Raw genomic sequence first — 57671 nt, forward strand, 5'->3', positions numbered from 1 at the left:
GCAATTGGTTGATCGCTACTTCAGCGGTTGGCGGCGTTGGTGCAGCCGCAGCCCTTTACCCTTTTGTGGATAGTTTTGAGCCTTCTGAGCGTGCTAAGGCTGCTGGAGCAGCTGTTGAAATTGATATTGCCGGCATGCAGCCTGATGAAATGCGCATGGTTGAGTGGCGCGGTAAGCCGGTTTGGGTGGTGCGTCGCACACCTGAGCAGGTTGCTGAGCTCTCAAAGATTGACTCTGAGCTCGCAGACCCGGATTCTTTAAGGGATCCAGCCCAATTTACACCTCCATACGCCCAGAACCAATGGCGCTCAATTAAGCCTGAATACCTGGTTGTAGTCGGCATTTGCACACATTTGGGTTGCTCTCCTACGGCAAAGTTTGAGTCTGGTCCACAGCCATCATTGCCAAATACCTGGCCGGGCGGCTTCCTTTGCCCATGCCATGGATCTACCTTTGATATGGCAGGCCGCGTATTTAAGAACAAACCAGCCCCAGACAATATGGAAGTGCCGCCACATATGTATTTGAGCGACACCAAGATTCTGGTTGGCGAAGATAAGAAGGCCTAAGGAGAGATAAATGGCATTTCACGAAAAAGAAGTCCCGGCGGACGCATCTTCAGCCCAGAAGTTAATGGCATGGGTTGACTCACGCCTGCCTGTTACAGACGCTTTTAAACGTCACATGAGCGAGTATTACGCCCCTAAAAACCTAAATTTCTTCTATATTTTTGGTGCGCTTGCTATCGTTGTTCTAGCAATTCAGATCATTACCGGCATTTTCTTGGTAATGAACTACAAGCCAGATGCAGCTAAAGCATTTGAATCAGTTGAATACATCATGCGCGAAGTACCGTGGGGCTGGTTGATTCGCTATATGCATTCCACTGGCGCATCAATGTTCTTTGTAGTTGTTTATATGCACATGTTCCGTGGCCTGATCTACGGTTCTTATCGCAAACCACGCGAGTTGATTTGGATTTTCGGTTGCGCGATCTTCTTGTGCTTGATGGGTGAGGCATTCTTCGGTTACTTGCTCCCATGGGGTCAAATGTCCTACTGGGGCGCCCAAGTGATTGTGAACTTGTTCTCCGCCATTCCATTAATTGGCCCAGACCTATCGTTGTGGTTGCGTGGTGATTACGTGGTTGGTGATGCCACATTGAATCGCTTTTTTGCATTCCACGTGATTGCCATTCCGCTGGTATTGATTGGACTAGTTGCAGCCCACATTCTTGCCTTACATGAAGTGGGCTCAAATAATCCAGATGGTATTGAAATCAAAGATAATCTTGATGTTAACGGCCATCCGGTTGACGGAATTCCTTTCCATCCTTACTACAGCGTTCATGACGTAATGTATTTGGGCGGTTTCCTGATGGTATTTGCTTGCATCGTGTTCTTTGCACCAGAGATGGGCGGTTACTTTCTCGAGGCGAATAACTTTATTCCTGCAAATCCATTTGAGACACCAACGCATATTGCACCGGTCTGGTACTTCACACCGTTCTACTCTATGCTGCGTGCAACAACAACTAACTTCCTATTGCCGCTGTGGATTTTCTTGGCAGTGATTTTGGGAATGTTTGCGCTCAAGTCGAACAACATCAAAGTTAAGGGCGCATGTGCAGCAATTGCACTCGTTTTGGCTGCAGGCTTCTATGCATTTGATGCAAAGTTCTGGGGTGTTGTAATCATGGGCGGTTCAGTTGTGATTATGTTCTTCCTGCCTTGGTTAGATCATTCACCAGTGAAGTCCATTCGCTATCGCCCACAATTCCATAAGTACATCTACGGTGTATTTATTGTGAGCTTTGTAATTTTGGGTTACTTAGGTATCGAGCCACCATCACCTGTATATGAAAAGATTTCTCAGATTTGTACTATTTACTATCTGGGCTTCTTCTTAGCAATGCCGTTCTGGAGCAAGCTTGGTACATTTAAGCCAGTTCCAACTCGCGTTACTTTTAAGTCCCATTAATTTAAGCCTGTGATATCAGTAAAGAGAAATTAGGAACTAGTATGAAACGAATTCTGCAAACTTTGATGGGTATTTGCCAAGCAGCGTTTTTGGTTGCTGCACTGGGTTTTGGTGTAGCCGCTAATGCCAGTGAAGGCGGCTTTCCGCTGGACGCGGCGCCGAATCGCGTAAGCAACAATGCATCATTGCAAAATGGTGCCAAGATATTTGTGAACTATTGCTTGAACTGCCATGCAGCCTCAAGTATGCGTTACAACCGCTTGCGTGATATTGGCTTAACCGATCAGCAAATCAAGGACAACTTGATTTTGAATGACGCTAAAGTTGGCGATCTGATGACGATCTCCATGACGCCGAAAGAGGGTAAAGCATTCTTTGGTAAGACTCCGCCCGACCTATCGGTAGAAGCTCGTGCACGTGGTACAGATTGGCTCTACACCTATTTCCGCACTTTCTACAAGGATGACACCACTCAGACCGGCTGGAATAATTTGGTTTACCCGAACGTAGGGATGCCTCATGTCTTATGGGAGCTACAAGGTGAGCGCGCAGCCAAGTTTGAAGAGCGCCCAGATCCACACGATGCAAGCCGTGTAGAGAAAAAGTTTATTGGATTTGAGCAGTTAACTCCGGGCACTATGAAGCCGCAAGAGTATGACGACAATATTGCTGATTTGGTTGGGTTCATGTCTTGGATGGCTGAGCCAGTTCAGCTTGAGCGTAAGCGTCTAGGAGTTGTTGTGTTGATCTTCTTGGCGATCTTTACTCTATTGGCATGGCGTTTGAATAAGGCTTATTGGAAAGATATTCATTAATTCAATGGCTTAGGTATTTAAAGTCGCAGTTGTATGTGCGTTTGTTGTATTGAAGTAGATATTTAAGGAAATAAATTTATGATGGTGTTGTATTCGGGTACTAATTGCCCATTCTCGCAACGCTGCCGTTTGGTGCTTTTTGAAAAAGGCATGGATTTTGAGATTCGTGATGTCGACTTGTTTAACAAGCCAGAAGACATTTCGGTCATGAACCCTTATGGCCAGGTTCCAATCTTGGTCGAGCGTGACTTAATTTTGTATGAGTCAAACATCATTAATGAATATATTGATGAGCGTTTCCCGCATCCACAATTAATGCCGCCTGATCCAGTTGCTCGCGCACGTGCACGCCTCTTCCTCTTCAATTTTGAGAAAGAATTGTTTGTGCATGTTGCAGCTTTGGAAAATGAAAAAGGTAAAGCTGCAGAGAAGGTTCATGAAAAAGCGCGTTTAGCTATTCGTGACCGTTTGACCCAGTTAGCCCCAATTTTCGTAAAGAACAAGTACATGCTTGGCGAGGAATTTTCCATGCTTGATGTTGCTATTGCACCCTTGTTGTGGCGTCTAGAACACTATGGCATTGATCTATCTCGAAATGCAGCCGCTTTGTTGAAATACGCCGAGCGTATTTTCAGCAGACCTGCTTATATCGAGGCATTAACTCCTTCAGAAAAGGTAATGCGTCGCTAAGCGGCTCATTACCCATGCTGGCAAGATAAGCATGTCAGAAATTCCAAGTAATAAACCTTACCTAATCCGTGCGTTACACCAGTGGTGTGCGGATTTTGGTTTTACGCCCTTTATGGCGGTTTTTGTAGACTCCAGCGTTGAAGTCCCCATGGAGTTTGTTAAGAACGATGAAATTGTTTTGAATCTCTCCCTTGAGGCTTGTCATCAGTTAAATTTAGATAATGATTGGATTAGTTTCCAGGCAAGGTTTGGTGGAATACCGAGAAAAATTATGGTCCCCGTAAGCCATGTCTTAGCAATCTATGCTCGGGAAAATGGCCAGGGCATGTCTTTCCCCTTTGACGCTAGTAAGTCTAATAAGCCTATAGAGGCCGGGCCGGCCCGCTCTGAAAAGACAAGACCCAACGGGCCTAGCTTAACGATTGTGAAATAGGTTAAAATATTCCTGTTGCCCCTTTAGCTCATCTGGTAGAGCAACTGATTTGTAATCAGTAGGTGGTCTGTTCGAGTCGGACAAGGGGCACCACTTAATTTCCAACGCATCCTTTCCTAGGCTACTCCAAATAACTCAAGAGTACAGTCCAGATTTTAGGGATATAAGTTCTGAATAACACAATATCTATCGTTGTTGGTTTCGATCAGCGTGAAGCGGTGGCTTACCATGTGTTTTGTCAAAGCGTAATAGATAACGCCTCTAACCCAGTCCAGTTTCTACCTTTGGCCGAGAACACTCTTGCAGGCTATAAGGAGGTTCACACTGATGGAAGTAATAAATTCATCTACTCTCGATTTTTAACCCCATTTTTAATGAATTATTCAGGCTGGGCAATTTTTGCTGACGGAGATATGGTTTGTCAGGCCGATATTTCCGAATTGTGGGCGCTAAGGGATGAGTCAATGGCAGTTCAGGTAATAAAGCATGACTATCAAACAAAAACTAAAAAAAAGTATCTTGGAAATAAAAACGAAAACTACCCAAGAAAAAATTGGTCTAGCTTAATACTGTGGAATTGCGCACATCCAGAGAATAAAGCCTTAACCCCTCAATTTATTCAAGAGCAGCCAGGTTCTTATCTGCATAGATTTTCATGGTTAAGTGATGATTTGATCGGTGCTTTGCCCATTGAATGGAATTGGCTGGCAATTGAGTATCCAAACAATCCTCAGGCAAAGCTAATTCATTACACTCTTGGAACACCATGCTTTAAGGATTATGTCAATGCATCAATGTCAGACCACTGGGGTAAGGTCTATGACAGAAGTAAGGAAGGGTTTGATTGCTAAATGAGTAGATTAACAATCTCCGATGAATATTTAGTGCAGCAGCAGATACTTCATCAAAATCCTAATTACGGAGTTGCATCCCTTTCATTTGCCCCAATAGTGGCTGACTTCATTCGTCAGACTGGTGTGCGAACGGTTTCTGATTATGGTGCTGGCAAGAAAAATTTATTGGTAGGGTTAAAAAATACTGGAATTGATGCTATTGAATATTATCCTTATGATCCTGCATTTGAGGAATACGGAGAGCCACGTAGTGCAGACTTGGTTTGCTGTATTGATGTTTTAGAGCATATCGAGCCAGAGAGGCTGGAGGAAGTTCTTTTGGAGTTATCCAAAATAACTCTGAATTTCGGATTTTTCTCTATACATATGGGTCCGGCCGCAAAAATATTATCCGATGGTCGTAATGCTCATTTGATCCAAGAGCCAAGCTCATGGTGGCTCCCAAGATTGACAAAGTATTTTGAAATCTTACATTTGCAATCCCATCAAATGATGGGTGATGGAATTTGGATTGTTGTACGACCCAAAAAGATACCTAGCTCGCTAGGTGGCTAGATTAATTTTTCTAGTCTCTGGCAAATAGAGAGTGGCTACCACGGCGCCACTTGCCAAGAAAATAGTCGGATACCATAATCCTGCAACATTACTTGCCCAGTATTGATTGAGCCAGGTGACGATTAAAGGAAGCAGGCCTCCAATCCATCCTGCGGCCAGATTATGAGGAAGCGTAGCAGCACTATTTCTCGTTTTTGCGGGGAAGAGCTCTGCAAGTAATGCTGTTTGAGGGCCAACAACTAGCGCCAGAATTCCAGACAAGCCAATAAGAATCATAGCTATTAATAATGTTGAGTTGCCATCTCTTTGAAGGAGATGAAATGCTGGCAATATCAATATAGCTCCTAAAGCTAAACCAGTGACAATCACAGGCTTTCTGCCAATTTTGTCTGAGATCCATCCGGAGAATATTGTGAGAGGAAGTAGAGCAACTGTTGCATACACACTCAATTGATCTACTAATTGAGGTGCAAGCTTGACCGAAGTTTTGAGAAAAATCGAGGTATAAACCTGGACGCAAAAAAATAAGACTGCACCACCAGCAGAAATGCAAAAGAAGAGCAGGAACATTCTTTTTCTGGTTTCGGGGTCTTTGAAGTTGTCTCGATGAGGGCTCTTTGATTGAGTATCTGTTTGGCTTAGCTTTAAATAAATCGGCGTTTCCTCTAAAGCCATGCGAGCTTTAAATGCAATCAATAAAAGAATGAGTGAAATCCAAAATGGAACTCGCCAGCCCCAAGATAGAAATTCTTCTGGAGTAAGGTAGCTTTGAAGTAGGGCAATTTGTAATGTAGATACTAAGATCCCTAGTGGCCCCATGAGCTGCAGGAAGCTAGTCTTAAAGCCGCGATTGGAGTCACCAGCATGCTCAGTGAGATATACTGCGCTACCGCCAATCTCACCACCTGCTGAGAGGCCCTGAAGCAATCTTAGGCCTACAAGCATGATGGGTGCCCAGACTCCAGCCTGGGCATAGGTCGGTAAAAATCCTACGCATACGGTGGCAATTCCCATGAGGGTGATGGTGATCATAAAGACAGGGCGCCTGCCAATTCGATCGCCGATACTGCCAAAAATTGCTGCCCCTATAGGCCTGACTACCATCCCAACTCCGAAGGTTGCTAGGCTAGCCAAAAGCGCTGTGCTGGGATCGCTAGAGGGAAAGAATAGGGGGGCAAATACAACTGCAAGAGTTGCAAAGGTCAAAAAGTCATACCACTCTAGAAATGTTCCAAAGCAGGCGGCAATGGCTACTTTTCTATAGGAATGCGATGAGGCTTTAGAGTCTAATGCGGTAGCAGCCAATTTTATTCTGCGTTTATTCTGAATCTGTAGATGATTCAATTAGGGGTGCGGAGATATTCTTACTGGGCTTAACTCCCAGTTCGCGTACCTTCTCGGCAGTCCGAATGAGATTACCTTTTCCTGACTTCAACTTATTAAAAGCATCGTGATAACTTGTTTGGGCTTGATCTAAACGCTGACCTAGTTTTTCAAGATCATCTACAAAGCCAACAAATTTATCGTAGAGCGTGCCACATTGCTTAGCAATTTCCAGTGCATTACGATTTTGTGAATCTTGACGCCATAGGTGCGCAACAGTCCTCAGGGTTGCCATCAAAGTACTTGGGCATACCAGCACAATATTTTTGGCTAAAGCTTCTTGATAGAGATTGGGTGCAGTCTTTAAGGCTAACAGAAAGGCTGGCTCAATCGGTACAAACATCAGCACAAAGTCTACCGAGCCAATGCCATATAAAGAACTGTAGTTCTTGCTCGAAAGCCCTTGAATATGTTGCCTTAGAGACTGAATATGGGCAGCCAACTCTTGCTCTGAGATTGTTGGATCAGTTGCTTCAGCATGGCGTGAGTAGGCCGTAATAGAAACCTTGCTATCGACCACCAGGCTTCTGCCCTCGGGAAGTTTTACGACAACATCTGGCTGAAGACGTGAACCATCCATTTGAGTATGGCTATCTTGTACAAGGTATTCCTCACCCTTGCGAAGACCTGAAGACTCTAGAATGGATTCGAGCACTAACTCACCCCAATTACCCTGTACCTTGGAGTCACCTTTTAGTGCTTGGGTGAGTGATCGGGTCTCATCTGACATACGCAGATTCAGATTGGCAAGACGTTCGATCTCGCTCTTGAGCGCAAAGCGCTCACGAGCTTCATTGCCGTAAGAGGTATTTACCTGCTCTTTAAATTCTGAAAGCTTGGTTTGGAGTGGTTTCAGAAGAGCATCTAGATTGGCGACATTCTGCTCAGTGAAGCGCTTAGACTTATCTTCCAGAATTTCATTGGCTAAATTTTTGAACTGATGAGTCAAAGCCTCTTTAGCCTCATTGAGGGATTCAATTCTGCCAAGGCCTTGTTTTCGCTCTGAATCCAATTCAGCTTCTAGACGAATTGCATTTTGTAAGGCTTGGTCTCTTTCAGTGCGCAAGCTGATAGTGAGTGCGGCTTCGGTCTGCGCTTGCTGTTCGCTTCGCTGAAGTGCGGATCTCAGATTAAGCGCATAAACCAAAAGGCCTGCGCATAAACCCAATGGCAGGCCAAACAGGAGAAGAGAGCTTAAGTCAAAAGTCACAAATGCAGTCTATGCAATCAATAAAGTCTTAGCCTTGAACTAATTTTTGTAATTCACCGCTTTGAAACATCTCAGTCATGATGTCAGAGCCACCAATGAATTCACCATTGATGTAGAGCTGAGGAATAGTTGGCCAGTTGGCAAATTCTTTAATGCCTTGACGAATTTCTGCATCCTCCAATACGTTCACTGTATGCAATTTATCTACGCCACAAGTGCGCAAAATATTGACCGCATTTCCGGAGAAGCCACACTGAGGAAATTGGGCATTGCCCTTCATAAACAACACAACGGGATGACTGCTAACGATTTCTTGAATTCTTGCTTGGGTGTCCATAATTTTCTTCCTGAATTGATGCTATAAAATGATTTAGAGTTGCAGCTAACAATGGGCTAATTTTAAGGCTATCTGTAGAAAAGGGTTAATTCCCTTGGTGGGTTTTAGAGTCTTTTTCGCCCAGAAGCTGTACGGTGGTGGCCTGCTAAATCGAGGTGAGCTTGCACATCGATTAGGCCCGCCTCTTTCATTAGTTCCAGTACCGCTTCAGATTGATCAAAGCCATGCTCTAAGGCAATCAAGCCACCAGCTTTCAGATATTGATCTGCCCCGGCAATAATGATCTCTAGACAGCTTAAGCCACTGGCATAGTCGGTTAGCGCTGAAGAAGGCTCAAATCGGAGGTCCCCTTGAGTGAGGTGAGGATCCTGGTCAGCAATATAGGGTGGGTTGCTAACAATCACATCAAACTGGTTTTGTGGGCTCACCGCCTCATACCAATTGCCTTGTGAAAACTGGACTTGCTCAGTCAGGGTCAGAAATTGGGCATTGTGCTTTGCAATACCTAAAGCCTCTGTTGATCGATCTGTTGCGATCAGAGTGGCCAATGGGGCTGAGCTTGCGATAGCAAGTGCAATAGCGCCAGAGCCTGTACCCAAATCCAGAATTTTGCAGGGCTTGTTGAGTTTGGCGATTTCAGCAAGAGCAATATCAACCAGAAGCTCAGTTTCTGGGCGAGGAATCAGTACTCCAGGTCCTACCTGTAACTCAATATTATGAAAACCCTTCTTACCCAAGATATACGCAATGGGCTCACCATTCATTCTTCTGGAGACTAGACTTCCCCACTCCTCAAAAGCCTGCTCATTCAGACTCATATCGTCGTGCGACAGGAGGGCAGAACGCGGGAGTTGGTAGTGCTTCTCTAGTAGGTGAGCTAGCAATATCCGCGCTTCATTTGCTGGCAATGCGCAGTTGCTAATTAACTCGCGTAAAGACTGGTTAATGCTCATCCTGCTTGTATTAACTATCACCAAGTGCCGCTAGAAGCTCTGCTTGATGCTCTGATGCCAAAGCGTTGCACAGATCATCTAAATCCCCATCCATCATGGCATCAATCTTATAGAGCGTGAGATTAATACGGTGATCAGTAATCCGACCTTGAGGGAAGTTATAAGTGCGAATACGATCACTGCGATCACCAGAGCCTATTAAAGATTTTCTGGTTTGCGCTTCGAGCTGATGTTTTTCACGTTCACGAGCATCCATGATGCGAGAAACAAGAACTTTCATCGCTTGCTCGCGATTGCGGTGTTGGCTACGGTCATCCTGACATTCAACCACCGTGCCTGTAGGTAAGTGTGTAATCCGAACTGCAGAATCGGTTTTATTAATATGCTGACCACCTGCACCTGAAGCCCTAAAAGTATCAATTCGTAATTCGGCAGGATTTATTTTGACTGCTTCTAGTTCATCGGCTTCTGGCATAACTGCCACTGTGCAAGCTGACGTATGTATACGCCCCTGAGTTTCTGTTTGGGGTACACGTTGTACGCGGTGACCGCCAGATTCAAACTTGAGGCGCGAGTAAACAGATTGGCCTACTAAGCGGAGAACAACTTCTTTATATCCACCAAGATCAGATTCAGCAGCATTGACTACTTCAACCTTCCAGCCTTGGCGCTCAGCAAAGCGCGTATACATTCGGAGTAAGTCACCAGCAAAAAGTGCGCTCTCATCACCACCCGTACCTGCGCGAATTTCTAAGAAGACATTGCGTTCATCGTTGACATCTTTGGGTAGCAAGAGTTTTTGTAGGACGCTCTCAAGCTCCTCCATAGTGGCTTGTGCTTGTTTTTGTTCTTCGTCGGCAAAGTCCTTCATCTCTGGATCTTTGCGCATTTCTTCAGCTGCTTGAGCATCAGCCTCAGCTTGTTTGTATAAGCTAAATTGCTCAACTACCATCGCAATATCAGAATGCTCGCGCGTGAGCTTCCGATAGTTGTCCATGTCTTTCGTGGACTCTTCGGTAGTTAATAGGGAATTGAGTTCGGCTAAGCGCGTGTCTAGGTGCTCTAGCTTAGCCCGCATGCTGGGCTTCATCTAATGGTCTTCTGGCTTGGAGTGCGAGGCGAATAATTTAGGGAGCAACTTAATCAGGGCGTCACGCTCAGCGCCATTAGAATGTTGTAAAGCATGCAATGAGCCATGCAAGAACTTATTGGTTAAGCCTTGAGCCATTGCATTGAGAACTTCTTGGGGATCCTCGCCACGCATCAATCGTTTCATCGCGCGGTCGAGCTCAAGTTGTCTGAGGTGTTCACCTTGTTGCTGAATATCCTGAATCAACGGCACAGTCTTACGACCTTGCATCCAGTGCATAAAGTTGCCAACGCGATCTTCAATAATCGCTTCAGCCTGACTTACTGCTGCCTGACGAAGAGAGGTGCCTGTTTGAATCATCACACCTAAATCATCTACCGTATAAAGATAGATATCATTTAAACGAGCAATCTCAGGCTCAAAGTCACGAGGTACGGCTAAGTCAACCATCACCATCGGTTTATGGCGACGTTGCTTTAAAGCACTTTCTACCATACCCAAGCCAATAATCGGAAGTGAGGATGCTGTACTTGAAACAATGATGTCAAATTCGTGAAGGCGAGATGGTAGATCAGAAAGCTTAAAGGACTCTGCTTCAACATCTTGAATCGAAATCGAGTCTGCTAATTCTTGACCACGTTCAATAGTTCGATTGGCGATTGCAACTGCTTTAGGTTTACGCGCTACAAAATGCGTTGCGCATAAAGTGATCATATCGCCCGCACCGATAAACAGAACACGTTGATCAGCAATACTTTCAAAGATGCGTTCAGCTAGCCGAACAGAGGCTGCTGCCATTGAAATCGAATGTGCACCAATTTCTGTGGAACCACGAACTTCTTTTGCAACCGCAAAGGTTTTCTGAAAAAGTTGATTGAGATAGGTGCCAAGAACGCCTGCATCATTTGCAGTGCGCACAGCATCTTTCATCTGACCCAAAATTTGGGTTTCACCAATCACCATTGAATCGAGGCCGCAGGCAACTCTAAAGGCGTGACGAACTGCATCCGATTGCGGTAGTGAATAAATATGCGGCTCTAAACTGCTTGGAGCAAGTTGTTGAGTTTTTGCTAACCAATCAAAAGTCGCTTCATGCAAAAGACTCGCTGCATCTGCATCATTTGCGGCGCAATACACCTCAGTGCGATTACAGGTCGACAAAATTGTGGCCTCAGGTAGCCCAGCCTGATTCGCGCCAACAAGATGTTGGCGAAGATCGTGCAACGCTTCTTGAAGAAACTCGGGGTCGAAGGCGACCTTCTCCCGAATGGCGACCGGCGCTGTGTGATGATTGATGCCGAGTGTCAACAACTTCATAATGGTGATTATAGATTTGATGGCAGTAACAATGGGGGTGGCAATGGGGTTTTTAGCTTTTCTGGTGATTGGCGGCTTAACGGGCGTATTTGCTCTACTTTTTTATCCGGGGCAACGCCGTACTAAGCCCAAAGCTAAGAAATTTCTTATTGCAGCCTTAATTAGCTTCTTGGCCGCACTAGCTAGCTCCTATGTCGGCCAATTTTCGGGCTTCTTTCAATCGGGTCAGATGCTGGAGTGGCTGAGCACGATAGTAGTCTCCAGCCTTGTTTGCTGTCTTTATGCGGCAGTTTCTAGGAAGGCTATTTAGGCCAATCCTAGCCAAAGAGCTAGCGCCCTGTTAACGCGCACCATCATTACGTCATTGAGCTCACCAATCACAGACCCAATTTTTTCACTCCGAATTGACATGATCTTATCGATTTGAACTTGGGATGGCCGAGATAGCCCATTGGTTTCATTGGGCTCAATATCAAGTCTGAATATTGGAGCTTGCACAATTTCACTTGAAATCAGGGCAACGGTTACCGTTGCATGAATATCACTAAATACGTCTGACTGAAGTACTAAGGCTGGTCTCGGCTTTCCAAAGTCGCCCTGCATAGCAACCGTTACTACATTGCCACGTTTCATGCTTCATCAAAGTCAGCTAATGCATCATCAAGGAAGGACATTAATTCTTTGTCTGCTCGATCGGATCTGGCTACTAATGCTGATTGGCGACGACACTCTTCAAAAAAGCCTGGCGCTTGCGTATTTGGAACCCATATTTGAATGGGGCGCAATCCAGCATCCCTTAAGGCAAGCCTGTGTTTTTGGACTCGAAGTGAGATATTTGAGGACATTTCTAGGCTCTTTATTTATGTTACATGTAACATGTTAACTCATTTATTTGTTACATGTAACATAAAGATTAATCCCCCGTAGAAAATAAGTCTAATCCAATTAAATTATTGCTATCCAGCCAGGCAATTGGTTCTAGACCTTGTTTTATCAGCCATTCATTAGCCTTAGTGAAATGCCCGCAACTTGCCTTTGCACCAGGCTGCAGAAATGGCTGATCTGTTTTGTAGACTCCCAGTCCAGAAGGGTGGGAGGATTGCAGAATCAATTGGTCTGGGGCTGCCTCAATCAGGGGTAGCTTAGATTGAGCATGCCCACCCCAAAGCATCCAGACTAGATATGGCTTTTGGAGTGCTAAATTCCCGATAAGTCGATCAATAAGGGATTTCCACCCAAGATTGGCATGACTGCCTGCCTCACCCAATTTAACGCTGAGAGCCGTATTGAGTAGTAATACGCCTTGCTCAGCCCAACCGTGGAGATCTCCATTGGGAATAGCACCAAAACCCTCGAGTACCAGGGCTTTGCTGATATTGCGTAAGGAGCTGGGAAATTGCCGAGAATTTCTTGGAATGTTGCCGGGAATCGAAAAAGCCAAGCCTTGAGCCAGCCCAGGGGAGTGATACGGATCCTGCCCCAAAATGACGACCTTGACCTTGGTAAGCGGGGTTAATGTCAGCGCTTTAAAGAAATTCTGGGGCTCAGGGCAAATTTTTTCTGCATCTTTATTTAGTTCAGACCGCAGATTGGTCTGCAGCGTTTGCCACTCTATGGACTCAAAATAATCCCCTAGTAGGGTGCGCCAGTCCTCTGGAATGTCAGCCGCAGAAAACGAATGCATTACTCAGCTGGTGTCAGAGTGTATTGAGTTGGAATTTGATCATCCTCAAGAACGGTCATGCACTCATGCTCTAAATCATCTCGGTAAAAGCAAATTTGGATGACTTGCCCTGTGATCAAGCTAGATAGCACCTTATCCCAGCGGGTAGCAGTAATCCGTTCACCGTTGATGCTGGCCAGTAGATCTCCAGGAGCTAGACCCGCTAATTGTGCAGCTCCACCATCAAGTACGTGCGTCACCTTGAGCCAACCATTGCTATCTCTATGGCGCAACCCCAATTGCAGCTTGATCTTCTCAAGTTTGGAATGGGCTTTCGGTTCAACCGAAATCGTTTTTGAATCAATCCATTTTTGAATTGGAATATCTTGAGCGCCAAAAATATAACGAGACTTAAATTCATTCCAAGTTTTGGAGAAATCTTTGCCAAGCAATTTCAACATCAAATCATCCAAACCATCTTCAGCAATGCCATCTAGCGTGACTCCATGGGTTTGCCAGATGAGACGCATCAAATCATCTAAGGATTGACGGTTGCTTGTAAATGAGCGGATCTTGAGATCTAAACCTAGGGCGAGCAAGGCGCCTTTGCCGTAATAACTTACAACCGCATTTGGTGTGTTTTCATCAGCTTGATAGTACTTAGTCCAAGCATCAAAAGAGCTATCTGCAAGACTTTGCTTTAGTCTTCCTGGGCCGCGTAAAATTCCATTCCAATTATTCGCGACTAGCTTAAGGTAAGTCTTCAGATCAATTCGTTTGCTGCGGAATAATTGCAAGTCATCGTAGTAACTTGTAAAGCCTTCAAATAACCAGAGTAAGCGAGTATGGTTTCTGCGATCAAGTTGATAGGGTTGGAATGCTTTAGGTTGAATACGTTTTACTAACCAAGCATGAAAATACTCATGACTGCAGAGACCTAGAAACTCACGATAGGATGCCTCGTCTAAGGGGGTATTCACTTGAGGAATCTGATCTCGACGACATAGTAGGGCAGTACTATTACGATGCTCGAGTCCACCGTATCCAGAAAGAGCGGCATTAACTAAAAATAAATAATTCTGGAAGGGTGCTTTTTTAGTCTTGGGTTCAAAGAGGTTGATGGTACAAGTACAGATAGCCTGAAGATCTGTGGCTAAGCGCTCTAGATCAATTTCATGAATGCATCCTTGTATCGCCATGCTGTGTGATACGCCATTGGATTTCCAATGGGCAATCTGAAACTCACCCATGGCAATTGGATGATCAAGTAAGTCATCATAGTTTTTAGCAAGATAAAAGCCGTAACCTTGACTATTTACTTTGGCGGACTGCAAGCCTGTCTGAACGGTCCATGAGTATGCAGAAGCATCTTTTGGCGGAATCAATACTAAAGCGCAGGGTAAAGATTCTTGACCTTTGACTGCCAAACATAAACTACTTGGATTGATAAACGCGCGTTCAGTATCGAGATAGGCAGCACGAACTGATGAGTCAAATGCATATACCGTTGTAAGAATTTCTACTGCGCCAGCTACCTGGGGCAAGCGCCAATGATCATTGTCAATCCGTTCTAATGGTAGCGCGTCATTTGGGTTATCAAGTGCGAATGCTTCAATCGTTTCAATTTGCTTGCTAAAGTCTCGAATCAAATAGCTACCTGGAATCCAGGAGGGCATTTGCAGAATTTGCCCATTGGGTAATGGGTTTTCAATGTGCAACTTCACATGAAAGCGGTGGCCATGCAGATCGGCTGCCCAAATGCTGTATTGGATAGCAGGTAGATCAGGGGTATTAATTTTGTTCATCACTATTGCCTATTACACCTATTGCTTCAGGCTGCTAAATTTCTTTTCAATATCGGTGATTTGAACGGCACCCGGGAAGCGACTTCCATCAGTAAAGAAAATAGTTGGGGTCCCTGTTATGCCATAGGTTTTGGCAAAGGCCATATTCTTATCCAAAGGGGTAGTGCAGTCGCTTTTGCCGCTGGGTGCAACACCATTAATCATCCAATCAACATAAGCTTTTTGGGGGTCAGCAGAACACCAAATTTGTTTAGACTTCTGCGCGGAGTCAGCTGACAGAATGGGGATTAGATAAGTGTAAACAGTCACGTTATCTAGTTGTTGCAACGATTTTTCCAAACGCTTACAGTAGCCGCAATTAGGGTCTGAAAAAATAGCCAGCTGTCTACTGCCATTACCACGCACTGCTTTTAAGGCATTCGCTGGATTGAGCTCAGACCACTTGATGCGATTCAGGTCTGCTTGCTTTTGTTCGGTAATATTTTTTCCTGTGGCTATCTCAATGATTTCACCTTGGATTAAATATTTACTATTCGCATCGGTGTAAAACACATCATTTCCAACCAGGATCTCGTAAATGCCGGGAATGGGTGATTGAGAGATGCCTTTAATTTTCGTGTTTGGCCCAATCTTTTTTTGTAGCTCAGATCGAACTTGTTGCTCTGATTGTGCGTTGACTACTCCCGCTAAAAAAGTGAGAGAGCAAGCTAAGGCAATAGTAGAAAATAATTTATTCAAAATCAGTATCTCCAAGGGCGCGTTCAATAAGGCGCCGTTTAATAAAGTGACTACGATTGACCATACCCAGTCCCCAATTGCGTAATTGCTTTTCAGTGCTACTACTTGCTGAAAATAGCTTCTTCAGTTTGTCTGTCACCCAGAGCAGAGCGCTGGTATCACCTTGACGTTGGCGCTCGTAGCGACGCAATAAAACTTTATCGTTTGGCAGTCGGAAGGATTCACGTTGACTCAAGATATGGAGCAGGGTTGCTACATCTCTTAATCCTAGGTTCAAGCCCTGGCCAGCTAAGGGATGCATCACATGGGCAGCATCACCAATCAGCACAACCTTAGGATTTTCATCTGGGCCAATAAAGCGACTTGCCCGAATTCGTCTGAGTGGAAAAGCGGCTGGCGTTGAATTGAGAGTCAGCTCTCCAAGTTGAGCGACTACTGCACCATTAGCAATTGAGGAGAGCTTGTCAGTCCACATCGCTTGATCAAGCTTTAAAAGTTCCGCCGCATTTTCTGGTGAAGTTGACCATACCATTGAGGCTTGCTTATTTGGTAAAGGCAGCATTGCCACAATATCGCCACCAGGCAAAAACCATTGGTAGGCAGTTTCTAAATGTGCATGACTGCAAATCCAATTAGCCACTACAGCGCTTTGTGAATAACTTTCTTCTTGCGCGGAAATACCTAGCTCATTACGAATCGGAGAGTTTGCGCCATCAGCAGCAATGACGAGTTGAGCGCGCAGGGTGGATCCATTCGAGAGACGCAGGGTTGCCCCATCCGAATCTACTTCAATACTTTCTACTGCATCGCTGATGCGCTCCAATTTATTTTGGAAGCGTGAGGCTTGATCTAGAGTGTGCTCGATTACATTCGATTCGCCAATCCAGGCTAACTGGGGTGTGCCCGCTTCAAAAGCAGATAGGTGCAGTTGATCCTGTTTTTCTCCGCGATCGCCAAAAATACGCATATCTCGAACGGGCTGCATGCGGCTTTGATCAATTGCATCCCAAATCTGTAGATGGACAAGTAATTTTTGGGTGCTAGGAGAAAAGGCGTAAATGCGTTGCCCCCATTGATTACCCTGGGGTGCGGGAACCGCTTGCCCTAGATCGGGGGCAATTTGAATGGTTTGAAGTCCAAGCTGGGCTAGACCCAATGCGCAAGCCTTGCCCGCTATGCCTCCACCCACCACGACGACATCAACCCCCCGGATTTGGGAGGTATTTTTAGGCAACTTAGCGGAGGAATTTTGTTGAACTTCTGACATATCTCGATGATATCGAAACTAGCCCTTTACAATACGGCTATGTCTTTGAAATGTGGCATCGTCGGCCTGCCTAACGTCGGCAAATCTACCCTCTTTAACGCGCTTACCAAAGCTGGAATCGCGGCGGAAAACTATCCTTTCTGCACGATCGAGCCCAATGTGGGTGTGGTTGAGGTTCCTGACCCCCGTCTTGCCGCTTTGGCTGAGATTGTCAAGCCTGAGCGCATCCTGCCTGCAGCTGTCGAATTTGTCGACATTGCGGGCTTGGTTGCTGGAGCCTCCAAAGGTGAGGGCCTGGGAAACCAATTCCTGGCCAACATTCGCGAAACAGACGCAATCACCCATGTGGTCCGTTGTTTTGAGGATGCCAACGTGATCCACGTGGCCGGCAAGATTGACCCTATCTCCGATATCGCAGTGATCGACACTGAGCTAGCCTTATCTGACTTAACGACCGTTGAAAAAACCCTTCAACGCTCCAGTAAAGCTGCTAAGTCAGGGAATGACAAAGAGGCGGCAGCTCTCGTGTCTGTTCTGACTAAGGTGCAAGCCCATTTAGATCAAGCTCAGCCTGTCCGCAGCTTGAAACTGACTGACGAAGAAAATTTGCTTTTAAAGCCACTCTGCTTAATTACCGCAAAGCCAGCGATGTATATCGCGAACGTCAAAGAAGATGGCTTTGATAATAATCCGCATTTAGAGGCAGTGATTCAGCATGCAGCTAAAGAGGGTGCGCCAGTGGTTGCGGTATGTGCCGCAATCGAAGCCGAGATCGCTGATTTGGATGAGGCTGACAAAGCCGAGTTCTTGGCGGACCTCGGTATGGAAGAGTCTGGATTGGATCGCGTGATTCGTGCAGGCTATAAGTTATTGGGCCTGCAGACCTACTTTACAGCGGGTGTTAAAGAAGTTCGTGCCTGGACAATTCATCAGGGTGATACTGCGCCACAGGCTGCCGGAGTGATCCATACCGATTTTGAGCGTGGCTTTATTCGTGCGCAAACCATTGCTTTTGAGGACTTTATTCAATTCAAGGGCGAATCTGGTGCCAAGGAAGCTGGAAAGATGCGTGCTGAGGGTAAAGAATATGTTGTTAAAGATGGTGATGTTTTGAATTTCCTCTTTAACGTCTAAAAACAGCGCCCCTAAATATAAAAAGCCCTTAGTGATAAGGGCTTTTTATATTCTTGGTTTTATCAGCTTTCTTTAACAGCCTTGGCAAGACACTTGGAAATTTCTTCATAGCGCTTGATGGCCATCTTGCTAGGAACTACTTCTTTTTTGCGCCCATCTTCATTCGCAGCCATCTTGATATAGCCCATGGCGCTGAGATTCTTGAGTCGCCCATGAAGCGTTGCTTGAGAGCCTAGCTCGGATAGGGAAATCAGGTCTCCGACCAAAATGGGCTTCTTGGCATCAAAGCTCAAAATAATTTGGTCGAGTAGACCCTCTTCAATTGAGTCGAGCTTTTTCCCAGGATTAATGCGGTCAAGGACATCAATCAGGTTTAAAAATCGAATGTAGCAAGAAGATTTAGCGGTGGACATATTTTTGTATCAGTGGTGTTTAAGTCTATTGGCTCTAGGGTTAGTCTTAGTATATTCCCTAATGCTTGGCTGGTAGTATGAACCGATAGTTCACTAATAGCCATGCTGACAGTCATGAAAAGAATATTCTCGGAATCGACGACAGGCTTCCTGGTTAGCATTTTCTCCTATTCAACCCTGTTTTATTTGAACGATTGGCTTACAAGTCATCTAGCCTATGGTCTGGGTGTGAATTGGATTTATCTTCCTGCTGGCTTACGTTTATTTCTGACGCTCATCTTTGGCTTACCAGGCGCCATTGGAATTGCGCTCGCATCTTTCATGATTTGTTATTTTGGGCAATTTCCACCAGAGCTCATCACCTGCATCGGCATTGGACTGATATCTGGATTTGCACCTTATTTAGCAAGAGTTTTTGTATTGAGGAATGTCAATATCTTGCCTGATTTAAGTAACCTGACTTTACAGAACTTAGTGGTCTGCATCTTGATTTTCGCGGCTCTCAGTGCGGGTCTACATCAATGGTGGTTTGCGCTCAGAGGGCTTGATGGGGCTGGAAGCTTTAATCACTTCTTGGTAATGATGATTGGGGATGTTTTGGGAACGGTGCTACTAATTGGCCTTATTAAATATGGCCTTGATCTACTTAAGGGCTTTAGGCCTGCTTAGTTAAATAGTTCGCTTAAAGCCGTGCCTGGATTATTTGCACGCATGAAGGCTTCGCCAACCAAAAATGCGTTGACATGGTGTTCACGCATCAGCTGGACATCTGCACGACTCATAATTCCAGACTCCGTAACCAATGTTTTACCTTTTGGCACCATTGATAGTAAAGATAGAGTGGTTTGAAGAGTAACTTCAAAAGTCTTCAGGTTACGATTATTAATGCCGAGCAATCCGGTTTTCAATTCAAGGGCTTGCTCTAATTCAGGTGCGTTATGTACCTCAACAAGCACATCTAAACCCAGTTCATGCGCACAAGCTTCAAGTTCTTTCATTTGATTGAGCTCAAGGCAGGCCACAATCAATAAAATCGCATCAGCACCAATCGCTCTCGCTTCGTAGACTTGGTATGGGTCAATCGTAAAGTCTTTACGCAACACCGGAATACTGCAGGCAGCTCTTGCAGCCTGAAGGTATGTGTTGGATCCTTGAAAATAATCCTTGTCTGTGAGAACGGATAAGCAGGCCGCACCATTGCTTTCATAGGACTGAGCAATTTCAGCTGGCTGAAAATTTTCACGCAAGATTCCTTTGCTAGGACTCGCCTTCTTAATTTCTGTAATCACGCCAGCCTTGCCTGCTGCAATCTTATTCTCGATAGATTGAATGAAGCCTCTTGGCTTTAACACGGTATCACGATTATTTTCTTCGGCCTGATCGCGTTGATTAGCTAAAGGGACTTTTTTTGAATCAGCGGCAACTTCAATCTTTTTGGTGGCAACAATTTTGTCGAGGATATCGCTCATGCAGGTCTTAATTAATGTTGGGTTGCTGCTACAAATTGGTCTAGCTTATGGCGGGCAGCGCCAGAAGTAATGGCTGCTTGGGCCATCTGAATGCCACTAGCAATGCTAGGAGCTACATCTGCGACATAGAGTACAGCGCCAGCGTTAAGGCAAACAATATCGCTCGCTGGGCCAGGAGTTTTATTGAGTACATCTAAAACAATGGCTTTAGATTCTTCAGCATCAGCCACCTTAAAGCTATTGGTCGGCGCAGTGTTCAAGCCAAAGTCTTTTGGATGAATCTCATATTCACGAACCTGGCCATCTTTTAATTCACCTACGAGCGTAGGACCTTCTAAAGAAATCTCATCTAAACCATCACGTCCATAGACGACGAGTGCGTGGTCCATACCCATGGCTTGCAATACACGTGCTTGGATGCCGACTAAGTCAGCATGAAAGACACCCATCAGAATACGCTTGGCATCTGCCGGGTTCGTGAGTGGACCTAGGATATTGAATATCGTGCGCACACCCAAATCTTTGCGAATCGGTACGACATTTTTCATTGCGGGGTGATGATTCGGAGCAAACATAAATCCAGCTCCTACTTCTGAAATACATTTCGCTACTTGTTCTGGGGAAAGCGATAGCTTTACACCTAGGGACTCCAGAATATCTGCGCTACCCGATTTACTACTGACGCTGCGGTTACCATGCTTAGCAATTTTGGCTCCGGCAGCTGCCGCCACAAACATGGCAGCAGTAGAGATGTTAAAGGTATGGGCGCCATCGCCACCAGTACCAACTACATCGACTAAATTTTTTCTATCCTCAACAATTACTGGGGTGGCAAATTCCCGCATGACTTGAGCTGCTGCAGCAATTTCACCAACAGTCTCTTTCTTGGTACGTAGGGCAACGAGCAGTCCTGCAACTAAAGTTGGCGGCATCTCACCACTCATAATTAGACGCATCATGGCAGTCATCTCATCATGAAAGAGCTCGCGATGTTCAATGCAACGTTGCAATGCTTGCTGAGGAGTAATAGGCATAGAGCTTCTTAGAATACTTTTGGTTATTTTGCTTGGAGAAAATTCTTGAGCAGTGCATGGCCATGCTCAGAAAGAGTGGACTCAGGATGAAATTGCACGCCTTCTACTGCGAGCTCTTTATGGCGTACACCCATGATTTCGCCATCGGAAGATGTGGCAGTCACTTCGAGTGCTGCTGGCAACGAACTCTTTTCAATGGCCAAAGAGTGATAACGCGTCACCTTAAATGGATTTGGTAAGTCTTTGAAAACGCCAACACCAGTATGGTGAATATCATCTGTTTTGCCATGCATTACTTTTTGGGCGCGAATAATCTTGCCGCCGAATGCTTCACCTATTGCTTGGTGGCCTAGACATACTCCCAGAATTGGAATTTGTCCGGCATAGCGTTGAATCGTAGCCACTGAAATCCCTGCTTCTGCCGGACTACAAGGTCCTGGTGAAATACAAATACGTGCGGGACTGATTTTGGCAATCTCATCAACCAAAATTTCGTCATTACGGAAAACCTTTACCTCTTCACCTAGTTCTGCAAAATACTGAACCAGGTTATAGGTGAATGAATCGTAGTTATCAATCATGAGGAGCATCGAGTCCTCCTTGTACTAAATCAGCTGCCATTAACACTGCACGTGCCTTAGCTTCAGTTTCTTTCCACTCGGCGGTGGGGTCGGAGTCTGCTACTACACCAGCACCAGCTTGGGAGTGCAATACACCATCACGAATCACGCCAGTACGAATAGCGATGGCCACATCCATATCGCCAGAGAAGGAAAGATAGCCAACTGCACCTCCGTAAACACCGCGTTTCACAATTTCCATCTCATCAATAATTTCCATCGCCCGAATCTTTGGGGCGCCCGATAAGGTACCGGCAGGGAAGGTTGCGCGTAGAACATCCATATTGCTCATATTGTCTAGTAATTCACCTTCAACTGAGCTGACTATGTGTTGGACATGGGAATATTTTTCGATTGACATCGAATCAGTCACTTTGACAGTGCCTGTCTTTGCGATGCGACCCACATCATTGCGAGCTAGGTCAATCAACATGACATGTTCGGCAATTTCTTTTGGATCGGCAAGTAATTCTGTAGCAAGACGCTCATCTTCTTCGGGTGTTGCGCCACGAGGGCGTGTGCCCGCTAGAGGGCGAATTGTCACAATCTTCTGACTCTCGCGCTGCTCTTGACGAACCAAGATCTCTGGTGATGAGCCCACTACCTGCAAATCACCAAAGTCATAGAAGTACATATACGGCGATGGATTCAGGGAGCGAAGTGCTCGGTAGAGGGCGAGCGGTGAATCTGTGAATGGCTTGCTAATGCGCTGGCCAATCACTACCTGCATGCAATCGCCAGCCAAAATATATTCTTTGGTTTTGAGAACAGCATTTTCAAAATCAGCTGCCTTGAACTTACGGATCAACTCTGTTTTGGTGCTCGGCAATGAAGCAGGCATGCTTACAGGTTTGCTTAAGCAAGCAAGCAATTCTTTTAATCGAGCTTGAGCCTTTTCAAAGCTATCTGTGTCGCTGGTGTCTGCGTAGACAATTAAATAAATACGACCTGCAACGTTATCAATCACTGCCAACTCTTCAGTCAACATTAATTGGATATCTGGCACACCCAATTCATCTGGCAACTTGTGTTTTGCTAAGCGAGATTCAATATAGCGAACTGTGTCATAACCAAAGTAGCCTGCAAGCCCGCCACAGAAGCGTGGGAGCCCAGGTTGAACCGCCACCTTGAAGCGCTTGAAATAAGCATCAACAAAGTCGAGTGGATTGTCGTGATTGGTTTCAATGACTTTGTCATTGAATAAAACTTCAGTCAGTGGTGCCGTTGGTGTGCCAACCGTTCTTAAAACAGTTTTAGCGGGCAGGCCAATGAAAGAGAAGCGACCAAAGCGCTCGCCACCTAAAACAGACTCAAGTAGGTAAGTATTCTTTTGTCCAAATGCTTGAGTGAGTTTGACGTATAGTGAGAGCGGAGTCTCTAGGTCAGCTAAAACTTCTTTGACCAATGGAATGCGATTGAAACCCTGTTTTGCTAGGGCTAAAAATTCTTCGTGCTGCATTACGATTTTCCTGACATCGCTAGTTCTGCGCGCATCGCTTTAATTACGTCAGCATAATTTTCTTTGCCAAAGATTGCGGAGCCAGCAACAAAAGTATCTGCACCAGCCTTAGCTACTTCTGCAATGTTATCGACTTTAATGCCGCCATCTACCTCTAAGCGAATGTGTCGACCAGTCTCTTCTTGATAGCGATCTAGTCGTGCACGAACTTGAGCAATCTTATTCAGAGTACTTGGAATAAATGACTGCCCACCAAAGCCTGGATTCACAGACATTAGCAAAACGAGATCGAGTAGTTCTAGGGTGTGATCTAAGTGATGCAGTGGTGTTGCAGGATTTAACACTAGCCCTGCCTGGCATCCTTGGTCACGAATTAAATTAATAGTGCGATCCACATGAGGGCTCGCCTCTGGGTGAAAGCTAATGAGGTTTGCCCCAGCTTTTGCAAAATCAGGAATGAGGCGGTCGACAGGTTCAACCATTAAGTGAACGTCGATCATGGCTGGTTTGCCATTTTTTGTGGCGTGTGGACGAATTGCCTCGCAAACCAAAGGTCCAATAGTGAGGTTTGGAACGTAATGGTTGTCCATCACATCAAAGTGAATCCAGTCTGCTCCAGCCAAGAGAACATCTTGTACTTCTTTGCCCAGGCAAGCAAAGTCAGCCGACAAAATGGAGGGTGCGATGACAAACTGGCTATTTGAAGGTGATTTCTGGCTATCCATCCCTAGATTCTAGCTTGCAGTTGGCCTTAGGATGGAGCAGAATTCGAGCATGAATCCTCGCGAAATCAGCATTACGGTCAAAACCCAGTATTTGCCCGACCAGTCTGACCCCGATAACCGCCAGTTTGCGTTCGCGTATACCGTTACTATTCGCAATACCGGTACGGCAAGTATTCAGCTCATTGCCCGCCATTGGTTCATTACTGATGGGGATAATGATGTTCAGGAGGTGCGTGGCCTGGGGGTTGTAGGGCAACAGCCACTTCTGCGGGCGGGTGAGCAGTTTGAATACACCAGCTGGGCAACTTTACCGACCCCGGCCGGCACGATGCGCGGAGAGTACTTCTGTGTGACCGAGGAGGCTCAGTTTTTCCAGGCCCCCATCCCCGAATTTGCCCTAGTGATGCCGAGAACCTTGCACTAGGCTCTCAAAAAACACTATTTTTTGCCCTTACCTGTCCAAAGGACAATAAAGAGCAGGAGAGCTAGAGCAATGCCCCCCTCCACAGCAAACAAGATCATGGGGTATTCATCGAGTAAATTGGCAATCATGATTTCTATATCCAGATTAATTAGTCGCAACACTACTTCACGCATTCTTATTTGCAGTGTATTCGTTATCAGCATCGTCAGCTTATTGACTGCTTGCTCTATACCTTCGACTCGTGGATCTGGTTATCGCTCCAGTGGAAACGCCCCATCTCCTTACAACTCTCCGATCGCTAGCTTTCAATCTGCTTCGTGGCAAGACTTGCCTGGTTGGCAAGGGGATGATTTAACGCAGGCTTGGCCGGCTTGGCTCAAGAGTTGTGATGGCTTGCGTAAGCGCGGTAGTGAGATTAATTGGCGCCAGGTTTGCGCCCAAGCTAATAATGTTTCAGGGCGAGATGGACGTGCTATTCGCCAATATTTCGAGGGGAATTTTCAAGTATACGAAGTGCGTAATAACGCCACTGGCAAAGATTCTGGATTGATAACGGGTTATTACGAGCCCGTTATGAATGGCTCGCAGACTCGAACTGCTACTTATACCGTTCCCTTATACGGTCTTCCAAAGGCTTGGAGAGGTTCTAAGCCAAATCCTGCACCAGCGCGTGCAGAGCTGATGAGTTCTGGAGTGCTGAAGGGTTCTGAAATAGCCTGGGTACAGGATCCTGTCGCCGCTGCATTTATGCAAATCCAAGGCTCCGGAAAAATTCGTTTAGAAGATGGGCGCGTATTGCGACTTGGTTATGCCGGTACCAATGACCAGCCCTTTAAGTCTTTTGCGCAGTGGTTGCTAGACCGTAAAGAAATTAATCGCAGTCAGGCTACTATGCAGGGCATTAGTGCGTGGGCTAAACGTAATCCAGGCCAAGTAGAGGAGATGCTCAATGCCAATCCTCGCTTTGTATTCTTTAAAGAGTTGCAAGGTAATGTTAGTGCTGATCTGGGTCCTAATGGCGCATTGGGTGTGCCTTTAACAGCAGAGCGCAGCATTGCTATTGATTTGAAAGCGATGCCTTTGGGCGCCCCGGTATTTTTGAGTACGACTAGACCTTTGAGTAGTCAAACCTTACAAAAATTAGTGATGGCGCAAGATACAGGTAAAGCCATTGTAGGCGGGGTGCGAGCAGATTACTATTGGGGATCAGGGGATGCTGCAGGTGAATTAGCTGGACGTATGAAGCAAGATGGCAAGATGTGGTTATTGTTGCCGCGCTAAACAAATCATTTTTGAAAGAGATCGATGACTTACAACACCATATTGACTGAAGTGGATGGCAAGGTTGCCATCATTACCCTCAATCGCCCGCAAGTATTAAATGCTTTGAACGATGAGTTAATGGATGAATTAGGTGCAGCGCTATTGAGTTTTGATGCGGATGACAATATTGGCTGCATCATTGTGACTGGTAGTGAAAAGGCATTTGCTGCTGGTGCGGATATTGCGACGATGGCGAAATATGGATTTGCCGACGTCTATCGCGGTGACTTTATCTCTCGTAATTGGGAAGAGATTAGAAAAGTACGTAAGCCAGTGATTGCAGCGGTATCTGGCTATGCCCTTGGAGGCGGATGTGAGTTGGCCATGATGTGCGACACCATCATGGCTGCTGAGAGCGCTAAGTTTGCACAACCAGAAGTGAAGTTGGGAATTATTCCTGGCGCAGGTGGCACACAACGTTTGCCACGCGCTGTTTCAAAAGCAAAAGCAATGGACTTAGCATTGACGGGTCGCATGATGGACGCTACTGAGGCTGAGCGCTCCGGCCTAGTTGCTCGCATTTTTCCTCAAGCGGATTTCCTAAAAGAAGTCAAAGCAATTGCCAAGACGATTGCGGACATGCCATTACTGACTGCAATGATGGTGAAAGAAGCAATTAATACTGCTTATGAAACTACGCTCTCAGAAGGCATTCATTTTGAACGTCGTTTATTCCACTCTTGCTTTGCAACAAACGATCAAAAAGAAGGTATGGCAGCTTTTATAGAAAAGCGTCCAGCAAAATTTACGAACTCGTAAAAAAATATACTGCTAGGCTGAATTATTTTTCTAAGTAGCGTTGAGCTAGCTTGACCCAGTAGCTGACGCCCACTGGAATCAGTGCGTCATTGAAGTCATAAGAAGGGTTGTGAAGATGGCATGGGCCCATACCGTGACCTACTGCTCGGTGATCACCATCACCATTGCCTAGGAATACATAGCAACCTGGTTTCTCCAGCAGCATAAATGCAAAGTCCTCTGCGCCCATCGTGGGGTCGATTGAGGTATTGACGTTTTGTGCACCAACTAATTCGCTCATCACTTCACTGGCAAATTCAACTTCCTTATCATGGTTAATGAGCGGAGGGTAGTTTCGAGCAAAACTGATTTCTGCTTGGCAGTCAAATGCACTTGCTACGTTATGAGAAATTTCTCGTAAACGTTGCTCAATTAAATCTAGCACTTCGATGGTGAATGTGCGAACGGTTCCGCCGATAAATGCACTATCCGGAATGACGTTGCTCGTCTCGCCCGCATGAAACTGCGTAACTGATAACACCGCTGCATCCACAGGACGTTTATTGCGTGTAATGATGCTTTGTAATGCTTGTACAACTTGAGCGCCTGCAAGTACTGGATCAGCACTGTTATGCGGCAAGGCAGCGTGACCACCTTTGCCGCGAACGATGATTTCAAAAGAGTTGCTGGAAGCCATCATGGGGCCAGAGGTCACGCCAAAATGCCCTTCAGCAAGCCCTGGCCAGTTGTGTAGACCAAAAACAGCATCACAAGGAAATTGCTTGAAGAGCCCATCGTTAATCATTTCTTGCGCACCAGCACCACCTTCTTCTGCTGGCTGAAAAATGAAAATGACTGTGCCTTTGAATTCGCGATGATTGGACAGATATTGAGCAGCACCTAAGAGCATTGCTGTATGACCATCATGCCCACAGGCATGCATCTTGCCGGGATTCTTTGAAGTGTGTTCAAAGGTGTTGTGTTCTTGTAATGGCAGTGCATCCATGTCGGCACGCAAACCAATCATCTTGCCTTGACCTAAGTCACCATCAAGCTTGCCAACCACCCCCGTTTTGCCAAGGCCACGATAAACCGTGATTCCCCAACTCGAAAGTGCTTCAGCTACAAGATCAGATGTGCGGTTTTCTTCAAAGCGTAATTCTGGATGCGCATGAATATTGCGACGAATTTCTTGGATAGCTGATGCGGAATCGATGATTTCTGGAAGTAATCGCATAGCTTCATCTTATCTGAATTTACTCGGGAAGTTTTATATGCTCCGCAGCAAATCGTAATGACTCTATGGAGTAGGGGGCATTTTCCGGTTTCTGAAGCTGCTGAAGAAGGGTGGGAATAACACCTAAAAATGGTGCAAAAATCCGGTCTTTTAGCGTTTGAATATTTTCTTCCAGAAGAGGCATCTCCTCTGAAAGCGTATTCGCTACCCAGCCGGCAATTGTTAACTGACGAGACTGAATTGCTTCACAAGTCAGTAGGGCGTGATTAATGCAGCCTAAACGCATACCTACAACGAGGATGACAGGTAAATCCATTGCTTGAGCGAGATCCCCCAAATCTTCCTGTTCATTTAAGGGAACTAAAAATCCACCCGCTCCCTCAACAACAACCGCCTCAAATTTTTGATTTAGTGAATGCAGGTCACCCAAGATAATGGTGGAATCTAGGTAGATATCATTTGCTTTGGCAACAAGATGGGGCGCTGCCGCTTGATCGAGAATGTAAGGAGAAAGGCTTTGTTCTTGAGCATTTAATCCTGAAGCAATACGTAAAGTCTCTAAGTCCTCGTTGAATTTTTGACCGCTAGCATTCACATAAGTTCCGGCAACGACAGGTTTAAAGCCGACTGCGCTGATACCTGTTTCTCTCAGTTTCAGAATGAGTGCGCCGGCAACTAAAGTTTTGCCAATCTCAGTATCGGTGCCCGTTATAAAAAAGCCAGTAGAGGCATTGATCGTCATGAATTACTCTCTACGTTTTTCTCAATAGACTTCAATGTCTTAATCAGCTCACGTAAGTCATCAGCGCTGTGGTTTGCGGAAAAGGTAATACGCAATCGAGAGCTACCAACTGGGACGGTGGGTGGACGGATTGCAGGGATCCAATAACCTGCTTCATCTAAGAGTTTGGCTGCCGCTAATGCGTTGGCATTACTTCCTAAAATCACTGGCTGAATAGGGGTAGAAGAAGGAGTTTTTTCCCATCGTGAGAAGGTCATTTCCTCATTCCAAATCTGAATCAACTTATTGAGTTGTTTACGACGCGCAATGCCTTCATCACCTTCGATCAATTCAAGGCTGCTGAGTAAAGTGTGAGCAATTGCCGGTGGTGTAGCCGTGCTGTAGATATAAGGGCGTCCCTTTTGGATGAGCCACTCAATAAACGGTTCAGCTGCACAAATAAAAGCACCACTCACACCGGCTGCTTTGCCAAGTGTGCCGACATAAATAATCCGTTCTGAATGCACGCCCGCTTGCTCCAAAATACCATGGCCTTGTTCGCCGAGCACGCCAAATCCATGAGCATCATCGATCATTAAGAGTGCATCGTATTGTTCGGCAATATGCAGTAGTTTTTCTACGGGTGCAATATCCCCATCCATACTGAAGACACCATCGACCACAATCAATTTGAGTGGGTGGACATCTTGCTTTAAAGATTCCTCTAGCGAATCGAGATTTTGGTGGTCAAACAAAGTGACCTGAGCTTTGGTTTGTGCGCTAGCCAAACGAACACCATCGATCAAGGAAGCATGATTGAGTTTCGCTGAGTAAATGCTGGCCTGACCCTGCTCAGCAAGCCTAGAAATTCCAGTAATGGCGTTGATGTTTGCAAGATATCCGGTACTGAAGAAGAGCGCTCTCGCATTAGGGATATGTTTACTTTCACAGGCGGTTAATTTTTTTTCAAGCAACTCGTGTGCAATGCTATGGCCGCTAATTAAATGCGATGCGCCGCTACCAACCCCGTATAGTTTTGCGCCTTCTGCAAGTGCAGAAACCAATTCAGGATGATTTGCTAGTCCCAAATAGTCATTGCTACAAAATGCTTTCAGTTCTCGCTGACCAACGCGAGCTCTCGTGTCACAGGGTGACTCGGTTGTGCGCAGTTTGCGTCTCAGCAATTGCTTATCTAAGTCAGCAATCTGGTGATCTGCCATATTGCGAGCTGTAAATAGTTTACTCATGCTAGCACCTGGTTTAGAGCGCGTTGCACAGAAGCACCCATTTGCATCGCCTCCTCGGTAGTGAGGATGTACGGCGGCATGACATAAATCGTATTACCAATCGGTCTAATGAGGATGCCTTGCGCCATGCTGGCTGAAAACATCTCTCGTGAAAACGCAGTTGAATTTTTTAGGGAGTCGGATTTGATATCAAAGGCTAAGATCATTCCCTGCTGGCGCCAATGTTCAATACGAGGATCAACTTTTGCCCAGGCAAATGCTTTGGCAAGATCTTTACTACGCTCAAGATTTTTTTCAAGAACAGAATCAGTTTCAAAAATCTCTAGACACGCAAGTGCTGCAGCGCATGCCAATGGATTGCCTGTGTAGGAGTGTGAGTGCAAGAAACCCTGTTGCATTTGATCACCATAGAACGCACGATAAATCTTATCAGTCGTCATGGAAAGTGATAGTGGAAGATAGCCCCCACTGATACCTTTTGACAGCGTTAAGAAGTCTGGCCAAATTCCTGCGTGCTCACAAGCAAAAAACTTTCCAGATCGACCGCAACCTACCGCGATCTCATCGGCGATCAGATGAATGTTGTAACGATCACAGAGTGATCGCACTAAGCGTAAATATTCTGGAGAGTGCATCGCCATCTGCCCGGCACACTGAATGAGTGGCTCCACAATGATGGCGGCAATATTCTGATGCTCTACTTCTAGTAACTCTTCTAATTTTTTGGCAGCTGACCAAGCGACATCCTCAGCACTTTCACCAAGCTTTGCTTTGCGCGCATCTGGTGATGGAGCAGTGAAAACATCTTGTAAAAGTGAGCCGTATGCTTCGCGAAAGATTGCAACATCTGTTACCGCAAGGGCGCCTAAAGTTTCTCCATGGTAACCATTCTCAAGGCAGACAAATTTTTTCTTTTGAGGCTGATTATTCAGTCGCCAGTAGTGATGACTCATCTTTAAGGCGATCTCTACTGCTGAGGCGCCATCAGATGCAAAAAATACATGACCCAAGTGACCTTGAGTTAAAGCAGACAATTTCTCGGAAAGAGCAACTACAGGCGGATGGGTGAAGCCGGCGAGCATGACATGCTCAATTTTCTCCAGTTGACTCGTAATGGCTTGGTTAATACGTGGATTGGAGTGCCCAAACAGATTGGTCCACCATGAGCTAATGCAATCGAGTAATGCATTTCCCTGATCATCAAAGAGCCAAGCGCCCTTACCCTTAGTAATGGCAATTAATGGCAATGATTCGTGATGTTTCATCTGAGTGCAGGGATGCCATACGGCATCTAGGCTGCGCTCAACCAGAGAGCTTTGAATGGGATCAGAAATAAGCTTCATGTTTGGTATTTGACCACTAGTTTTTCCTAATTTAGGCCTGTATCTGTTATGTTTATGCCTTGAATTGATCTATTTTCTGGAATTCGACCATGCAGGCCACCCAAACTACTGAAAAACCCCTTACCCAAGTCAAGTCTCAAAAGGATTTGCATAAGGAGGTCGATGCTTCGGGTGCTTGGTCAGTGGCCCAGATTGAGGCTTTATTTGCCCTACCTTTTAGTGAGTTAATGTTCAGGGCACAAGAAACCCATCGTGCTAACTTCCCTGATGGTGATGTGGAATTAGCTACTCTCTTGTCAATCAAGACTGGTGGCTGCCCTGAGGATTGTGGCTATTGCCCACAGGCAGCTCGTTATGACACCGACGTCAAAGCCAATAAGTTGATGGATCTGGATGAGGTTTTGGATGCCGCTAAGGCTGCTAAAGCTGCTGGATCGAATCGTTTCTGTATGGGCGCTGCTTGGCGAGAGCCTAAAGACCGTGATATTGAAAAAGTCACCGCCATGATTAAGGGTGTCAAAGCCTTGGGCTTAGAAACCTGCGCGACACTGGGGATGTTGGAAGCCAATCAGGCTCAAGCCCTTCAGGAGGCAGGTCTAGACTTCTACAACCACAATTTGGATACCAGCGAGGACTTCTATCGCTCAGTCATTTCTACCCGTGGGTACCAAGACCGTTTAGATACGATTTCTAATGTACGTGCTGCAGGCATGTCAGTGTGCTGCGGCGGCATTGTGGGCATGGGTGAATCTCGTGAACAGCGTGCAGCTTTCTTGGCACGCTTGGCCAATTTAAGCCCATATCCAGAATCAGTTCCGATCAATCATCTGGTTCCTGTAGCAGGAACCCCGTTAGCAGATCAAAAGCCTTTGGATCCATTGGAGTTTGTGAGAACCATTGCGGTGGCCCGTATCACTATGCCGCGTGCACGCGTGCGTTTGTCAGCCGGTCGCCAAGAGCTCGGCAGGGCAGTTCAGGCCATGTGCTTCCAAGCTGGTGCGAATTCTATTTTCTATGGTGAGCAACTACTTACTACCGGTAATCCCGAGGCAGAGCAAGACCGTGAACTGTTGGCCGAGCTAGGTTTAAAGACCAAGCAAAGCTGTAAAGCAGAGGTTCTGGTCTAGCTTTAAATCCCTCTCATGACCCTAATTGATCGCTTCATTATTGAGTTTGATACAGCCTTACGCTCGGTAGTGGGGGGCGCCCATGCCCATCGTCTAACCCCGGGTTCAGATAAGCAATCTACCGCTTTATTGGACACAAAAGATCGGGAGCATGCCGCTGGATTGATGCGTGTAAATCATGTGGGTGAGGTTTGCGCCCAAGCCCTGTATCAATCTCAAAAATTAGTAGCTCGCAACCCTGAAATTCGACAGATGCTGGATCATTCTGGCCAAGAGGAAATGGATCATTTAGCTTGGTGCGAAACGCGTCTTCAAGAGTTGGGTTCGCACACGAGTTATCTCAATCCAATTTGGTATGCAGGATCCTTTGCAATCGGCTTGGCTGCTGGCTTAGCAGGTGATAAGTGGAGTTTGGGATTTGTTGCTGAAACCGAAAAGCAGGTTGAAAATCATCTGGAGAGTCACCTCCAAAAATTACCCGCAGAAGATGAGCGTTCTCGTGCCATAGTTGATCAAATGCGTATTGATGAAATTGAGCATGGACAGGCTGCAATTTCAGCGGGTGGAGCAGTCTTGCCGGAGCCGATTCAGAAGCTAATGCAGGCGATGTCCAAAGTTATGACAAGCACTGCTTACAAAATCTAATCATAAATTAATCATTTCGCATATTTTTATTAAGAACACTGTTTATTAATACAGTATATTTATCTATTATTAGCTTAAATAGCTAAGACCTATTCTTAAGTATATTTTCCAAGCCCTTGTTTCAAGTAGTAATTTTATAAGCACCATTTTATTAACACATAACGCTAAGTGTTTGTAATCACTAGGAAATTTCCTAAAAAATTACCCAAAAACACTTGACCCTCTTATTGCGATCCTCTAAAGTGGGAGGAAGTGTGAAAAAGTGGGGTAAATGGTGTTTCAGGGTGCTTCAGCTCTCAATTTAGATGCAAAAGGTCGCATGTCTGTGCCGGCAAAGCATCGTGACGCCTTGTTAGTTCAAGGTGAGGGTCGTATCACGCTCACAAAACACCCGGATGGATGTCTATTGTTATTCCCCCGTCCCGAGTGGGATACTTTCCGTTCACGTGTCGCGCAATTACCCATGGATGCCCATTGGTGGCGTCGAATCTTCCTTGGCAATGCTGCAGAAGTTGATTTGGACAGCGCTGGAAGAATTCTGGTGAGCCCAGAGCTGCGATCAGCTGCTGGTATTGAAAAGGAAGTGATGCTACTCGGCATGGGTAGTCATCTAGAGTTGTGGGACGCCGCTACTTACGCTACAAAAGAACAGGCTGCCATTGCACAAGGTATGCCTGAAGCCCTGAAGCAATTTAATTTTTGATGACAGGGTGCCATGAACATAACTCATCGCCCAGTATTACTGGCCGAGGCGGTGACGGCGCTGATCAGTGGTCCACGCATCAACTCTCCCGAGGCTTCACAAAACCTGCTCCTGATCGATGGAACATTTGGGCGCGGTGGTCACACGCAAGCGCTACTCTCGCAATTGCCTCAAGGCGCGCGAATGATTTCTTTCGACAAAGATTTAGATGCGATCGCGGTCGCGGAAAAAATCAACGACTCTCGCTTGAGAATTGTGCACGACAGTTTTGCGCAGATGGATCAATACGCGGAGTCAGAATCTGTCGACGGTATTTTGTTAGACCTGGGTATCAGCTCTCCACAGGTGGACGAAGCGCATCGCGGCTTTTCCTTTCGCAAGGATGGTCCACTCGATATGCGCATGAATACGGATCAAGGTTTGACGGCAGCGGAATGGTTGGAGCAAGCATCACAAGAGGACATCACGCGCGTGATTAAGACTTATGGTGAGGAACGTTTTGCATTTCAGATCGCTAAAGCTATTGTGGCAAAGCGAGAAGAAGGCTTGCCCCCAAAAACAACCTTGCAATTAGCAAGCTTAGTAGCCAGCGTAGTTCGTACAAGAGAAGTAGGTCAAGATCCAGCCACTCGAACTTTTCAAGCGCTCCGTATTTTTATTAACCGTGAATTAGAAGATCTAGAGCTTGGATTAAAAGCGGCGTTAAGTTTGTTGAAGCCTGGCGCACGTTTGGCAGTGATTAGTTTTCATTCGCTCGAAGATCGTATCGTGAAGCAATTTCTGCAGTCTCATGCAAAGATTGAAGTACCTCGCGGGTTACCTGTCCGCGATCGAGATTTGCCACAAAGCGCCTTAGAGATTATTGGGCGCGTTAAACCTAGTGATGAGGAGATTCGAGAGAACCCTCGTGCTCGTTCGGCCATCATGCGTGTTGCTGAAAAGCGCATAGGAGCATTCGCTTGAATCGAGCCACGCTAACATTACTCGTTTTATTGTTAGTCTGCGCCCTATCGCTGGTCGCAGCCCAGCAGCGTGCGCGTAAATTATTTATCGCTTTAGACCGTGCGCAAATTGAAGAGCGTAAGCTAAATCAAGACTGGCTACGTCTAGAGTACGAGCAGCGGAACTTATCGAAGTCTGCGCGGATACGAGATGTTGCTCGTAATCAGTTGCGGATGGTTCCTATATCTCCAGAGCGTACTTTGTATCTGAAGGAGACTAGATGAGGACGGTAGGCTTCTCTACTACGCCGAATTTAGTGTTGCGTCTGCCTATGTGGCGGTCGCGCCTCATGCTGTTCATACTTTTTTTTGTGTTCATGCTGCTGCTGATTCGTGCGTTCTGGATTCAGGGCCCAGGGAATGCATTCTATGAAGCGAAGGGTGTGCGCGGTACACAACGTGAGTTGGAGCTACCTGCTTCCCGCGGAAAAATATTGGATCGCAATGGTCAAGTGATTGCTACGAGCTTAGAGGCAAAATCAGTGATCGCCTATAACGACACTGTACCGGATGACTTGGCTGCAGATAAAGTGCAAAAGTTAGCAAGACTATTGCAGATCAGCGAATCAGATTTACGTAAAAAGTTAAAAGAAGATCGTAAGCAAATTTTCTTAAAGCGCCAAGTAGATCCAGAAGTGGCGCAAAAAATTAGGCAATTAGAAATCCCAGGCATTGGCTTAAATAATGAGTACCGTCGCTTTTATCCAGAGGGTGAGGCGATGGCGCACGTAGTTGGCTTTACTAATGTGGAAGATCGTGGCCAAGAGGGTATGGAACTCTCGAGAGAAAAAGATTTGGCTGGACATGCAGGCGCACGTCGAGTAGTTGTAGATCGTCTCGGTCGTGTTGTCGAAGAGGTTACGATTTTGCAGTTACCTCAAAACGGTAAGGATTTGCAACTCTCGATTGATAGCAAGATTCAGTTTTTGGCTTATAACGCTGTCAAGAGTGCGGTCGAGCAGCATCGTGCAAGTGCTGGTGGTGCAGTAGTGTTAGATACCCAAACTGGGGAGATCTTGGCATTAGCGAATTATCCAAGCTATAACCCCAACGATCGCAAGAGATTAACTGGTGAGCAACTGCGCAATCGTGTTTTAACTGACACGTTTGAGCCTGGTTCAACAATTAAGCCATTGACTGTGGCAATTGCTTTGGAAAAAGGCGCCATTTCTCCGAATACCAATATGGTGATTGGTGCAAAATATTTGGTTGGTCCCAAGCCGATTACGGATACCCATCCTTATGGAAATTTGACGGTATCTCAAATCATTCAAAAATCAAGCAATATTGGTACGGCTAAAATTGCGATGAATGATTTAACTGCTGAAGAGATGTGGAATTTTTATACATCTGTTGGTTTGGGTCAGGCTCCAAAAATTGGCTTTCCGGGTGCAGTAGCCGGTACGGTACACCCCTATAAAAAATGGATGCCTACCGATCAGGCTCGAATTGCATTTGGTTATGGTATTTCAGGTTCACTCTTTCAGGTGGCTCGCGCCTACACCATCTTTGCTCGTGACGGCGAATTAGTCCCACTCACGATTGAGCGCAGCCCAGGGTTCAAATCTGGTACTCATATTATTTCCGCTAAGACAGCGCTCGAGATGCGCAGCATGCTGGAGTCAGTTACAGAGCCTGGGGGCACTGCCATTAAAGCCCAGGCCGAAGGTTATCGGGTTGGTGGAAAAACAGGTACAGCTCATAAATTAGTGGGTAAGGGCTACGGTAATAAATACCGCGCTTACTTTGCTGGTCTGGCACCAATTAGTGCGCCACGCATTGTGGTTGCCGTGATGATTGATGAGCCAACTGGTGGTAGTCACTATGGCGGTGATGTTGCCGCACCAGTATTTTCTACTATTGTGAGTGAGACTTTGCGCACGCTCAATGTAGCTCCTGATAGCAATATGAATCAGGCAATGCTGCTGGATAAAAATAATGTAGATACTCAAAGTGCTGCAGTCAAAACAAATGCAATGGTTTTAAAGAGATGATGACAATGGTCAATATTGAACCCCATCTCTTGATCTCGCATTTACGCGATCTCACATCTATGCATGCGAAAGTCACTGCAGATAGTCGTCAAGTTGAATCTGGCGATATCTTCTTTGCATATCCTGTTGGTCATGGGAATGCTTTGCGGGATGGTCGTGATTACATTGCTGCTGCCTTGGCCAATGGCGCTGCGGCAGTTGTATTTGACCCCGTAGATGGTGTTGCTAATGAATGCCTAGATCGCTCAGAATGTTTTGCTATTGATAATTTATCCAGCTTGGCCGGAGAGCTGTGTGCAGAGTGGTACGGTTACCCCAGTAAGCAGCTGAATGTTATCGGCGTTACCGGCACCAATGGAAAAACTAGTGTTACCCAGTGGGTCGCACAAGCTTTGGATGAGTCAAGTCATCGAACAGCAGTATTAGGTACCTTAGGCACCGGATTTCCGGGAGCATTAGTTCAGACTGGTTACACCACGCCTGATGCTCCGAGATTACAAACTGAATTAAAAGAATTGCTTGATGCAGGTGCGCAGCAGGTGGCGATAGAGATTTCTTCTCATGCACTCGATCAGGGTCGGGTTGCTGGTTTGGATGTACGTGCTGCCGTATTTACTAATTTGACTCAAGATCACTTGGATTATCACGGCACGATGGGCGAGTACGCTGAGGCCAAGGCAAAGCTGTTCCAACTGTCCCAGCTTGAAAATGCCATTATTAATTTTGATGATCCTTTTGGTCGAGAATTAGCAATCAAGCTTCTCGCTGCAGATGGACCAAGGGTGTGGGGTTATGCATTAAGCAGTAATGCATTTTCTGGATTTGAAAAATTTGGCGATCGTCTGAAACGGAACTACGCAAAAAATACGGTATTTACAACTACGGGTTATGAATCTGAATTTAGCTGTGATATCTCCAGCTCGAACACTGTTCAGCTTGCAGTATTGGGTGAATTCAATCTCAGTAATTGTCTTGCGGTTTGGACAGTTCTATTGGCTCAAGGCTTGAATCCAACCGAGGCCTCAAAGCGTATGTGCAAATTAAGTTCTGTTCCAGGCCGAATGGAATTGATTCGTGTGCACAAAACTCAAAGAACTGAGGGCCCCTTGGTAGTTGTGGATTATGCACATACACCAGATGCTCTCACTAAAGTATTGAATGCCTTGCGCCCTATTGCAAATCAACGCGATGGAAAAGTTTGGTGTGTCTTTGGTTGTGGTGGTGATCGAGATTTAGGTAAGCGTTCGCAAATGGGTAAGATTGCTCAGGAGTTTGCTGATCACATTGTGATTACAAGTGATAACCCAAGATCTGAAGATCCAGAATCCATTATTGCCATGATTCAATCTGGCATGACTGGCAACTTGGCAAATGTGCAAGTACTGCCTGATAGAGCTGCTGCCATCATGGCTGCAGTTCGGCATGCTGATATAAAAGATATTGTTTTGGTTGCAGGCAAGGGGCATGAGTCCACTCAAGAAATCAATGGCAAGAAATTTGATTTTTCTGATCAAGAGCATATTCGTTTAGCAGCAGGGGGTGGTTTATGACTACTTTGGTTGCTACCCCAATGACCACGCTTGCTCAGGTACATGCTATGTTGCCAGGCAGTCAGTTGATTCATGCTAATGGCCAGTCTGCATCATCGATCTCTATTGATCATGTGGGTAGTGATAGTCGCCAGGTTCGGCCTGGTGAATTATTTATTGCCTTGTCGGGCGAACGTTTTGATGCACATCATTTCTTGGGGGATGTGGCCACAGCAGGAGCAAGTGGGGCGCTCATTAGTGATAAAGCAGCATGCCCAGAAAATTTAGCGGCAGTTTGTGTCAAGGATGTTAAACAATCTTTGGGTGAGCTAGCAAAGGCATGGCGTGCACAGTTCTCTATTCCGGTGGCTTTAGTAACAGGATCCAATGGTAAGACCACTGTAAAAGAAATGATTGCCTCCATCTTTAAAGCTGCTGTTGGTGAGAAATGCACTCTAGTTACTAAAGGTAATTTCAATAACGATATTGGACTGCCTTTAACTTTGTTACGCATGCGTTCGACTGATCGTTTGGCAGTAATTGAGTTAGGCATGAACCATCCCGGCGAAACAGCAGAGTTAGCTGTCATTGCTCAAGCCAATATTGGGCTGATTAATAATGCTCAGCGCGAGCATCAAGAATTTATGGCAACCGTAGAAGCTGTTGCACAAGAACATGCAACTGCCTTGCGCTCACTTCCTGCGGACGGAGTCGCAGTATTTCCGGCTGATTCTGAATTTTCTAAAGTTTGGTATCAAGCTGCCGCAGGACGTAAGGTGATTGATTTTGCTTTGTCTACAGATTCTGCTTCAACTAAAGCCTCTGTAGTTGGTAAGTTATTGGCCAGCGGGCGAATTGAGATTTCAACTGATCTTGGCAAGTTTGAGGTTCAACTGAATACATTAGGAAGCCACAATGTTCGCAATGCATTAGCGGCAAGCGCAGTCGCATTGGGTGCTGGCTTAAGTTTGGAGCAGATAAAAGCTGGTCTGGAATCTTTTGTTCCAGTAAATGGACGCATGCAGTCAAAGCCTTTAAGTGTTGGGCGCACTTTGATCGATGATAGTTACAACGCCAACCCGGATTCGGTTAGAGCTGCTATTGATGCACTCAAACAGTCTGGAAATATTTCTTGGTTAGTGCTGGGCGATATGGGTGAGGTAGGTGATCAAGGTCCTGCGTTTCATGAAGAAGTCGGCGCCTATGCTGCTGAGCAGGGCATTAGTAAGTTATTCGCCTTAGGAGAACAGTGCAAATTTACTGTTCAGGGATTTAACGAATCAGAGAAGGCCTTGGCTACAAGCAGGGCCACTCACTTCACAACCTTGGATCGCTTGCTCGAAGAGCTCAATTTGGCACTAGCAGACCACGAATCGAGCAAGCAAATGCATTTAGATATTTTGGTTAAGGGATCGCGTTTTATGCGTATGGAGCGGGTAGTGCAGGCCTTATTAGAGGGGGCTAAAACATGCTCTTAATATTGGCGCAATGGTTGCAGGATGATTTTGGATTTTTCCGAGTCTTTAACTACATCACCTTTAGGGCGGTGATGGCAACGGTGACAGCTTTGCTAATTGGGTTGGCAGCTGGCCCGTGGGTCATTCGGAAGTTGACTGCATTAAAGATGGGTCAAGCAGTTCGTACAGATGGTCCACAAACCCATTTAGTGAAATCAGGCACACCAACCATGGGTGGTGTATTGATTCTTTTGGGTATTTTTATTTCCTGCATGCTGTGGGCTGATCTGAGCAATCGCTTTATATGGATTGTGATGATTGTGACTTTCGGATTTGGCTTGGTAGGCTGGGTTGACGATTACCGTAAGGTTGCACGTAAAGATCCTAAGGGAATGGCTTCAAGAGAAAAATTCTTTTGGCAGACTTTGATCGGATTATTCGCCGCTATTTATTTAGCCTTCTCTGTATCGGAAGTGAATAATTTCAAAGTGTTACAACTATTCTTCGATTGGCTTAAAAGTGGATTTGCTTTAGATCTGCCAGCTAAATCGAACTTACTGATTCCCTTTATGAAAGAAGTGAGCTATCCCTTGGGTGTGATGGGATTCATCATTTTGAGTTACTTAGTAATTGTTGGCAGTAGTAACGCTGTGAACTTAACTGATGGTCTTGATGGCCTAGTTATCATGCCGGTGATATTAGTTGGTGCCGCTCTAGGCGCTTTTGCTTATGTAATGGGTAATGCAATTTACGCAAAGTATTTGTTATTCCCCTATATTCCTGGTGCAGGTGAGCTCATGATCTTCTGTGGTGCCATGGGTGGTGCGGGGTTAGCATTCCTTTGGTACAACACACATCCTGCTCAAGTATTTATGGGTGATGTTGGCGCACTTGCTTTGGGTGGCGCACTTGGAACTATTGCCGTTATTGTTCGCCAAGAAATCGTGCTCTTTGTTATGGGCGGAATCTTTGTGGCAGAAACACTGTCAGTAATGCTGCAAGTGTTTTGGTTCAAATTTACCAAGAAGCGTTTTGGCGAAGGCCGTCGCATTTTTAGGATGGCCCCACTGCATCACCATTTTGAATTGGGTGGCTGGCGCGAAACACAAGTGGTAGTTCGCTTCTGGATCATCACTATTTTATTAGTCCTCATTGGCCTCTCCAGCCTGAAATTAAGGTAAGCCAAAGAATATGCATAACTTAGACCAAGCCTTCGCTAACCCAGCTCTCATCGCAGATGAGGGCTATCAAGCGCCTCAGCATTTCTTAATCCTAGGATTGGGAGAGTCTGGTTATGCCATGGCTAAGTGGTGCTTGAGGAATGCCGCAAAAGTCAGCTTGGCAGATACACGTGATCGTGAGCAGTTAAATGAGCGCCAAAAAGCATGGTTGGCCGATCTTGAATTTTCGGGACTCAAAGAGACTTACTTTGGACCTCTTGATGACGCTCATTTAAAGGGTGTCGATGTTATCGGAATCAGTCCTGGCCTATCACCACTGCAGGAGCCAATAGCCTCTTTCTTGGCTAAGGTGCAAGAATCTAATATTGATATCTGGGGAGAGTTGGAGTTCTTTGCGAGAGCGATTGCTGCATTGGACCGGATGGCTCAACTGAATCAGTCTCAATATCATCCTGCTGTATTAGCTATCACCGGAACTAATGGAAAAACAACAACGACTGCGCTAACAGGGCAGTTGTGTGAACGTGCTGGCAAGCGTGTTGCTGTTGCTGGCAATATCAGCCCAGCCGCTTTAGATAAGCTGATGTCTTGCTTGGATGAGTCTGATCAAGTTGCCGATATGCCAGAGATTTGGGTGCTTGAACTCTCCAGCTTCCAACTGGTTTATACGAGCACTTTTAATGCAACGGCAGCTACTGTATTAAATATTACCCAAGATCATTTGGATTGGCATGGGGATATGCAGGCCTATGTTGATGCAAAAGCCAATATCTTTGGACAAGACACAATCTGTATCTTGAATCGTGACGATTCACTAGTCATGAATTTGCTCACCGATGAGCAAAAAGCCAATCAATCAGTCATTACTTTTGGCGCTAGTCGTCCTGATGAGCAGGGCGCTTTTGGAATTGAGCATGATCTGCGTGCCGGTGGAATTGATTGGCTGGTCTGGGCCGAGGTGGACGAAGATGTTGAGCCACAGCCAAAACGCCGTCGCAAAGTAGCCGTTGTAGAGGACGAGCCATTAAGACTAAAGCGTTTAATCCCTGCTGATGCCTTACGCATTCGTGGTCGTCATAACGCTTTGAATGCATTGGCTGCACTAGCCTTAGCACGAGCAGCTGGTTTGCCGATGAATATGCTCTTGCATGGATTACGTGATTACCAAGGTGAGCCTCACCGCGTTCAAAGTGTGTCCATTGTGTCCAATGTTGAATATGTGGACGATAGTAAGGGCACCAATGTAGGAGCAACAGTAGCTGCATTAAATGGCTTAAGCGCCAATGAGTCTGGCAAGCGGATCTGGTTAATTGCTGGTGGAGAAGGCAAGGGTCAAGACTTTGGCCCCTTACGCGATCCTGCGCTACGTTTTGTAAAAGGTGTTTTCCTAATTGGCAAGGACGCCCCAATTATTGCTGAGGCTTTGGCCGACTCAGTCCCCTGTGTGATGAGTGAGACTTTGCAAAATGCAGTGACTGCAGCTGCACAACAAGCTCAGTCTGGCGATATTGTTTTGCTCTCACCGGCTTGCGCCAGCTTTGACCAGTTTAGCGATTACGTAGCACGCGCAGAGGCGTTTGTTGCTGAAGTTGAAGAGCTGGGAATGCAATTCCAAGGAGCAGATGCATGAGTTTGAAGGAAAAACTTTTTCCTGAAAATAGATTGGGTCTTGGCCGCTTCTGGAATTTCTCCAGAGGCGGGATAGACAATTTCCGAAGCGGCTTGAGAGACGCAGTTTCTGGTGTTGAGCAAACTCGCTCACGCATGATGGACTATGACCAGTTATTAGTTTGGGCGGTATTGTCACTAGCCTTAATTGGTTTAGTGATGGTCTACTCTGCATCGATTACTTTGGCTGATGGCCCTAAGTATGCAAACTACAGCAGCAATTATTTCTTGATTCGTCATTGCATTTCATTAGCCATTGCCATTGGTGTTGCTATTTGGGTATTCAAAATCCCAACCCATGTTTGGGATCGTTATTCCCCAATCATTTTCGGATTTACTGTTCTCCTGTTAATTGCGGTACTTATTCCTGGTGTTGGAAAAGGCGTGAATGGTGCTAAGCGTTGGATCCCATTGGGTCTCATGAATTTTCAGCCATCTGAATTAATGAAATTTGCTGCAGTGATTTTTGCCGCAAGTTATACGGTACAGCGCCAAGAGTATCTCCACTCATTTGTGAAAGGCATGTTGCCAATGGGTATTGCGGTTGCCTTGGTTGGTGGCTTGCTCATGGCTGAACCCGATATGGGTGCATTTGTTGTGGTTGCCTTAATTGCCTTTGGAATTTTGTTCTTGGGCGGCATTAATGCCAAGTTATTTGGTGGTTTGATTTTGGTTGGCCTCATGAGTGGCGCCATCATGATTGCACTCTCACCTTTCCGTCGCGGCCGCATGTTGGCATTTATGGATCCATGGCAAGTCGATAACGCAGCAAATAAGGGCTATCAATTAACGCACTCACTTATGGCATTTGGTCGTGGGGAATGGTTTGGCGTAGGTTTAGGCGGAAGTGTTGAAAAGTTACATTACCTTCCCGAAGCGCATACCGATTTCATCATGGCGGTGATTGGTGAAGAGCTTGGTTTTATTGGTGTAGTGGTAATGATTTTCTTGTTCTACTGGATCGTACGCCGCGCATTCCTCATCGGCCGTACTGCCTTGCAATTGGATCGCAGCTTTGCTGGTCTGGCTGCTAAAGGTGTGGCGATATGGATTGGTTGGCAGGCATTTATCAATATGGGTGTGAACTTGGGCTTACTTCCAACCAAAGGCTTAACTCTTCCTTTAGTCAGTTATGGTGGCTCAGGAATTTTGATGAATGCAGTCGCAGTAGCAATGCTGCTTCGTATTGATTATGAAAACCGAATCTTGATGCGGGGAGGTAAGTTATGACCAAACCATCCATCTTGATCATGGCTGGAGGTACTGGCGGACATATCTTCCCAGGTATAGCAGTGGCTGAATATTTGCGCGTTTGTGGATGGAATGTATCTTGGCTTGGTAATCAGAGTGGTATGGAGTATCGACTAGTAAAAGCTTGTGATTTCCCATTTGAAGCCGTTGATTTTGGTGGCTTGCGTGGCAAAGGCATCAAAGCCAAACTGATGCTGCCATTTAACCTTGCAAGGGCCAGCTTCCAGAGTTTTAAGATCATGCGCCGCATTAAGCCAAATGTGGTCTTGGGTATGGGTGGATACATTACATTTCCTGGCGGGTTGATGACTAAGCTTTTGAAGAGGCCGCTGGTTTTACATGAAGCCAATTCTGTGGCGGGAAGTGCGAATCGCGCTTTAGCCAAAATTGCTATGCGTACCTTGACTGGTTTCCCAGATACGATGGCTCATGCTGAGTGGGTCGGAAATCCAATCCGTGAAGAATTCGACACTATGGCTGCGCCAGCAAAACGTTATGAAGAGCGCACGGGACCTCTGCGCATTTTGGTGGTTGGTGGAAGTTTAGGTGCGGCTGCCTTAAATGAAGCAATTCCATCAGCCTTGGCATTGATGGATAAAGATGCGCGTCCATATGTGATGCACCAGGCTGGAGAGAAGCATCTCGCAGATCTACAGCAGCGATATGTTGACTTAGGTGTTACTGCTGATATCCGTTCCTTTATTGACGATATGCCAACCGCTTACGCTCAAGCAGATCTTGTCATTTGTCGCTCGGGCGCAATGACTGTTTCAGAAATTGCAGCATGTGGTGTGGCTTCTTGTTTAATCCCATTTCCATATGCGATTGATGATCACCAAACTGCCAATGCACAATTTTTATCAGATGCAGATGCTGCCATTTTGTTGCCACAACAAGATCTCAATCCACAGGATCTCGCATCCATGATTCAAAATTTTAATCGTCAAGATTTACAAGTGATGGCTGAGCGTGCTCATGCTTTGGCTAAGCCCCATGCAACTCAGCGTGTAGCTGAAGTATGTGCAGATTGTGCGGGAGTAGGTATATGAAACATATCGTTCAGCAAATCCATTTTGTTGGGATCGGTGGCGCAGGCATGAGCGGTATTGCCGAGGTGCTTCTGAATCTGGGATATCAGGTGTCTGGATCTGATTTAGCTGAAGGCGCAGCAACGAAGCGCCTTACAGATTTGGGTGCTGTAATTCATATTGGGCATGATCCTAAAAATATTGGTACCGCAGAGGCAGTGGTGATTTCTACTGCGGTTGCAGGAAACAATCCTGAGGTGCTAGCTGCTCGCGCAGCCAAGGTGCCTGTGATTCAGCGTGCCGTCATGCTTGGTGAACTCATGCGTTTAAAGCAGGGTATAGCGATTGCAGGAACTCATGGCAAAACAACGACCACCAGTTTGGTTGCCTCAGTCTTAGCTGAAGGCGGCTTAGACCCAACCTTTGTAATTGGTGGGAAGTTAAATTCTGCTGGCGCCAATGCGCGCCTAGGTCGGGGCGATTTCATTGTGGTCGAGGCAGACGAGTCTGATGCTTCTTTCTTGCAACTATTTCCAGCAATGGAGGTAGTTACCAATATTGATGCTGATCATATGGATACCTACCAGCATGACATGGCAAGGTTAAAGCAAGCATTTGTTCAGTTTATTCAGCGTATGCCTTTTTATGGTGTGGCAGTGCTCTGTATTGATGATGCCAACGTTCGAGACATTATTCCGTTCGTATCTCAGCCGGTGCTGCGTTACGGCTTGTCTGAGGATGCGGATATTCGTGCAAGTAATGTGCGTGCTGAGGGTACGCGTATGCACTTTACGGTGGATCGTAAAACAGTACGTCGCCATGGCAACAAGCCGGGTCGTCTTGAGGTGCAACTCAATTTACCTGGTTTACACAATGTACGAAATGCATTAGCAGCAATTGGTATTGCTACGGAATTAGGTGTTGGTGATGAAGCCATAGTGAAAGCTTTATCTGAATTTAGTGGTGTTGGTCGTCGCTTCCAAAGATATGGAGAGATTCCGCTGGCATCTGGTGGAAGTTTCACTTTGATAGATGATTATGGACACCACCCTGTTGAGATGGCGGCTACTTTATCTGCAGCGCGTGGTGCTTACCCAGATCGTCGATTGGTACTAGCATTTCAACCACATCGCTTCACAAGAACTCGCGATTGTTTTGGTGAATTTGTGCAAGTCCTGAAAAACTTTGATGCACTTGTGCTTACTGAAGTCTATCCAGCTGGTGAAGCGAAGATTCCAGGTGCTGATGGCCAAAGTCTCATGAAGGCAGCACTCTCCGCTGATAAGACTGTAAGTGGCTCCTTAGATAGTGCAGCTGTGGCCTTTGCACCAAGCATCGCGGAAATGCCAGAAAAACTCAGCACTTTATTGCGTGATGGCGATGTCTTAATCACGATGGGGGCAGGTTCTATCTCTGGCTTACCTAATGTATTAGCGGAGTCAAAACATGTCTAAGCAAAATCAACAGTTGCTTCCTTGGGGTGAGCGAGTGAAGCAAGAGCTCGCAAACTTAGATATTAAGTCTCTTGGTCGGGTCGGCGTGTTGCTAGGCGGCCGCTCTGGTGAGCGCGAGATTTCCTTAATGTCGGGAAATGGTGTATTGGAAGCGCTCCTCTCTAAAGGGGTTGATGCGTATCCATTTGACCCGGGATTACGTTGCCCAACTGAATTGGCAAATGAAAAATTTGACCGCATCTTTATTTCCTTGCATGGACGCTATGGTGAAGATGGCACGATCCAGGGATTACTTGAACTTTTGGGTTTGCCTTATACCGGTAGCGGTGTACTAGCCTCTGCATTGGCAATCGACAAAATTGCGACAAAGCTTGTCTGGCTCAGTAGCGGTCTTTCAACACCAGAGTTTCAGGAGTTGAAAGCGGATAGTGATTGGAATGCAGTGGTGAAGCATTTGGGTCTACCGTTGATTGTTAAGCCAGCACATGAGGGTTCTTCACTCGGTTTAACTAAAGTGAAATCCGTCGACGAGTTGCCTGCAGCCTATAGGCTGGCCGCTGGAATGGATAAAAAAGTCATTGCCGAAACTTGTATTGTTGGCGATGAGCTCACTTGCCCATTGGTTGGATTTGGCGCTGATGCTGAGGCTTTGCCGGTGATCAAAATTATTCCACCAGAAGCTAACTACGATTTCCATAATAAGTATTTCTCTGATGAGACTAAATACTTGTGCCCAACTGACTTAGCACCAGAGGTCAATCAAGCAGTTCAAGAACTAGCGTTAGCTGCTTATCGTGCTCTCGGCTGCAGGACTTGGGGTCGTGCTGATGTGATGTTAGATAAGCAAACTGGAAAACCCTATCTTTTAGAAATGAATACTTCCCCAGGGATGACTTCGCATTCTTTGGTACCTATGGCGGCAAAAGCAGCTGGTGTTGAATATGCCGAGCTAGTGCTGTGGGTCATTAGCCAAACCCTAAAAAGTAAAGGGGATGGGCAAGCATGAGTCGGATGAGCGCCTTCTTAAACGGCTTCGGTGAGATATTTGCTTCACTGGCATCTCCGCTTTGGAATCATCCAGAGCGGATGAAAAAGTTGAGCCGCTTCTTGATGCGCTGTTTTGCAGTCATGGTTTGCGTTGGAATTTTGGTGTGGTTAAGTCAGCGCCCAGTTTTTGCCTTGCGCCAAGTCGTAATAGAGCCGGTAGCTGGTGAAACACTCAAACATATTAATAAGCCTGTAGTGAAACAGCAGGTTTTAGAAACTGTCCAAGGTAATTTTTTCAGTGTGCGGCTAGAGGATGTGAAGCGTGGTTTCGAGTCCATGCCATGGGTGCGTCATGCCAATGTTCGTAGGGTCTGGCCTAACGGATTGATTGTGAGCATTGAAGAGCAAAAGCCATTTGGTACTTGGGGTGGGGCTGATAGCCATACCTTAATGAATACCCACGGTGAGCTTTTTGCTGGACGTGTTTCTGATGTAGGAGACGGAATTCAATTGGTTGATTTCTCAGGTCCAGAAGATGCAAGCAAAGAAGTTATGCGCTTGTATGAGAGAGCGAATGCCTGGTTTAAGCCTTGGAGTGCCGAAGTCAAAAGCTTAACCCTTTCTGAGCGGTATGCCTGGCATGTGAAGTTATCCAATGGTATGAAAGTGGAGTTCGGCAGGGATGAAGAGAACTCCGACAAAACATTAACTGAGGATCGAGTGGCGCGCCTCTTTAAATATTGGCCAGAGGTTCAAGAGAAGTGGGCTAATCGCGTAGACGCAATTGACTTGCGTTATGCAAATGGTTTTGCAGTACATCTTGCTTCGGCAAATTTGAAAAAGAATGAAGTAGACGGCAAAAAAAGTGAGCAGAAGCAATGAGGAATGAGAATGAGTAAAGACAACCGCGATGTACTAGTCGGATTGGATATTGGAACCTCCAAGGTGGTTGCTTTGGTTGCTGAACTAGGTGTTGATGGCCAATTCAATGTCGTTGGTGTCGGTCAAACTGCATCCAAAGGTTTGAAAAAAGGTGTTGTTGTCAATATCGAGGCAACTGTTCAATCTATTCAAAAGGCGCTTGAAGAAGCTGAGGTGATGGCTGATCGTCAGATCGTTCAGGTCTTTACTGGTATCGCTGGAAATCATATTGTGAGCTTTAACTCTAGCGGTATGGTAGCCATTCGTGATAAAGAGGTCAGTGCTGGTGATGTTGAGCGTGTTTTAGAGACCGCTAAAGCAATCAATATTCCAACTGATCAACAGATCCTTCACATTCTTGTTCAAGAATTCATCATTGATGGGCAAGAAGATGTTCGTGAGCCAATTGGCATGAGCGGTTTACGCTTAGAGGTGAAAGTACATATTGTTACTGGCGCCGTTAGTGCTGCGCAAAATATTGTGAAATGTGTGCGCCGTTGTGGCCTAGAAGTCAATGATCTCATCTTGCAGCCGCTCGCATCTAGCTTAGCTGTACTAACTGAAGATGAAAAAGAATTGGGTGTCGTTTTAGTGGATATTGGTGGCGGTACAACTGATATCGCAATTTATTGCCAAGGCTCGATTCGTCATACTGCAGTGATCCCAATTGCAGGCGATCAAATTACTAATGACATTGCAATGGCCTTGCGCACCCCAACTATTGATGCAGAAGATTTAAAAATTCAGTATGGTATCGCTCGCCAAGATATGGCAGACCCATCCACCATGATTGATGTACCTGGTGTAGGTGATCGTGAGCCACGACCAATGTCTAAACAGGCCTTAGCTGCGGTGATCGAACCACGTGTTGAAGAGTTATTTACTTTGGTACGAGGAGTGGTGCGTGATTCTGGATACGAAGATATGGTGTCTTCAGGGATCGTGCTCACTGGCGGTACCGCGTTAATGCCAGGAATGGTTGAACTTGCTGAACAAGTCTTCTTACGGCCTGCACGTATTGGTACACCTGAATATCGTGGTCACTTACATGAAGTCTTACGTAGTCCGAGATTCGCTACCAGCATCGGTTTATTAATGGAAGGTCAGGCGCAACTATTGCGTGGCCGTCGAGTATCTCAGTCAGGCGCATTGCAAAGTGTTATCTCGCGCATGAAGGAATGGTTCGCAGGAAATTTTTAAGTTTTTCGTCGTCGTCAATGTAGTACTTATTACCTAGGAGGGTATATGGAATTTGAAATGTTAGATCAAGAAACAGCCGGCAAAACCATTATTAAAGTGGTTGGAGTTGGTGGTGCAGGTGGTAATGCAGTTCAGCACATGATTCGTCGCGGTGTTAATGGCGTAGAGTTTATTTGCATGAACACCGATGCTGGCGCTTTACAGCGTTCAGAGGCATCTGTGAATTTGCAACTAGGCTCTAGCGGACTCGGTGCTGGCGCAAAACCAGAAATCGGTGCAGCCTCTGCTGAAGAAGCGCGTACACGTATTGCAGATACATTGCAAGGTGCGCATATGGTATTCATCACTGCTGGTATGGGTGGTGGTACAGGTACTGGCGCAGCTCCAATCGTTGCTCAAGTTGCTAAAGAGATGGGAATTTTGACGGTTGGTGTTATCAGTAAGCCATTTGATTTTGAGGGTGTCAAGCGTCTCAAGGTTGCTGAAAATGGTGCGGCTGAACTCGAATCTTATGTAGATTCTTTGATCGTAGTTCTCAATGAGAAACTCTTTGAGGTGATGGGTGAGGATGCTGAGTTTGATAAGGCATTCGCATGCGCGGATGATGTATTGCATAACGCGGTTTCGGGTATTGCAGAAATCATTAACGTTCAAGGTTTGATCAACGTCGACTTTGAGGATGTGAAAACAGTGATGGGCGAGCAAGGCAAGGCGATGATGGGGACTGCAACAGTTTCTGGCATGGATCGTGCACGTTTAGCTGCTGAAGCTGCAGTAGCCTCACCATTGCTTGAAGGTGTGGATCTATCTGGTGCACGTGGCGTATTGGTCAACATCACTGCTAGTCGTTCACTCAAATTGTCTGAGACTCGTGAAGTGATGGCTGCAATTCGTGGCTATGCTGCGGATGACGCTACCGTGATCTTCGGTACCGTGTATGACGAGAGTTTGGGTGATGCCTTACGCGTTACTGTGGTGGCAACAGGCTTGAATAATCCACAAGCTCGTCAAAAACATCAACCTGAGGTAGTTTGGAGGCAGGCCACTGGTACCCATGATGCAATGCCAACCATGGCTGACTTAAACAGCTTTGCTCCAGCAAGCGCGTCAGCAGCAATGAGTAAAGTAAGTTTGGACTCAGCTCTGAGTACTAGCGCTGGTTTGGCAATGACTGGTGCCGGTAGTGCGCCTTCAATGGCTTCTCAGCCAGCCACCAGCAGTGTTGATTACAGTCAATATGATTTGCCACGGGTATTCCGCAGTTCTCGTGAAGCTACACCAGCCCCTACATTAGGTGCTGATAGCTCTCCACAAGCTAAGTCCATGTTGGAAAAAGGGGCTGATTACTACGAAATCCCAGCTTTTTTACGTAAGCAAGCAGATTAATTAACTGCTTAATACAATAGGTAGTTGCAGAATGCCAGCGCGGCGCCCCTCCGGACGACGAATCCCGCGCTAGCGTTGGCAAACTCATCACAACTATTTTATTGGAGGCTTTATGATCGCAATCGGACAAAAATTACCAAACGCCACTCTTTATGAGTTCTTAGATGAAGCGAGTGAAGGTTGCGCTATTGGGCCAAATGCATTTGAAGTTGAAAAATTGACCGCTGGTAAAAAAGTGGTGATCTTTGCATTACCTGGTGCATTTACACCTACTTGCTCAGCAAAGCATGTTCCTAGCTATGTAGAGCACTTTGATGCAATCAAAGCAAAAGGTGTTGATGAAATTTGGTGTATTTCGGTAAACGATCCATTTGTTATGGGTGCGTGGGGCCGGGATCAAAAGGTTGGCAAAAAGATCCGCATGTTGGGTGATGGTAGTGCTGAGTTCACCAAGAAACTTGGCCTCGAGTTAGATTTGACTGCTCGCGGCTTGGGTGTTCGTTCAGATCGCTATGCCATGATTGTTGAAAATGGTGTAGTAACAACTTTGGATCGTGAAGTGCCTGGTAAGTTTGAAGTGAGCGATGCTGCTTCCATTTTGAAGAAGCTGTAAGAGAAATTATTCCTGAATTTAGATAAAGCCATGATGAAGCAACGCACAATCGCCACCCCAATTAAAACTGTGGGGATTGGCTTGCATTCAGGGCGTAAGGTGACTTTATCTATTAAACCTGCGCCGGTAAATTCAGGAATCTTGTTTGTACGCGTAGATACCCCAGAGCAATCGGTTGTGCCGGCCACTGCTCTGGCGGTTTGCGACACCCGTCTAGCATCAGTGATTCAAAAGGATGGAGTGCGCGTCTCCACGGTAGAGCATTTACTCTCAGCTTGTGCAGGCCTAGGGTTTGATAATTTATTGATTGAACTTGATGGTGAAGAAGTGCCCATCATGGATGGTAGTGCAGCCTCCTTTCTGTTCTTGATGGAATCAGCTGGCATTGCTGAGCAAGAGGCACCAAGACAGTTTGTGGTGATTAAAAAACCTATAGAAGTGAAAGAGGGTGACAAGCTTGCACGCCTAGAACCTTTCTTTGGGTTTAAGTTAGATTTCACCATCGACTTTAAGCACCCGGCGGTCGACAAGACTGGTCAGCGCTTTGTAGTAGATTTTGCAGAACATGCTTATCGAAGTGAGATTGGTCGTGCCCGTACTTTTGGCTTTGCTCATGAAGTTGAAGCATTGCGAGAAATGGGATTAGCGCGGGGTGGAAGTTTGGATAATGCGATTGTGCTCGATGAGCATCGAATCCTGAATAACGAAGAATTGCGTTACGAAGACGAATTTGTTCGTCACAAAATTCTGGATGCCATTGGCGATCTATATTTAGTTGGACACCCAATAGTAGGATCTTACGTCGCTGAAAAATCAGGACATGCCTTAAATAATGCGCTTTTACGCAAGCTTTTGGAGGATCCAAGCGCTTATGAAATCAGTAGCTTTGCCGAAAATAAGGCTCCATCAGCTTATTCAAAAGAGAGTCAACCCCTCTTTTTCTAGGCTATTTAGGCTTGCTGTGAAGAAGACGTTCAACCGCCTTCCGCAGATCGGAATCCGGTGCCAACTTATCCAATAATGATTCCCAAGAAGCCCTTGCTACAGAGTTAAACCCTCTTGGCTTCTGACTTGCTTGATGCCCCTCACGAGGTTTAATCTCCCAGGTCGGTGGTACCGGCTTGAGGCGTACCTTAATGCCAGTACAGACCACCCCTTTTTTAGCTAACTCATTGATTAAGCTAGGTAATATTTGCTGAAGACGGGTGGCAACACTTGCCCCGTTGACTAGCAAAAACAGTTCATCCTGACAGCCAGAACGCCATCCAGGCTCAATTTTGGGTGCCAAGTTATCTAAATCTAATTCAAACAGAGCAGCTTTGAGCGTAATTTTGAGTTTGGCCAGATCTTCTGTTTTAGCTAGGATTCCGCCCAAACCTTCAGAGTCACGCAAATACTCCAGCCACTCATGGGCGGCTTTAGTACGGACAGGTTTAGGGGCAAAGTTCATATAAAAAGAGGGTGCGGGTGATAAACTCAAGGTCTTAATTTACTTCAATATCCCATGGTAATCGGTCTTCTTAAAACCCTGGTCGGCAGTCGAAACGACCGCCTCTTAAAACAGTATCGCAAAGTGGTTGCTAAGGTTGGTGCTTTCGAGCCTAGCCTGCAAGCTTTGGATGATGCCGCATTGCAAGCAAAAACTGCTGAGTTCAAGTCGCGTTTAGCTGCGGGCGAGTCATTAGATGATATTGCGCCAGAGGCTTTTGCAGTAGTTCGTGAGGCCAGCTCACGGGTGATGAAAATGCGCCATTTTGATGCGCAGATGATGGGTGGACTTGCATTACATCAAGGCAAGATTGCTGAGATGGGAACTGGTGAAGGTAAAACCTTAACTGCTACGCTTCCTGTGTATTTAAATGCCTTAACCGGTAGGGGTGTTCACGTCATTACAGTAAATGATTACTTGGCTCAGCGAGATGCTGAGTGGATGTCAACGCTCTACAACTTCTTGGGTATGAAGGTGGGCGTCAATCTGTCCCAGATGGATCACACGACTAAGCAAGAAGCTTATGCTGCTGATATCACCTACGGTACTAATAATGAGTTTGGTTTTGATTACCTCCGTGACAATATGGTGCAAGATTTAGGTCAACGTGTTCAGCGTGGCCTAGCTTATGCGATCGTTGATGAGGTTGACTCTATTCTGATTGATGAGGCGCGTACCCCATTAATCATTTCTGGTCAGGCTGAAGATCACACTGATCTGTACATCAAGATTAATGTATTACCAACGTATTTAGAGCGTCAAATTGGTGAAGAAAAAGCCGATGGCACTGGTGTTGAAAAGGCAGGCGATTACTGGGTAGACGAAAAGTCCCAGCAGGTCTATTTAACAGAGCGTGGCCATGACAAAGCAGAAACAGTCTTAGTTGAACTGGGCGCTTTAAATGATGGCGATTCTTTGTACTCCCCGCAAAATATTACTTTGATGCATCACGTGTACGCAGCATTGCGCGCACATTCTTTGTATCACCGTGACCAACATTATGTTGTCCAGAATAAGGAAGTCATCATTGTTGATGAGTTCACTGGCCGCTTAATGCAGGGTCGTCGCTGGTCTGATGGCTTGCATCAGGCGGTTGAAGCTAAAGAAGGCGTTCCGATTCAGAATGAGAATCAAACGCTAGCCACAATTACTTTCCAGAATTACTTCCGCATGTACGGCAAGTTGGCTGGCATGACTGGTACTGCTGACACAGAAGCATATGAGTTCAAGGAAATTTATAACCTTGAGACAGTAGTTATTCCGCCAAACCGCATCAGTCAAAGAAAAGATCGTCAAGACCAGATCTTTAAGACTTCGCGTGAGCGCTACGATGCGGTCATCAAAGACATTGAGGATTGTTATGAGCGTGGCCAACCTGTATTGGTTGGTACGACTTCAATCGAAAACTCAGAGTTAATCGCAGGCCTACTGACTCAGCGTAAGTTACCGCATCAAGTTCTGAATGCGAAGCAACATGCTCGGGAAGCTGAGATCATTGCTCAAGCCGGTAGACCAAAGATGATCACCATTGCTACCAATATGGCTGGTCGTGGAACAGATATTGTTTTGGGTGGAAACGTTGGTAAGCAATCCTCTTTAATTGAAGTGGATGCCGCGCTTTCGGACGCGGAAAAAGCTGCCAAGATTAGGATCCTTCAGGACGAATGGCAAAGTTTGCATGATCAAGTTTTAGCTGCGGGTGGTTTACACATTATTGGTACTGAGCGTCACGAGAGTCGACGTATTGATAATCAGCTGCGCGGTCGTGCTGGTCGCCAAGGTGACTCAGGCTCTTCCCGTTTTTACCTCTCCTTGGACGATGCTCTTCTGCGTATTTTTGCTGGAGAACGTCTGCGTGCAGTGATGGATCGTCTCAAGATGCCAGACGGTGAGCCAATTGAAGCAGGTATGGTGACTCGCTCGATTGAGTCTGCCCAGCGTAAGGTTGAAGGCCGTAACTTTGATATTCGTAAACAGTTGTTGGAGTATGACGACGTCGCTAATGATCAGCGTAAAGAAACCTATCGCCTTAGAAATGAAGTATTGGAAAGCGCCGATGTTGGTGATCTGATTGCCAATTTGCGTGAAGATGTATTGCGTGGCGTTTGTGCGATTTATGTTCCTTTGGAATCCATGGAAGAGCAGTGGGACTTAGTTGGCCTGGAGAATGTATTGGCTAGCGATTGGGGCTTAACTGTTGACCTGAAAAATTGGGTTGAAAATGCGGAATCTATGGACGATGAGCAAATCGTTGATCGCGTTCTAGAGGCGGCAAAAGAGTCATATGATGCAAAAGTGGAGCTTTCTGGACGCCCATCCTTTGCTGGATTTGAGCGCTCTGTTTTACTCTACAGCTTAGATACCCATTGGCGCGAGCATTTGGCTGCCTTGGACCATTTGCGTCAAGGTATCCATTTGCGCGGCTATGCTCAAAAAGATCCAAAACAAGAATATCGCCGCGAAGCATTCGAGCTGTATGGTGAGTTGCTCAACGTCATTAAGAATGATGTTGTAAAAAACATCATGACAGTCCAAATCCGTAGCGCAAGCGAGTTAGATGAAGCCTCCGAGTCAATGAATGAGGACTTGGCCAAACTCTCAGATGTGCAGTATCAGCATGCCGATGCAGATCTTGAGGTGGCGGGGTCAACCGGCGATCGTGGCGCAGCAATTGAAATAGTTCCAGCACCCATTCGAAGTGGCCCTAAGGTTGGTCGCAATGACCCTTGCACCTGCGGTAGCGGGAAGAAATACAAGAACTGCTGCGGAGCATTAGCTTAATAAGCCAATAATTTTTTATGGTGTAATTTAGATGGAGGCCCTGGCCTCCATTTTTATTTTTAGCCCAATAGCTAGGGCTTTCCCTAGCTATCTAGATATCCTTAGATCGATCAAGATCTTCTCTTATATGCAAGAAATTGCAGTTATGAGCCAAAGGAACCGGTATGCAAAAGTCCCTGCACATCAATGCAGATAAATGCACAGGCTGTCTTCAATGTGAGATGGCTTGCAGTTATGAGCACTATGGAGTGTTTAATACCTCTAAGTCCCGAATTAAAGTATTCGAGTTTCACGATACAGGGAAGAAGGTTCCTTATACCTGCACCCAGTGTGCAGAAGCTTGGTGTCTTCAGGCTTGTCCCGTTGATGCGATTAGCTTGGATATCCTCACTGGAGCCAAAGTTGTTTCCGATGACACCTGTGTAGGTTGCAAGGTGTGTACGATTTCTTGTCCCTTTGGAACTATTAATTATGTTCAAGATACTGGCAAGGTTCAGAAGTGTGATTTATGTGGCGGCGATCCAGCATGTGCAACTGCGTGTCCAACTCAGGCTATTACCTATGTAGATGCCGACTGGACGGGCTTAGACAAAATGCGTGAATGGGCAGACAAGCTCGGCAATCAAAATAGTTCCAACTAAAAAAGCATAGGAAAAACGATCATGTCATGGGCTGGAAAATTACTACGCGTTAATCTAACTGCCGGCACTTGTGCCTCAGAGCCAATCAATATGCAGTGGGCTAAAGAATATTTAGGCTCACGAGGTTTGGCGTCGAAGTATTTAGTGGAAGAGTTGGATCCTAAAGTTGATCCACTGTCTGCCGAAAATAAAATGATTTGGGCAACTGGCCCGTTGACTGGAACGATGGCCTCTACTGGTGGTCGCTACACAGTAGTGACCAAGGGTCCATTGACTGGAGCTATTGCCTGCTCGAACTCTGGTGGTTATTGGGGTGCAGAGCTGAAAATGGCTGGTTGGGATATGGTGATAGTTGAAGGCAAATCACCTAAGCCGGTGTATCTATTTATTGAGAACGATAAAGCAGAGTTGATCGATGCCTCTGATTTGTGGGGCAAAACTGTTTGGGAAACAGAGCCTGCAATTAAGACTAAGCATCAAGACCCCCAAATTCGAGTTTCTTGCATTGGTCGTGCGGGTGAAAATGAAGTTCTTTACGCTGCAATCGTGAATGACTTGCATCGTGCGGCTGGACGCTCTGGCGTAGGCGCGGTGATGGGCAGTAAGAACTTAAAAGCAGTTGCAGTTCGAGGCACAAAAGGTGTCGGCAATATTAAAAATCCTAAAGCCTTTATGGAAGCAACCCGTGCTGGCAAAGCAGTTTTAGCTGGCAATGGTGTGACGGGAGAGGGCTTGCCTACCTATGGAACACAAGTCTTAATGAATGTGATTAATGAAGTTGGTGCATTGCCAACCCGCAATCATCAGGATGTTCAGTTTGATGGCGCTAAGGATATTTCTGCTGAGGCTATGGCTACCCCACGTGCTTCAGATGGGAAGGCGCATCTAGTGACTAATCAAGCTTGCTTTGCATGCACTATTGCCTGTGGACGTATCTCAAAAATTGATGAGACACATTTTTCAATTGAGAATAAACCCCAGTATATGAACGCCTCAGGTGGTTTGGAGTATGAGGCTGCTTGGGCCTTGGGTGCTGCAAATGGCGTAAACGATTTAGAAGCATTGCAGTTTGCTAACATGTTGTGCAATGAGGATGGATTTGATCCGATTTCTTTTGGTGCAACCGTGGGCGCTGTGATGGAAATGTATGAAATGGGCGTCCTAACAAAAGAGCAGCTTGGTATCGAGGCGCCATTTGGTTCTGCTAAAGCGCTGTGTTATTTCGCAGAAATTACTGCAAATGGTGTTGGCTTTGGAAAAGAGCTTGGACTGGGTTCTGCACGTTTGACTAAAAAATATGGGCATCCAGACCTCTCTATGAGCGTCAAAGGTCAAGAGTTTCCTGCATATGATGGGCGCGTAATTCAGGGAATTGGCTTGGCTTATGCAACTTCAAACCGCGGCGCATGTCATTTACGCGGCTACACGATTGCCTCTGAGGTTTTGGGTATTCCAGTGAAGACTGAACCAGCAGATACGCAAGGCAAGCCAGAGTTGGTGAAAGCATTCCAAGATGCAACTGCTGCGTTTGATTCGGCAGGGATATGTATTTTTACTAGCTTTGCTTGGACACTTGCTGATGTGGCTCCGCAGTTGCAGGCCGCATGTGGCGATGAATTTACGGTAGAGAACTTGACT

Annotated in this window: 58 protein-coding genes and 1 tRNA gene (2 of these 59 only partly in view); 36 read left to right on the plus strand and 23 right to left on the minus strand. The window is 46.0% G+C overall.

Going from position 1 to position 57671, the window contains the following annotated elements; translation table 11 throughout:
- From petA to FD975_RS00690, 8 genes are all read left to right on the plus strand, one after another.
- Positions 1 to 569: the 3' portion of a ubiquinol-cytochrome c reductase iron-sulfur subunit gene (petA, locus tag FD975_RS00655; protein WP_215302386.1), read on the plus strand. It extends 34 nt beyond the left edge of the window; the window shows 569 of its 603 coding nt (coding positions 35-603); its start codon lies beyond the left edge, outside the window; the stop codon is at positions 567 to 569.
- A 10-nt stretch (positions 570 to 579) separates the two neighbouring features.
- Positions 580 to 1980: a cytochrome bc complex cytochrome b subunit gene (locus FD975_RS00660; RefSeq protein ID WP_215302387.1), complete on the plus strand. Its 1401-nt coding sequence runs from the start codon at positions 580 to 582 to the stop codon at positions 1978 to 1980.
- Between the two features lie 41 nt (positions 1981 to 2021).
- Entirely contained in the window at positions 2022 to 2795 is a 774-nt protein-coding gene (locus tag FD975_RS00665) for a cytochrome c1 (protein WP_215302388.1), read from the plus strand.
- Positions 2796 to 2873: 78 nt separating this feature from the next.
- Positions 2874 to 3485, plus strand: a complete 612-nt coding sequence (locus tag FD975_RS00670) for a glutathione S-transferase N-terminal domain-containing protein (RefSeq protein WP_062307169.1) — start codon at positions 2874 to 2876, stop codon at positions 3483 to 3485.
- A gap of 31 nt (positions 3486 to 3516) precedes the next feature.
- A complete protein-coding gene (locus FD975_RS00675) occupies positions 3517 to 3918 on the plus strand; it encodes a ClpXP protease specificity-enhancing factor (protein WP_215302389.1) in 402 nt (133 codons plus the stop codon).
- Positions 3919 to 3935: 17 nt separating this feature from the next.
- Positions 3936 to 4011, plus strand: a tRNA-Thr gene (locus FD975_RS00680).
- Positions 4012 to 4202: 191 nt separating this feature from the next.
- Positions 4203 to 4769, plus strand: a complete 567-nt coding sequence (locus FD975_RS00685; protein WP_251371204.1) for a glycosyltransferase — start codon at positions 4203 to 4205, stop codon at positions 4767 to 4769.
- Positions 4770 to 5327, plus strand: a complete 558-nt coding sequence (locus FD975_RS00690) for a hypothetical protein (protein WP_215302390.1) — start codon at positions 4770 to 4772, stop codon at positions 5325 to 5327. It abuts the gene before it with no gap.
- Here the strand turns inward: FD975_RS00690 and FD975_RS00695 are convergent.
- From FD975_RS00695 to hemA, 6 genes are all read right to left on the minus strand, one after another.
- A complete protein-coding gene (locus FD975_RS00695; RefSeq protein ID WP_215302391.1) occupies positions 5316 to 6632 on the minus strand; it encodes an MFS transporter in 1317 nt (438 codons plus the stop codon). The genes FD975_RS00690 and FD975_RS00695 overlap by 12 nt on opposite strands.
- A 13-nt stretch (positions 6633 to 6645) precedes the next feature.
- A complete protein-coding gene (gene rmuC, locus FD975_RS00700) occupies positions 6646 to 7920 on the minus strand; it encodes a DNA recombination protein RmuC (RefSeq protein ID WP_215302392.1) in 1275 nt (424 codons plus the stop codon).
- A gap of 28 nt (positions 7921 to 7948) precedes the next feature.
- Positions 7949 to 8257: a Grx4 family monothiol glutaredoxin gene (grxD, locus tag FD975_RS00705; protein WP_215302393.1), complete on the minus strand. Its 309-nt coding sequence runs from the start codon at positions 8255 to 8257 to the stop codon at positions 7949 to 7951.
- Between the two features lie 104 nt (positions 8258 to 8361).
- Positions 8362 to 9210: a peptide chain release factor N(5)-glutamine methyltransferase gene (prmC, locus tag FD975_RS00710; RefSeq protein ID WP_215302394.1), complete on the minus strand. Its 849-nt coding sequence runs from the start codon at positions 9208 to 9210 to the stop codon at positions 8362 to 8364.
- Between the two features lie 10 nt (positions 9211 to 9220).
- Positions 9221 to 10300, minus strand: a complete 1080-nt coding sequence (gene prfA, locus FD975_RS00715) for a peptide chain release factor 1 (RefSeq protein ID WP_215302395.1) — start codon at positions 10298 to 10300, stop codon at positions 9221 to 9223.
- A complete protein-coding gene (gene hemA / locus FD975_RS00720; RefSeq protein ID WP_215302396.1) occupies positions 10301 to 11617 on the minus strand; it encodes a glutamyl-tRNA reductase in 1317 nt (438 codons plus the stop codon).
- Between the two features lies 1 nt (position 11618).
- On the opposite strand from hemA, the gene FD975_RS00725 reads away from it, so the two are divergent.
- Positions 11619 to 11927, plus strand: a complete 309-nt coding sequence (locus FD975_RS00725; protein ID WP_215302397.1) for a hypothetical protein — start codon at positions 11619 to 11621, stop codon at positions 11925 to 11927.
- Here the strand turns inward: FD975_RS00725 and FD975_RS00730 are convergent.
- From FD975_RS00730 to FD975_RS00755, 6 genes are all read right to left on the minus strand, one after another.
- The gene (locus FD975_RS00730) at positions 11924 to 12250 is read right to left on the minus strand and encodes a type II toxin-antitoxin system PemK/MazF family toxin (protein WP_215302398.1); all 327 of its coding nucleotides are present in this window, start codon (positions 12248 to 12250) and stop codon (positions 11924 to 11926) included. The genes FD975_RS00725 and FD975_RS00730 overlap by 4 nt on opposite strands.
- Positions 12247 to 12462, minus strand: a complete 216-nt coding sequence (locus FD975_RS00735) for an antitoxin MazE family protein (RefSeq protein WP_215302399.1) — start codon at positions 12460 to 12462, stop codon at positions 12247 to 12249. Before FD975_RS00735 ends, FD975_RS00730 begins: the two co-directional genes overlap by 4 nt.
- A 68-nt stretch (positions 12463 to 12530) precedes the next feature.
- On the minus strand, positions 12531 to 13301 hold the full coding sequence (locus FD975_RS00740) for a uracil-DNA glycosylase (RefSeq protein ID WP_215302400.1): 771 nt from the start codon (positions 13299 to 13301) through the stop codon (positions 12531 to 12533).
- Positions 13301 to 15085 (minus strand): M61 family metallopeptidase, encoded by a 1785-nt coding sequence (locus FD975_RS00745; RefSeq protein ID WP_215302401.1) that lies wholly within the window; start codon positions 15083 to 15085, stop codon positions 13301 to 13303. The genes FD975_RS00740 and FD975_RS00745 overlap by 1 nt, the downstream gene beginning before the upstream one ends.
- 18 nt (positions 15086 to 15103) lie before the next feature.
- Positions 15104 to 15823, minus strand: a complete 720-nt coding sequence (locus FD975_RS00750; protein WP_251371205.1) for a DsbC family protein — start codon at positions 15821 to 15823, stop codon at positions 15104 to 15106.
- The gene (locus FD975_RS00755) at positions 15816 to 17090 is read right to left on the minus strand and encodes an FAD-dependent monooxygenase (RefSeq protein ID WP_215302402.1); all 1275 of its coding nucleotides are present in this window, start codon (positions 17088 to 17090) and stop codon (positions 15816 to 15818) included. The genes FD975_RS00750 and FD975_RS00755 overlap by 8 nt, the downstream gene beginning before the upstream one ends.
- 39 nt (positions 17091 to 17129) lie before the next feature.
- On the opposite strand from FD975_RS00755, the gene ychF reads away from it, so the two are divergent.
- Positions 17130 to 18224: a redox-regulated ATPase YchF gene (ychF, locus tag FD975_RS00760; RefSeq protein ID WP_215302403.1), complete on the plus strand. Its 1095-nt coding sequence runs from the start codon at positions 17130 to 17132 to the stop codon at positions 18222 to 18224.
- A 62-nt stretch (positions 18225 to 18286) separates the two neighbouring features.
- Here the strand turns inward: ychF and FD975_RS00765 are convergent, their stop codons facing one another.
- Positions 18287 to 18637 (minus strand): hypothetical protein, encoded by a 351-nt coding sequence (locus FD975_RS00765; protein WP_215302404.1) that lies wholly within the window; start codon positions 18635 to 18637, stop codon positions 18287 to 18289.
- Positions 18638 to 18751: 114 nt separating this feature from the next.
- Between FD975_RS00765 and FD975_RS00770 the strand changes: the two genes are divergently transcribed.
- On the plus strand, positions 18752 to 19306 hold the full coding sequence (locus tag FD975_RS00770) for a hypothetical protein (RefSeq protein ID WP_215302405.1): 555 nt from the start codon (positions 18752 to 18754) through the stop codon (positions 19304 to 19306).
- Here FD975_RS00770 and trpC read toward each other — a convergent pair.
- From trpC to rpe, 5 genes are read right to left on the minus strand one after another with little or no spacing between them, the layout of a single operon-like run.
- Positions 19303 to 20106, minus strand: coding sequence for an indole-3-glycerol phosphate synthase TrpC (gene trpC, locus FD975_RS00775; RefSeq protein ID WP_215302406.1), 804 nt, complete (start codon positions 20104 to 20106; stop codon positions 19303 to 19305). The genes FD975_RS00770 and trpC overlap by 4 nt on opposite strands.
- A gap of 11 nt (positions 20107 to 20117) precedes the next feature.
- Positions 20118 to 21140, minus strand: a complete 1023-nt coding sequence (trpD, locus tag FD975_RS00780; protein WP_215302407.1) for an anthranilate phosphoribosyltransferase — start codon at positions 21138 to 21140, stop codon at positions 20118 to 20120.
- Between the two features lie 23 nt (positions 21141 to 21163).
- Positions 21164 to 21730, minus strand: a complete 567-nt coding sequence (locus FD975_RS00785) for an aminodeoxychorismate/anthranilate synthase component II (RefSeq protein ID WP_215302408.1) — start codon at positions 21728 to 21730, stop codon at positions 21164 to 21166.
- Positions 21714 to 23219 (minus strand): anthranilate synthase component I, encoded by a 1506-nt coding sequence (gene trpE, locus FD975_RS00790; protein ID WP_215302409.1) that lies wholly within the window; start codon positions 23217 to 23219, stop codon positions 21714 to 21716. Before trpE ends, FD975_RS00785 begins: the two co-directional genes overlap by 17 nt.
- Positions 23219 to 23944 (minus strand): ribulose-phosphate 3-epimerase, encoded by a 726-nt coding sequence (gene rpe, locus FD975_RS00795; protein ID WP_215302410.1) that lies wholly within the window; start codon positions 23942 to 23944, stop codon positions 23219 to 23221. The genes trpE and rpe overlap by 1 nt, the downstream gene beginning before the upstream one ends.
- A 49-nt stretch (positions 23945 to 23993) precedes the next feature.
- Between rpe and apaG the strand changes: the two genes are divergently transcribed.
- From apaG to FD975_RS00810, 3 genes are all read left to right on the plus strand, one after another.
- Positions 23994 to 24368: a Co2+/Mg2+ efflux protein ApaG gene (apaG, locus tag FD975_RS00800; RefSeq protein WP_215302411.1), complete on the plus strand. Its 375-nt coding sequence runs from the start codon at positions 23994 to 23996 to the stop codon at positions 24366 to 24368.
- A gap of 69 nt (positions 24369 to 24437) precedes the next feature.
- Positions 24438 to 25649 (plus strand): murein transglycosylase A, encoded by a 1212-nt coding sequence (locus FD975_RS00805; protein WP_371743383.1) that lies wholly within the window; start codon positions 24438 to 24440, stop codon positions 25647 to 25649.
- A gap of 24 nt (positions 25650 to 25673) precedes the next feature.
- Positions 25674 to 26450, plus strand: a complete 777-nt coding sequence (locus FD975_RS00810; protein WP_215302412.1) for an enoyl-CoA hydratase — start codon at positions 25674 to 25676, stop codon at positions 26448 to 26450.
- A gap of 22 nt (positions 26451 to 26472) precedes the next feature.
- Here the strand turns inward: FD975_RS00810 and FD975_RS00815 are convergent, their stop codons facing one another.
- The 4 genes from FD975_RS00815 to bioA are packed head-to-tail and all read right to left on the minus strand — an operon-like array spanning position 26473 to position 30977.
- The gene (locus FD975_RS00815) at positions 26473 to 27666 is read right to left on the minus strand and encodes a M20 aminoacylase family protein (protein WP_215302413.1); all 1194 of its coding nucleotides are present in this window, start codon (positions 27664 to 27666) and stop codon (positions 26473 to 26475) included.
- A 19-nt stretch (positions 27667 to 27685) separates the two neighbouring features.
- Complete coding sequence (bioD, locus tag FD975_RS00820; protein ID WP_251371207.1) at positions 27686 to 28408, minus strand: dethiobiotin synthase; 723 nt, start codon at positions 28406 to 28408, stop codon at positions 27686 to 27688.
- A complete protein-coding gene (locus FD975_RS00825; RefSeq protein WP_215302414.1) occupies positions 28405 to 29634 on the minus strand; it encodes an 8-amino-7-oxononanoate synthase in 1230 nt (409 codons plus the stop codon). The genes bioD and FD975_RS00825 overlap by 4 nt, the downstream gene beginning before the upstream one ends.
- On the minus strand, positions 29631 to 30977 hold the full coding sequence (gene bioA / locus FD975_RS00830; RefSeq protein ID WP_215302415.1) for an adenosylmethionine--8-amino-7-oxononanoate transaminase: 1347 nt from the start codon (positions 30975 to 30977) through the stop codon (positions 29631 to 29633). Before bioA ends, FD975_RS00825 begins: the two co-directional genes overlap by 4 nt.
- An 89-nt stretch (positions 30978 to 31066) precedes the next feature.
- Here bioA and bioB point away from each other — a divergent pair, with 89 nt between their 5' ends.
- From bioB to lpxC, 19 genes are all read left to right on the plus strand, one after another.
- Positions 31067 to 32104: a biotin synthase BioB gene (gene bioB / locus FD975_RS00835; protein ID WP_215302416.1), complete on the plus strand. Its 1038-nt coding sequence runs from the start codon at positions 31067 to 31069 to the stop codon at positions 32102 to 32104.
- A gap of 15 nt (positions 32105 to 32119) precedes the next feature.
- Positions 32120 to 32749 (plus strand): 2-polyprenyl-3-methyl-6-methoxy-1,4-benzoquinone monooxygenase, encoded by a 630-nt coding sequence (gene coq7, locus FD975_RS00840; RefSeq protein ID WP_215302417.1) that lies wholly within the window; start codon positions 32120 to 32122, stop codon positions 32747 to 32749.
- 274 nt (positions 32750 to 33023) lie between these two features.
- Positions 33024 to 33452 (plus strand): division/cell wall cluster transcriptional repressor MraZ, encoded by a 429-nt coding sequence (gene mraZ, locus FD975_RS00845; protein ID WP_215303707.1) that lies wholly within the window; start codon positions 33024 to 33026, stop codon positions 33450 to 33452.
- A 12-nt stretch (positions 33453 to 33464) separates the two neighbouring features.
- The gene (gene rsmH / locus FD975_RS00850; protein WP_215302418.1) at positions 33465 to 34415 is read left to right on the plus strand and encodes a 16S rRNA (cytosine(1402)-N(4))-methyltransferase RsmH; all 951 of its coding nucleotides are present in this window, start codon (positions 33465 to 33467) and stop codon (positions 34413 to 34415) included.
- Positions 34412 to 34678, plus strand: a complete 267-nt coding sequence (gene ftsL, locus FD975_RS00855; RefSeq protein WP_215302419.1) for a cell division protein FtsL — start codon at positions 34412 to 34414, stop codon at positions 34676 to 34678. The genes rsmH and ftsL overlap by 4 nt, the downstream gene beginning before the upstream one ends.
- A complete protein-coding gene (locus tag FD975_RS00860; protein WP_215302420.1) occupies positions 34675 to 36447 on the plus strand; it encodes a penicillin-binding protein 2 in 1773 nt (590 codons plus the stop codon). The genes ftsL and FD975_RS00860 overlap by 4 nt, the downstream gene beginning before the upstream one ends.
- On the plus strand, positions 36444 to 37997 hold the full coding sequence (locus FD975_RS00865; RefSeq protein ID WP_215302421.1) for a UDP-N-acetylmuramoyl-L-alanyl-D-glutamate--2,6-diaminopimelate ligase: 1554 nt from the start codon (positions 36444 to 36446) through the stop codon (positions 37995 to 37997). Before FD975_RS00860 ends, FD975_RS00865 begins: the two co-directional genes overlap by 4 nt.
- The gene (murF, locus tag FD975_RS00870) at positions 37994 to 39454 is read left to right on the plus strand and encodes a UDP-N-acetylmuramoyl-tripeptide--D-alanyl-D-alanine ligase (RefSeq protein WP_251371208.1); all 1461 of its coding nucleotides are present in this window, start codon (positions 37994 to 37996) and stop codon (positions 39452 to 39454) included. Before FD975_RS00865 ends, murF begins: the two co-directional genes overlap by 4 nt.
- Positions 39445 to 40614, plus strand: coding sequence for a phospho-N-acetylmuramoyl-pentapeptide-transferase (mraY, locus tag FD975_RS00875; RefSeq protein ID WP_215302422.1), 1170 nt, complete (start codon positions 39445 to 39447; stop codon positions 40612 to 40614). The genes murF and mraY overlap by 10 nt, the downstream gene beginning before the upstream one ends.
- A 10-nt stretch (positions 40615 to 40624) precedes the next feature.
- Positions 40625 to 42244 carry a UDP-N-acetylmuramoyl-L-alanine--D-glutamate ligase gene (gene murD / locus FD975_RS00880; RefSeq protein ID WP_215302423.1) on the plus strand — a complete coding sequence of 540 codons (1620 nt, stop codon included), beginning with the start codon at positions 40625 to 40627 and terminating at the stop codon, positions 42242 to 42244.
- Positions 42241 to 43512, plus strand: a complete 1272-nt coding sequence (gene ftsW / locus FD975_RS00885; protein WP_215302424.1) for a putative lipid II flippase FtsW — start codon at positions 42241 to 42243, stop codon at positions 43510 to 43512. Before murD ends, ftsW begins: the two co-directional genes overlap by 4 nt.
- Positions 43509 to 44582, plus strand: coding sequence for an undecaprenyldiphospho-muramoylpentapeptide beta-N-acetylglucosaminyltransferase (gene murG, locus FD975_RS00890; protein ID WP_215302425.1), 1074 nt, complete (start codon positions 43509 to 43511; stop codon positions 44580 to 44582). The genes ftsW and murG overlap by 4 nt, the downstream gene beginning before the upstream one ends.
- Positions 44579 to 46015, plus strand: coding sequence for a UDP-N-acetylmuramate--L-alanine ligase (gene murC / locus FD975_RS00895; protein WP_215302426.1), 1437 nt, complete (start codon positions 44579 to 44581; stop codon positions 46013 to 46015). Before murG ends, murC begins: the two co-directional genes overlap by 4 nt.
- Entirely contained in the window at positions 46008 to 47021 is a 1014-nt protein-coding gene (locus FD975_RS00900) for a D-alanine--D-alanine ligase (RefSeq protein WP_215302427.1), read from the plus strand. Before murC ends, FD975_RS00900 begins: the two co-directional genes overlap by 8 nt.
- Positions 47018 to 47884: a cell division protein FtsQ/DivIB gene (locus FD975_RS00905; protein ID WP_251371216.1), complete on the plus strand. Its 867-nt coding sequence runs from the start codon at positions 47018 to 47020 to the stop codon at positions 47882 to 47884. The genes FD975_RS00900 and FD975_RS00905 overlap by 4 nt, the downstream gene beginning before the upstream one ends.
- A 9-nt stretch (positions 47885 to 47893) precedes the next feature.
- Positions 47894 to 49123 carry a cell division protein FtsA gene (gene ftsA, locus FD975_RS00910; protein ID WP_215302428.1) on the plus strand — a complete coding sequence of 410 codons (1230 nt, stop codon included), beginning with the start codon at positions 47894 to 47896 and terminating at the stop codon, positions 49121 to 49123.
- Positions 49124 to 49168: 45 nt separating this feature from the next.
- Positions 49169 to 50509: a cell division protein FtsZ gene (gene ftsZ, locus FD975_RS00915; RefSeq protein WP_215302429.1), complete on the plus strand. Its 1341-nt coding sequence runs from the start codon at positions 49169 to 49171 to the stop codon at positions 50507 to 50509.
- 112 nt (positions 50510 to 50621) lie between these two features.
- Positions 50622 to 51122 (plus strand): peroxiredoxin, encoded by a 501-nt coding sequence (locus FD975_RS00920; RefSeq protein WP_215302430.1) that lies wholly within the window; start codon positions 50622 to 50624, stop codon positions 51120 to 51122.
- 30 nt (positions 51123 to 51152) lie between these two features.
- Positions 51153 to 52067: a UDP-3-O-acyl-N-acetylglucosamine deacetylase gene (gene lpxC, locus FD975_RS00925; protein ID WP_215302431.1), complete on the plus strand. Its 915-nt coding sequence runs from the start codon at positions 51153 to 51155 to the stop codon at positions 52065 to 52067.
- Between the two features lies 1 nt (position 52068).
- Here the strand turns inward: lpxC and FD975_RS00930 are convergent, their stop codons facing one another.
- A complete protein-coding gene (locus FD975_RS00930) occupies positions 52069 to 52602 on the minus strand; it encodes a hypothetical protein (protein WP_251371226.1) in 534 nt (177 codons plus the stop codon).
- Between the two features lie 24 nt (positions 52603 to 52626).
- Here FD975_RS00930 and secA point away from each other — a divergent pair, with 24 nt between their 5' ends.
- From secA to FD975_RS00945, 3 genes are all read left to right on the plus strand, one after another.
- A complete protein-coding gene (secA, locus tag FD975_RS00935; protein ID WP_215302432.1) occupies positions 52627 to 55392 on the plus strand; it encodes a preprotein translocase subunit SecA in 2766 nt (921 codons plus the stop codon).
- A gap of 164 nt (positions 55393 to 55556) precedes the next feature.
- Positions 55557 to 56033 (plus strand): 4Fe-4S dicluster domain-containing protein, encoded by a 477-nt coding sequence (locus tag FD975_RS00940; RefSeq protein ID WP_215302433.1) that lies wholly within the window; start codon positions 55557 to 55559, stop codon positions 56031 to 56033.
- 21 nt (positions 56034 to 56054) lie between these two features.
- On the plus strand, positions 56055 to 57671 hold the 5' portion of the coding sequence (locus FD975_RS00945) for an aldehyde ferredoxin oxidoreductase family protein (RefSeq protein ID WP_215302434.1). The gene runs 231 nt beyond the window's last position; only the first 1617 of its 1848 coding nucleotides appear in the window; the start codon lies at positions 56055 to 56057; its stop codon lies off the right edge, out of view.

The sequence above is a fragment of the Polynucleobacter sp. AP-Jannik-300A-C4 genome (genome assembly GCF_018688335.1).
Lineage (GTDB): Bacteria > Pseudomonadota > Gammaproteobacteria > Burkholderiales > Burkholderiaceae > Polynucleobacter.

Bases quoted from the DNA above. Each gene is read 5' to 3' on its own strand.
- FD975_RS00660 (WP_215302387.1), top strand. From the start codon at position 580: ATGGCATTTCACGAAAAAGAAGTCCCGGCGGACGCATCTTCAGCCCAG.
- FD975_RS00665 (WP_215302388.1), top strand. From the start codon at position 2,022: ATGAAACGAATTCTGCAAACTTTGATGGGTATTTGCCAAGCAGCGTTT.
- FD975_RS00670 (WP_062307169.1), top strand. From the start codon at position 2,874: ATGATGGTGTTGTATTCGGGTACTAATTGCCCATTCTCGCAACGCTGC.
- FD975_RS00675 (WP_215302389.1), top strand. From the start codon at position 3,517: ATGTCAGAAATTCCAAGTAATAAACCTTACCTAATCCGTGCGTTACAC.
- FD975_RS00690 (WP_215302390.1), top strand. From the start codon at position 4,770: ATGAGTAGATTAACAATCTCCGATGAATATTTAGTGCAGCAGCAGATA.
- grxD (WP_215302393.1), bottom strand. From the start codon at position 8,257: ATGGACACCCAAGCAAGAATTCAAGAAATCGTTAGCAGTCATCCCGTT.
- prmC (WP_215302394.1), bottom strand. From the start codon at position 9,210: ATGAGCATTAACCAGTCTTTACGCGAGTTAATTAGCAACTGCGCATTG.
- prfA (WP_215302395.1), bottom strand. From the start codon at position 10,300: ATGAAGCCCAGCATGCGGGCTAAGCTAGAGCACCTAGACACGCGCTTA.
- hemA (WP_215302396.1), bottom strand. From the start codon at position 11,617: ATGAAGTTGTTGACACTCGGCATCAATCATCACACAGCGCCGGTCGCC.
- FD975_RS00725 (WP_215302397.1), top strand. From the start codon at position 11,619: ATGGTGATTATAGATTTGATGGCAGTAACAATGGGGGTGGCAATGGGG.
- FD975_RS00730 (WP_215302398.1), bottom strand. From the start codon at position 12,250: ATGAAACGTGGCAATGTAGTAACGGTTGCTATGCAGGGCGACTTTGGA.
- FD975_RS00735 (WP_215302399.1), bottom strand. From the start codon at position 12,462: ATGTCCTCAAATATCTCACTTCGAGTCCAAAAACACAGGCTTGCCTTA.
- FD975_RS00740 (WP_215302400.1), bottom strand. From the start codon at position 13,301: ATGCATTCGTTTTCTGCGGCTGACATTCCAGAGGACTGGCGCACCCTA.
- FD975_RS00745 (WP_215302401.1), bottom strand. From the start codon at position 15,085: ATGAACAAAATTAATACCCCTGATCTACCTGCTATCCAATACAGCATT.
- FD975_RS00755 (WP_215302402.1), bottom strand. From the start codon at position 17,090: ATGTCAGAAGTTCAACAAAATTCCTCCGCTAAGTTGCCTAAAAATACC.
- ychF (WP_215302403.1), top strand. From the start codon at position 17,130: ATGTCTTTGAAATGTGGCATCGTCGGCCTGCCTAACGTCGGCAAATCT.
- FD975_RS00765 (WP_215302404.1), bottom strand. From the start codon at position 18,637: ATGTCCACCGCTAAATCTTCTTGCTACATTCGATTTTTAAACCTGATT.
- FD975_RS00770 (WP_215302405.1), top strand. From the start codon at position 18,752: ATGAAAAGAATATTCTCGGAATCGACGACAGGCTTCCTGGTTAGCATT.
- trpC (WP_215302406.1), bottom strand. From the start codon at position 20,106: ATGAGCGATATCCTCGACAAAATTGTTGCCACCAAAAAGATTGAAGTT.
- trpD (WP_215302407.1), bottom strand. From the start codon at position 21,140: ATGCCTATTACTCCTCAGCAAGCATTGCAACGTTGCATTGAACATCGC.
- FD975_RS00785 (WP_215302408.1), bottom strand. From the start codon at position 21,730: ATGCTCCTCATGATTGATAACTACGATTCATTCACCTATAACCTGGTT.
- trpE (WP_215302409.1), bottom strand. From the start codon at position 23,219: ATGCAGCACGAAGAATTTTTAGCCCTAGCAAAACAGGGTTTCAATCGC.
- rpe (WP_215302410.1), bottom strand. From the start codon at position 23,944: ATGGATAGCCAGAAATCACCTTCAAATAGCCAGTTTGTCATCGCACCC.
- apaG (WP_215302411.1), top strand. From the start codon at position 23,994: ATGAATCCTCGCGAAATCAGCATTACGGTCAAAACCCAGTATTTGCCC.
- FD975_RS00805 (WP_371743383.1), top strand. From the start codon at position 24,438: ATGCCCCCCTCCACAGCAAACAAGATCATGGGGTATTCATCGAGTAAA.
- FD975_RS00810 (WP_215302412.1), top strand. From the start codon at position 25,674: ATGACTTACAACACCATATTGACTGAAGTGGATGGCAAGGTTGCCATC.
- FD975_RS00815 (WP_215302413.1), bottom strand. From the start codon at position 27,666: ATGCGATTACTTCCAGAAATCATCGATTCCGCATCAGCTATCCAAGAA.
- bioD (WP_251371207.1), bottom strand. From the start codon at position 28,408: ATGACGATCAATGCCTCTACTGGCTTTTTTATAACGGGCACCGATACT.
- FD975_RS00825 (WP_215302414.1), bottom strand. From the start codon at position 29,634: ATGAGTAAACTATTTACAGCTCGCAATATGGCAGATCACCAGATTGCT.
- bioA (WP_215302415.1), bottom strand. From the start codon at position 30,977: ATGAAGCTTATTTCTGATCCCATTCAAAGCTCTCTGGTTGAGCGCAGC.
- bioB (WP_215302416.1), top strand. From the start codon at position 31,067: ATGCAGGCCACCCAAACTACTGAAAAACCCCTTACCCAAGTCAAGTCT.
- coq7 (WP_215302417.1), top strand. From the start codon at position 32,120: ATGACCCTAATTGATCGCTTCATTATTGAGTTTGATACAGCCTTACGC.
- rsmH (WP_215302418.1), top strand. From the start codon at position 33,465: ATGAACATAACTCATCGCCCAGTATTACTGGCCGAGGCGGTGACGGCG.
- FD975_RS00860 (WP_215302420.1), top strand. From the start codon at position 34,675: ATGAGGACGGTAGGCTTCTCTACTACGCCGAATTTAGTGTTGCGTCTG.
- FD975_RS00865 (WP_215302421.1), top strand. From the start codon at position 36,444: ATGATGACAATGGTCAATATTGAACCCCATCTCTTGATCTCGCATTTA.
- murF (WP_251371208.1), top strand. From the start codon at position 37,994: ATGACTACTTTGGTTGCTACCCCAATGACCACGCTTGCTCAGGTACAT.
- mraY (WP_215302422.1), top strand. From the start codon at position 39,445: ATGCTCTTAATATTGGCGCAATGGTTGCAGGATGATTTTGGATTTTTC.
- murD (WP_215302423.1), top strand. From the start codon at position 40,625: ATGCATAACTTAGACCAAGCCTTCGCTAACCCAGCTCTCATCGCAGAT.
- ftsW (WP_215302424.1), top strand. From the start codon at position 42,241: ATGAGTTTGAAGGAAAAACTTTTTCCTGAAAATAGATTGGGTCTTGGC.
- murG (WP_215302425.1), top strand. From the start codon at position 43,509: ATGACCAAACCATCCATCTTGATCATGGCTGGAGGTACTGGCGGACAT.
- murC (WP_215302426.1), top strand. From the start codon at position 44,579: ATGAAACATATCGTTCAGCAAATCCATTTTGTTGGGATCGGTGGCGCA.
- FD975_RS00900 (WP_215302427.1), top strand. From the start codon at position 46,008: ATGTCTAAGCAAAATCAACAGTTGCTTCCTTGGGGTGAGCGAGTGAAG.
- FD975_RS00905 (WP_251371216.1), top strand. From the start codon at position 47,018: ATGAGTCGGATGAGCGCCTTCTTAAACGGCTTCGGTGAGATATTTGCT.
- ftsA (WP_215302428.1), top strand. From the start codon at position 47,894: ATGAGTAAAGACAACCGCGATGTACTAGTCGGATTGGATATTGGAACC.
- ftsZ (WP_215302429.1), top strand. From the start codon at position 49,169: ATGGAATTTGAAATGTTAGATCAAGAAACAGCCGGCAAAACCATTATT.
- FD975_RS00920 (WP_215302430.1), top strand. From the start codon at position 50,622: ATGATCGCAATCGGACAAAAATTACCAAACGCCACTCTTTATGAGTTC.
- lpxC (WP_215302431.1), top strand. From the start codon at position 51,153: ATGATGAAGCAACGCACAATCGCCACCCCAATTAAAACTGTGGGGATT.
- secA (WP_215302432.1), top strand. From the start codon at position 52,627: ATGGTAATCGGTCTTCTTAAAACCCTGGTCGGCAGTCGAAACGACCGC.
- FD975_RS00940 (WP_215302433.1), top strand. From the start codon at position 55,557: ATGCAAAAGTCCCTGCACATCAATGCAGATAAATGCACAGGCTGTCTT.